At 60.2% G+C, this 55162-nt stretch carries 58 protein-coding genes and 3 tRNA genes (2 of these 61 running past the window's edge); 20 read left to right on the top strand and 41 right to left on the bottom strand.

The genetic code is table 11. The features are described from left to right. On the bottom strand, positions 1-871 hold the 5' portion of the coding sequence (tamA, locus tag ACJ8IN_RS10450; protein ID WP_194243329.1) for an autotransporter assembly complex protein TamA. The gene continues 848 nt to the left of window position 1, outside the view; only the first 871 of its 1719 coding nucleotides appear in the window; its start codon is at positions 869-871; the stop codon falls past the left edge of the window. A 305-nt stretch (positions 872-1176) separates the two neighbouring features. On the opposite strand from tamA, the gene msrA reads away from it, so the two are divergent. Both msrA and ACJ8IN_RS10460 read left to right on the top strand, forming a co-directional pair. Then, on the top strand, positions 1177-1818 hold the full coding sequence (gene msrA / locus ACJ8IN_RS10455; RefSeq protein ID WP_033648689.1) for a peptide-methionine (S)-S-oxide reductase MsrA: 642 nt from the start codon (positions 1177-1179) through the stop codon (positions 1816-1818). Between the two features lie 180 nt (positions 1819-1998). Continuing rightward, positions 1999-3324, top strand: a complete 1326-nt coding sequence (locus ACJ8IN_RS10460; protein WP_060422914.1) for a hemolysin family protein — start codon at positions 1999-2001, stop codon at positions 3322-3324. Between the two features lie 73 nt (positions 3325-3397). On the opposite strand, the gene ACJ8IN_RS10465 is transcribed toward ACJ8IN_RS10460, so the two are convergent. Further along, positions 3398-3604: a DUF1107 domain-containing protein gene (locus tag ACJ8IN_RS10465; RefSeq protein WP_033636801.1), complete on the bottom strand. Its 207-nt coding sequence runs from the start codon at positions 3602-3604 to the stop codon at positions 3398-3400. 330 nt (positions 3605-3934) lie between these two features. Between ACJ8IN_RS10465 and ACJ8IN_RS10470 the strand changes: the two genes are divergently transcribed. Beyond that, the gene (locus ACJ8IN_RS10470) at positions 3935-4492 is read left to right on the top strand and encodes a YtfJ family protein (protein ID WP_033636799.1); all 558 of its coding nucleotides are present in this window, start codon (positions 3935-3937) and stop codon (positions 4490-4492) included. Position 4493: 1 nt separating this feature from the next. On the opposite strand, the gene cysQ is transcribed toward ACJ8IN_RS10470, so the two are convergent. Continuing rightward, entirely contained in the window at positions 4494-5234 is a 741-nt protein-coding gene (cysQ, locus tag ACJ8IN_RS10475; RefSeq protein WP_033638653.1) for a 3'(2'),5'-bisphosphate nucleotidase CysQ, read from the bottom strand. A 254-nt stretch (positions 5235-5488) separates the two neighbouring features. On the opposite strand from cysQ, the gene ACJ8IN_RS10480 reads away from it, so the two are divergent. After that, complete coding sequence (locus ACJ8IN_RS10480; protein ID WP_060422913.1) at positions 5489-7441, top strand: bifunctional 2',3'-cyclic-nucleotide 2'-phosphodiesterase/3'-nucleotidase; 1953 nt, start codon at positions 5489-5491, stop codon at positions 7439-7441. 113 nt (positions 7442-7554) lie between these two features. Further along, the gene (ytfE, locus tag ACJ8IN_RS10485; protein WP_033648691.1) at positions 7555-8220 is read left to right on the top strand and encodes an iron-sulfur cluster repair protein YtfE; all 666 of its coding nucleotides are present in this window, start codon (positions 7555-7557) and stop codon (positions 8218-8220) included. A 43-nt stretch (positions 8221-8263) separates the two neighbouring features. Here the strand turns inward: ytfE and fklB are convergent, their stop codons facing one another. Next, positions 8264-8884 carry an FKBP-type peptidyl-prolyl cis-trans isomerase gene (fklB, locus tag ACJ8IN_RS10490; RefSeq protein WP_004933618.1) on the bottom strand — a complete coding sequence of 207 codons (621 nt, stop codon included), beginning with the start codon at positions 8882-8884 and terminating at the stop codon, positions 8264-8266. A 267-nt stretch (positions 8885-9151) separates the two neighbouring features. On the opposite strand from fklB, the gene ACJ8IN_RS10495 reads away from it, so the two are divergent. Further along, positions 9152-9820 carry an OapA family protein gene (locus ACJ8IN_RS10495; protein WP_047569641.1) on the top strand — a complete coding sequence of 223 codons (669 nt, stop codon included), beginning with the start codon at positions 9152-9154 and terminating at the stop codon, positions 9818-9820. Positions 9821-9823: 3 nt separating this feature from the next. Here ACJ8IN_RS10495 and ACJ8IN_RS10500 read toward each other — a convergent pair whose 3' ends face one another. The 5 genes from ACJ8IN_RS10500 to rpsF all read right to left on the bottom strand — a co-directional run bounded on the left by ACJ8IN_RS10500 (position 9824) and on the right by rpsF (position 11737). Then, positions 9824-10177 (bottom strand): DUF488 domain-containing protein, encoded by a 354-nt coding sequence (locus tag ACJ8IN_RS10500; RefSeq protein ID WP_047569644.1) that lies wholly within the window; start codon positions 10175-10177, stop codon positions 9824-9826. A 111-nt stretch (positions 10178-10288) separates the two neighbouring features. Continuing rightward, complete coding sequence (gene rplI, locus ACJ8IN_RS10505; RefSeq protein WP_004933629.1) at positions 10289-10741, bottom strand: 50S ribosomal protein L9; 453 nt, start codon at positions 10739-10741, stop codon at positions 10289-10291. A gap of 39 nt (positions 10742-10780) precedes the next feature. After that, positions 10781-11008 (bottom strand): 30S ribosomal protein S18, encoded by a 228-nt coding sequence (gene rpsR, locus ACJ8IN_RS10510; RefSeq protein ID WP_000135199.1) that lies wholly within the window; start codon positions 11006-11008, stop codon positions 10781-10783. A gap of 4 nt (positions 11009-11012) precedes the next feature. Then, complete coding sequence (gene priB / locus ACJ8IN_RS10515; protein ID WP_049233092.1) at positions 11013-11330, bottom strand: primosomal replication protein N; 318 nt, start codon at positions 11328-11330, stop codon at positions 11013-11015. 8 nt (positions 11331-11338) lie between these two features. Beyond that, positions 11339-11737 (bottom strand): 30S ribosomal protein S6, encoded by a 399-nt coding sequence (gene rpsF, locus ACJ8IN_RS10520; protein ID WP_004933634.1) that lies wholly within the window; start codon positions 11735-11737, stop codon positions 11339-11341. A 453-nt stretch (positions 11738-12190) separates the two neighbouring features. Here rpsF and ACJ8IN_RS10525 point away from each other — a divergent pair, with 453 nt between their 5' ends. Beyond that, the gene (locus ACJ8IN_RS10525) at positions 12191-12457 is read left to right on the top strand and encodes a DUF1471 domain-containing protein (RefSeq protein ID WP_033636793.1); all 267 of its coding nucleotides are present in this window, start codon (positions 12191-12193) and stop codon (positions 12455-12457) included. Between the two features lie 95 nt (positions 12458-12552). Here ACJ8IN_RS10525 and ACJ8IN_RS10530 read toward each other — a convergent pair whose 3' ends face one another. Both ACJ8IN_RS10530 and yjfP read right to left on the bottom strand, forming a co-directional pair. After that, the gene (locus tag ACJ8IN_RS10530) at positions 12553-12915 is read right to left on the bottom strand and encodes a hypothetical protein (protein ID WP_308325371.1); all 363 of its coding nucleotides are present in this window, start codon (positions 12913-12915) and stop codon (positions 12553-12555) included. A 123-nt stretch (positions 12916-13038) separates the two neighbouring features. Then, positions 13039-13791, bottom strand: a complete 753-nt coding sequence (yjfP, locus tag ACJ8IN_RS10535) for an esterase (protein WP_308325370.1) — start codon at positions 13789-13791, stop codon at positions 13039-13041. A 126-nt stretch (positions 13792-13917) separates the two neighbouring features. On the opposite strand from yjfP, the gene bsmA reads away from it, so the two are divergent. Next, positions 13918-14226: a biofilm peroxide resistance protein BsmA gene (gene bsmA, locus ACJ8IN_RS10540; protein WP_308325369.1), complete on the top strand. Its 309-nt coding sequence runs from the start codon at positions 13918-13920 to the stop codon at positions 14224-14226. A gap of 122 nt (positions 14227-14348) precedes the next feature. Next, positions 14349-14624, top strand: coding sequence for a DUF1471 domain-containing protein (locus ACJ8IN_RS10545; protein ID WP_049212709.1), 276 nt, complete (start codon positions 14349-14351; stop codon positions 14622-14624). On the opposite strand, the gene ACJ8IN_RS10550 is transcribed toward ACJ8IN_RS10545, so the two are convergent. The 16 genes from ACJ8IN_RS10550 to nnr all read right to left on the bottom strand — a co-directional run bounded on the left by ACJ8IN_RS10550 (position 14621) and on the right by nnr (position 33250). Next, the gene (locus tag ACJ8IN_RS10550; RefSeq protein ID WP_033636787.1) at positions 14621-15019 is read right to left on the bottom strand and encodes a DUF350 domain-containing protein; all 399 of its coding nucleotides are present in this window, start codon (positions 15017-15019) and stop codon (positions 14621-14623) included. The genes ACJ8IN_RS10545 and ACJ8IN_RS10550 overlap by 4 nt on opposite strands. Before the next feature lie 66 nt (positions 15020-15085). Next, complete coding sequence (locus tag ACJ8IN_RS10555; protein ID WP_033654894.1) at positions 15086-16714, bottom strand: isovaleryl-CoA dehydrogenase; 1629 nt, start codon at positions 16712-16714, stop codon at positions 15086-15088. A 116-nt stretch (positions 16715-16830) separates the two neighbouring features. Further along, on the bottom strand, positions 16831-17562 hold the full coding sequence (rlmB, locus tag ACJ8IN_RS10560; RefSeq protein WP_004933653.1) for a 23S rRNA (guanosine(2251)-2'-O)-methyltransferase RlmB: 732 nt from the start codon (positions 17560-17562) through the stop codon (positions 16831-16833). 61 nt (positions 17563-17623) lie between these two features. Next, entirely contained in the window at positions 17624-20098 is a 2475-nt protein-coding gene (rnr, locus tag ACJ8IN_RS10565) for a ribonuclease R (RefSeq protein WP_039567854.1), read from the bottom strand. Positions 20099-20157: 59 nt separating this feature from the next. Beyond that, positions 20158-20583: a nitric oxide-sensing transcriptional repressor NsrR gene (nsrR, locus tag ACJ8IN_RS10570; RefSeq protein ID WP_033636784.1), complete on the bottom strand. Its 426-nt coding sequence runs from the start codon at positions 20581-20583 to the stop codon at positions 20158-20160. A 233-nt stretch (positions 20584-20816) separates the two neighbouring features. Further along, positions 20817-22115: an adenylosuccinate synthase gene (locus ACJ8IN_RS10575; RefSeq protein ID WP_033654892.1), complete on the bottom strand. Its 1299-nt coding sequence runs from the start codon at positions 22113-22115 to the stop codon at positions 20817-20819. A 98-nt stretch (positions 22116-22213) separates the two neighbouring features. Next, complete coding sequence (locus ACJ8IN_RS10580) at positions 22214-22414, bottom strand: DUF2065 domain-containing protein (RefSeq protein WP_004933666.1); 201 nt, start codon at positions 22412-22414, stop codon at positions 22214-22216. A 63-nt stretch (positions 22415-22477) separates the two neighbouring features. Then, positions 22478-23482 carry a protease modulator HflC gene (gene hflC, locus ACJ8IN_RS10585; RefSeq protein WP_004933669.1) on the bottom strand — a complete coding sequence of 335 codons (1005 nt, stop codon included), beginning with the start codon at positions 23480-23482 and terminating at the stop codon, positions 22478-22480. Between the two features lie 3 nt (positions 23483-23485). After that, entirely contained in the window at positions 23486-24736 is a 1251-nt protein-coding gene (hflK, locus tag ACJ8IN_RS10590; protein WP_033636782.1) for an FtsH protease activity modulator HflK, read from the bottom strand. Between the two features lie 68 nt (positions 24737-24804). Next, on the bottom strand, positions 24805-26085 hold the full coding sequence (gene hflX / locus ACJ8IN_RS10595; protein WP_004933675.1) for a ribosome rescue GTPase HflX: 1281 nt from the start codon (positions 26083-26085) through the stop codon (positions 24805-24807). Positions 26086-26183: 98 nt separating this feature from the next. Continuing rightward, entirely contained in the window at positions 26184-26492 is a 309-nt protein-coding gene (gene hfq / locus ACJ8IN_RS10600; RefSeq protein ID WP_004933678.1) for an RNA chaperone Hfq, read from the bottom strand. Positions 26493-26606: 114 nt separating this feature from the next. Then, complete coding sequence (gene miaA, locus ACJ8IN_RS10605; RefSeq protein ID WP_004933679.1) at positions 26607-27548, bottom strand: tRNA (adenosine(37)-N6)-dimethylallyltransferase MiaA; 942 nt, start codon at positions 27546-27548, stop codon at positions 26607-26609. Further along, positions 27541-29424: a DNA mismatch repair endonuclease MutL gene (gene mutL, locus ACJ8IN_RS10610; RefSeq protein WP_047569649.1), complete on the bottom strand. Its 1884-nt coding sequence runs from the start codon at positions 29422-29424 to the stop codon at positions 27541-27543. The genes miaA and mutL overlap by 8 nt, the downstream gene beginning before the upstream one ends. Positions 29425-29446: 22 nt before the next feature. After that, entirely contained in the window at positions 29447-31246 is a 1800-nt protein-coding gene (gene amiB, locus ACJ8IN_RS10615; RefSeq protein WP_308325368.1) for an N-acetylmuramoyl-L-alanine amidase AmiB, read from the bottom strand. Beyond that, the gene (gene tsaE / locus ACJ8IN_RS10620; RefSeq protein ID WP_308325367.1) at positions 31243-31725 is read right to left on the bottom strand and encodes a tRNA (adenosine(37)-N6)-threonylcarbamoyltransferase complex ATPase subunit type 1 TsaE; all 483 of its coding nucleotides are present in this window, start codon (positions 31723-31725) and stop codon (positions 31243-31245) included. The genes amiB and tsaE overlap by 4 nt, the downstream gene beginning before the upstream one ends. Before the next feature lie 10 nt (positions 31726-31735). Then, positions 31736-33250, bottom strand: a complete 1515-nt coding sequence (gene nnr / locus ACJ8IN_RS10625; RefSeq protein ID WP_308325366.1) for a bifunctional ADP-dependent NAD(P)H-hydrate dehydratase/NAD(P)H-hydrate epimerase — start codon at positions 33248-33250, stop codon at positions 31736-31738. On the opposite strand from nnr, the gene queG reads away from it, so the two are divergent. Then, on the top strand, positions 33249-34388 hold the full coding sequence (gene queG / locus ACJ8IN_RS10630; RefSeq protein ID WP_308325365.1) for a tRNA epoxyqueuosine(34) reductase QueG: 1140 nt from the start codon (positions 33249-33251) through the stop codon (positions 34386-34388). The genes nnr and queG overlap by 2 nt on opposite strands. Positions 34389-34699: 311 nt before the next feature. Here the strand turns inward: queG and ACJ8IN_RS10635 are convergent. From ACJ8IN_RS10635 to orn, 4 genes are all read right to left on the bottom strand, one after another. After that, positions 34700-34775, bottom strand: a tRNA-Gly gene (locus ACJ8IN_RS10635). 54 nt (positions 34776-34829) lie between these two features. After that, positions 34830-34905: transfer RNA gene (locus tag ACJ8IN_RS10640), tRNA-Gly, on the bottom strand. A 66-nt stretch (positions 34906-34971) separates the two neighbouring features. Then, positions 34972-35047, bottom strand: a tRNA-Gly gene (locus ACJ8IN_RS10645). Positions 35048-35238: 191 nt separating this feature from the next. After that, positions 35239-35784, bottom strand: a complete 546-nt coding sequence (orn, locus tag ACJ8IN_RS10650) for an oligoribonuclease (RefSeq protein ID WP_033636776.1) — start codon at positions 35782-35784, stop codon at positions 35239-35241. Positions 35785-36024: 240 nt separating this feature from the next. On the opposite strand from orn, the gene rsgA reads away from it, so the two are divergent. The 3 genes from rsgA to mscM all read left to right on the top strand — a co-directional run bounded on the left by rsgA (position 36025) and on the right by mscM (position 41405). Beyond that, positions 36025-37074 carry a small ribosomal subunit biogenesis GTPase RsgA gene (gene rsgA / locus ACJ8IN_RS10655; protein WP_033638924.1) on the top strand — a complete coding sequence of 350 codons (1050 nt, stop codon included), beginning with the start codon at positions 36025-36027 and terminating at the stop codon, positions 37072-37074. Between the two features lie 76 nt (positions 37075-37150). Then, positions 37151-38044: an archaetidylserine decarboxylase gene (gene asd / locus ACJ8IN_RS10660; protein ID WP_047569661.1), complete on the top strand. Its 894-nt coding sequence runs from the start codon at positions 37151-37153 to the stop codon at positions 38042-38044. 13 nt (positions 38045-38057) lie between these two features. Beyond that, a complete protein-coding gene (gene mscM / locus ACJ8IN_RS10665; protein ID WP_033648710.1) occupies positions 38058-41405 on the top strand; it encodes a miniconductance mechanosensitive channel MscM in 3348 nt (1115 codons plus the stop codon). 67 nt (positions 41406-41472) lie between these two features. Here mscM and epmA read toward each other — a convergent pair whose 3' ends face one another. Next, complete coding sequence (gene epmA / locus ACJ8IN_RS10670) at positions 41473-42450, bottom strand: elongation factor P--(R)-beta-lysine ligase (RefSeq protein WP_047569665.1); 978 nt, start codon at positions 42448-42450, stop codon at positions 41473-41475. Positions 42451-42835: 385 nt separating this feature from the next. On the opposite strand from epmA, the gene frdA reads away from it, so the two are divergent. The 5 genes from frdA (at position 42836) to blc (ending at position 46756) form a co-directional block, all read left to right on the top strand. Beyond that, a complete protein-coding gene (frdA, locus tag ACJ8IN_RS10675) occupies positions 42836-44632 on the top strand; it encodes a fumarate reductase (quinol) flavoprotein subunit (protein ID WP_308325364.1) in 1797 nt (598 codons plus the stop codon). Next, positions 44625-45359, top strand: a complete 735-nt coding sequence (locus tag ACJ8IN_RS10680; RefSeq protein WP_033648713.1) for a succinate dehydrogenase/fumarate reductase iron-sulfur subunit — start codon at positions 44625-44627, stop codon at positions 45357-45359. The genes frdA and ACJ8IN_RS10680 overlap by 8 nt, the downstream gene beginning before the upstream one ends. 14 nt (positions 45360-45373) lie before the next feature. Then, positions 45374-45766, top strand: a complete 393-nt coding sequence (gene frdC / locus ACJ8IN_RS10685) for a fumarate reductase subunit FrdC (RefSeq protein ID WP_004929673.1) — start codon at positions 45374-45376, stop codon at positions 45764-45766. A 12-nt stretch (positions 45767-45778) separates the two neighbouring features. Beyond that, positions 45779-46138 (top strand): fumarate reductase subunit FrdD, encoded by a 360-nt coding sequence (frdD, locus tag ACJ8IN_RS10690; RefSeq protein WP_033636768.1) that lies wholly within the window; start codon positions 45779-45781, stop codon positions 46136-46138. A gap of 84 nt (positions 46139-46222) precedes the next feature. Then, positions 46223-46756 (top strand): outer membrane lipoprotein Blc, encoded by a 534-nt coding sequence (gene blc, locus ACJ8IN_RS10695; protein WP_033648715.1) that lies wholly within the window; start codon positions 46223-46225, stop codon positions 46754-46756. Here the strand turns inward: blc and sugE are convergent. From sugE to efp, 4 genes are all read right to left on the bottom strand, one after another. Beyond that, entirely contained in the window at positions 46750-47067 is a 318-nt protein-coding gene (gene sugE / locus ACJ8IN_RS10700; protein ID WP_004929669.1) for a quaternary ammonium compound efflux SMR transporter SugE, read from the bottom strand. The two genes, blc and sugE, sit on opposite strands and share 7 nt — an antisense overlap. 192 nt (positions 47068-47259) lie before the next feature. Then, complete coding sequence (locus tag ACJ8IN_RS10705) at positions 47260-47391, bottom strand: entericidin A/B family lipoprotein (protein WP_033636766.1); 132 nt, start codon at positions 47389-47391, stop codon at positions 47260-47262. 121 nt (positions 47392-47512) lie between these two features. Next, complete coding sequence (locus ACJ8IN_RS10710) at positions 47513-47644, bottom strand: entericidin A/B family lipoprotein (protein ID WP_019453400.1); 132 nt, start codon at positions 47642-47644, stop codon at positions 47513-47515. A 70-nt stretch (positions 47645-47714) separates the two neighbouring features. Then, the gene (efp, locus tag ACJ8IN_RS10715; RefSeq protein WP_004929666.1) at positions 47715-48281 is read right to left on the bottom strand and encodes an elongation factor P; all 567 of its coding nucleotides are present in this window, start codon (positions 48279-48281) and stop codon (positions 47715-47717) included. Between the two features lie 42 nt (positions 48282-48323). On the opposite strand from efp, the gene epmB reads away from it, so the two are divergent. Further along, positions 48324-49352 carry an EF-P beta-lysylation protein EpmB gene (gene epmB, locus ACJ8IN_RS10720; protein ID WP_308325363.1) on the top strand — a complete coding sequence of 343 codons (1029 nt, stop codon included), beginning with the start codon at positions 48324-48326 and terminating at the stop codon, positions 49350-49352. 82 nt (positions 49353-49434) lie between these two features. On the opposite strand, the gene ACJ8IN_RS10725 is transcribed toward epmB, so the two are convergent. From ACJ8IN_RS10725 to ACJ8IN_RS10745, 5 genes are all read right to left on the bottom strand, one after another. Continuing rightward, entirely contained in the window at positions 49435-49779 is a 345-nt protein-coding gene (locus tag ACJ8IN_RS10725; RefSeq protein ID WP_025305007.1) for a DUF4156 domain-containing protein, read from the bottom strand. A 178-nt stretch (positions 49780-49957) separates the two neighbouring features. Beyond that, entirely contained in the window at positions 49958-51577 is a 1620-nt protein-coding gene (locus ACJ8IN_RS10730; RefSeq protein WP_308325362.1) for a methyl-accepting chemotaxis protein, read from the bottom strand. 225 nt (positions 51578-51802) lie between these two features. Beyond that, positions 51803-53449 carry a chaperonin GroEL gene (gene groL / locus ACJ8IN_RS10735; RefSeq protein WP_004929662.1) on the bottom strand — a complete coding sequence of 549 codons (1647 nt, stop codon included), beginning with the start codon at positions 53447-53449 and terminating at the stop codon, positions 51803-51805. Between the two features lie 44 nt (positions 53450-53493). After that, positions 53494-53787 (bottom strand): co-chaperone GroES, encoded by a 294-nt coding sequence (locus tag ACJ8IN_RS10740; RefSeq protein ID WP_004929661.1) that lies wholly within the window; start codon positions 53785-53787, stop codon positions 53494-53496. 189 nt (positions 53788-53976) lie between these two features. Continuing rightward, on the bottom strand, positions 53977-54465 hold the full coding sequence (locus ACJ8IN_RS10745; protein ID WP_033636764.1) for an FxsA family protein: 489 nt from the start codon (positions 54463-54465) through the stop codon (positions 53977-53979). A 369-nt stretch (positions 54466-54834) separates the two neighbouring features. Here ACJ8IN_RS10745 and aspA point away from each other — a divergent pair, with 369 nt between their 5' ends. Further along, a protein-coding gene (gene aspA, locus ACJ8IN_RS10750) for an aspartate ammonia-lyase (RefSeq protein WP_004929659.1) crosses the window boundary here: on the top strand, positions 54835-55162 show its start. It continues 1109 nt past the right edge of the window; the window shows 328 of its 1437 coding nt (coding positions 1-328); its start codon is at positions 54835-54837; its stop codon lies off the right edge, out of view.

The raw sequence follows: 55162 nt of genomic DNA on the forward strand, positions 1-55162 counted from the left end.
GCCCGCGATCGTTGAGCCAGGGCTTTTTCCAGGTGCCTTTCACCCGCGGGCCGACGTCGGTGGAGTAGCCGATACCGGTTTCGACGGTGTTGCGCGTGCGCGGCGTCACCAGCGCGTCCAACGGCAAAATCTTGTTCTCTTTGGCATCGTTGAAATCAGGGGATACCACCACCGAGTTGAACCAGTTGGTGGCGGACAAACGGCGGTTCAGCTCGGCCAAATCCTCCGAACTGTAGTAATCCCCCTGATGAAAGGGCACCAGATTTTGCAGATAGTCTTCGCGAATTTGCGAACCGGTGAATTTCACCTTGCCGAAGCGGTAACGTTCGCCGCTGTTGAAATCGATATCCCAAAACGCCTTGTGCAGATCTTCGGCCACGCCGAGCTGGCTTTTGGTCATGTCGGCGTCGAAGTAGCCTTTGCGCAGCGCCAGGCCGGTGAGCGAGCCTTTGAAACTGTCATACTTGCCGTGGTTGAGGATCTCGCCGATGGTCGGCCGCCCCTTCTTCACCAGCGCCAGATAGTCCTCATCGGTCTTCGCGCCGCCTTCCAGCACGATGTTGGCGCCGGCGATACGCACCGGTTCGCCCGGATTGACCTTGGCGTGCAGCACCGGGCGCGACATCCCCGGCCGATCGTCCAGCGTAAACTCGATGGTCGGCTGGTAATAGCCGAGCGCGCGCAGCCCCTGGCGCACCGCCTCATCCACCCGCGCGCGGAAGCGCCCGTCGGTGCCGACCTCTTCAGGCGTGATCGACGACAGCCGCACCCGGACGTTTTTTTCCAACTCTCCGCTTAACCCCTCCACCTGCAAGCGCACGTTGGCCGCATAGGCCGCAGGTGCCGCAAGCAACACAGATATCAAGCACATGACCGGGTACTTTGGCACGTGTTCTCCTTATTGATTTTACTTTCCTGTTATGGTGTTCGCTCCGGGGCCAGGGCAGACTCCGCGCTATCATGACGGCAGCCCTCTTCAGCTTTGTTCCGGACGCCGCCCGCCGCGCTTTGCCACCGCCGCGCAACAGGCGAATTCTTCACTTTTGGCGCTCAAAATACTGCGTTAAGCTTATACATAAACCCAACTTGCCACTTATTGTGGGCAAAGACGCGGTGAGATACAACCGAACCGCCCCCATGTAGGGTCAATTCTTACTGTGACAACAGGAGTCAACCGTGGTGCCATTTTTTGATAAATCACAAACCGTCGATAAGGCAAGCGCGCTGCCTGGCCGCACCACGCCAATGCCTGTCGCAACGCTCAACGTGGTCACCGAACACTCGATGACCCAGGTGCCGGCAGGCATGGAGGTGGCGATCTTCGCCATGGGCTGTTTCTGGGGCGTTGAGCGCCTGTTCTGGCAGCAGCCGGGCGTCTACAGCACCGCCGCCGGCTACAGCGGCGGCTACACGCCGAACCCGACCTACCGCGAAGTGTGCAGCGGCCAGACCGGCCACGCCGAAGTGGTGCGCGTGGTGTTCGATCCGCAGGTCGTCAGCTACAAACAGCTGCTGCAGGTGTTCTGGGAAAATCACGATCCGGCACAGGGCATGCGCCAGGGCGGCGACGTCGGCACCCAGTACCGCTCGGCGATTTATACGCTGAGCCCGGAGCAGCAGGCCGAGGCGGAAAGCAGCCTGCAGCGCTTCCAGCAGGCGATGGAGGCGGCGGGCGACAAGCGCGTCATCACTACCGAGATCGCGCCGGCGCTGCCGTTCTATTACGCGGAAGACGATCATCAGCAGTACCTGTTCAAGAATCCGGAAGGCTACTGCGGGCTGGGCGGCATCGGCGTTTGCCTGCCGCCGCAGGGCTGATCCGATGCCGGCCGGCGGCACTTTTTTAACCGCTGGCGGCCCCTGTGGGGCAACTGCTATACTGTGCGGGCCGCTTCTGCGGCCCGATAGCTTCCCTTCTGGTTGTTATCGCTGCTTTTTTTACTATGTACTACCCTTCCTCAAGAGCGCCGGCATCCCGTCGGCACGTATGGATAGATTATGTTAAACAGTATTTTACTGATTCTTTTTCTGATCGCGGTGAGTGCGTTCTTCTCACTGTCGGAAATCTCTCTGGCCGCCTCGCGCAAGATCAAACTGAAGCTGATGGCGGACGAAGGCAACGTCAACGCCGCCAGAGTGCTTAAACTGCAAGAAACCCCAGGCATCTTCTTCACCGTGGTGCAGATCGGCCTGAACGCCGTGGCCATCCTCGGCGGTATCGTCGGCGACGCGGCTTTCTCTCCCACCTTCAAGGTGTTGTTCGATCGTTTCCTGTCGCCCGAACTGGCGGAACAGGTCAGCTTCATCTGCTCCTTCGTGCTGGTGACCAGCCTGTTTATCCTGTTCGCCGATTTGACCCCGAAGCGCATCGGTATGATTGCACCAGAGACGGTCGCCGTCCGGATCATCAACCCGATGCGTTTCTCCATCATGATCTTCCGCCCGCTGGTGTGGTTCTTCAACGGCATGGCCAACCTGATCTTCCGTATGTTCAAGCTGCCGATGGTGCGCAAGGACGACATCACCTCCGACGACATCTACGCGGTGGTAGAAGCCGGCGCCCTGGCGGGCGTGCTGCGCAAGCAGGAACATGAGCTGATTGAAAACGTGTTCGAACTGGAATCGCGCACCGTGCCGTCTTCGATGACCTCGCGCGAAAGCGTGGTGTACTTCGACCTGCGCGAAAGCGAAGAAAGCATCAAGGAGAAGGTCTCGACCCATCCGCACTCCAAGTTCCTGGTGTGCGACGGCCATATCGATCAGGTGGTCGGCTACGTCGATTCCAAAGACCTGCTGAACCGCGTGCTGGGCAACCAGAGCCTGGTGCTGAGCAGCGGCGTGCAGATCCGTTCGGCGCTGATCGTGCCGGATACGCTGACGCTGTCCGAAGCACTGGAAAGCTTCAAGACCGCCGGCGAAGACTTCGCGGTGATCCTCAATGAATATGCGTTGGTGGTGGGCATCATCACCCTCAACGACGTGATGACCACGCTGATGGGCGATTTGGTCGGCCAGGGCCAGGAAGAGCAGATCGTGGCGCGCGACGAAAGCTCATGGCTGATTGAGGGCGGCACGCCGATCGACGACGTGATGCGCGTGCTGGATATCGACGAGTTCCCGCAGGCGGGCAACTACGAGACCATCGGCGGCTTTATGATGTATATGCTGCGCAAGATCCCGAAACGCACCGACTTCGTCAAATACGCCGGCTACAAGTTCGAAGTGGTGGATATCGACAGCTACAAGATAGACCAGCTGCTGGTCACCCGGCTGAGCGACAAACCGGCGGCGGTGCTGCCGAAAGCGCCGGAAGATACCCTGTAGCTTGACGGCGATAAGACAAAAACATCAGCGGCCCCATCGGGGCCGCATTTTTTTACCGCTGTCAGCGAGGTGTTCACCCCATCTCGGCCTGCAGCAGCAGCACCTGACGGTTCACTTCAGACATCACGCTGAAATGGCGCTTGTCGCGAATCTTCGGCGGCAGGATTTTCCCCTCGTCGAATTCAAATGCGCCCACGTCCTTGATATACAGCCTTCCGCGAAACAGGGTCTTAACGTACTTCGCCACTTTCAAAGGGTTATAACGCTGGAAGATTCTCATTCTTTTACGCTCCTCCCGTTGATCCATGCGCTCAGCGAGCCGCCAAAGGTGGCAGCCTCGAAATTCAGAACGCAACTTGATTGCATGTAGTAGACCCAGTAAAGACCAGATCGTTCACTTCTGCCCGGTGATCTGCACTGGATTTACACTTTTTGACAGAATTGTATATGATAATTTATAACGTTTTCAGGATATCCCTTCAAAATCTGATGATTAGCGAACCAAGGGAAAATCTGCGATCCGGTTAACAGGACAGACCTCTTATCACATCCTATGCTTTAGGCTGTCGAAGTGCTGTCGCACAAATTCCCCCCATTACAAGGAGAAAGCATGAAAACAAGTCGCATGCTGATGGTATCCCTGCTGCTCGCCCCGCTTTTCGCTTCCGCGCACAACTTCCAGCTCCAGCAGCGCGTGGCGCCGGTCGGCGTCAGCGACAAAGGAGAGCTCAATTACGCTGAAGGTAATTTTAGCTACCAGAACTGGAACAGCGCGCAGCTCAGTGGAAAAGTGCGAGTGATACAACATATTGCCGGCCGCAGCTCCGCCAAAGACATGAACGACCCACTGATTGAAGCGATCAAGAAGGCGAAGCTACCACACGATCGTTACCAAACGACGACAATCGTCAACACCGACGATGCCCTGATGGGCACCGCGATGTTTGTGCGCAGCAGCATTGAAGACAGCAAGAAGGAGTTCCCGTGGTCGCAGTTTATCGTCGACAGCGACGGTAACGTGCGCAAGGCCTGGGATCTGCAGCCGAAAGGCTCCGCCATCGTGGTGCTGGATAAGCAAGGGCGCATTCAGTTTGCCAAAGACGGCGCGCTGACGCCGGAAGAGGTGCAGCAGGTGATGTCCAAGCTGCACCAGCTGTTGGCGAACTAACTCAGAACAGCGACACCCGGAAGCCGGGGTTGAGGAAGGATTCACGCGGGGTATAGAGCAACGGCTTGCCCTGCCAATCGTGAATTTGCGCCCCGGCGGCCACCGCCACCGCATGCCCTGCGGCGGTATCCCAAATGTTGGTCGGCCCGAAGCGCGGATAGAGCTGCGCCTTGCCTTCCGCCACCAGGCAAAACTTCAGCGAGGAGCCGACGGACACGGTCTGGTGCTCGCCCAGCTGCTGCAGATAATCTTTCAGCTCGTCGTCGATATGCGAGCGGCTCACCACCACCAGCGGCGGATGCGCGTTGCTGACGCCGATCGCCTGCCGCACGCCCTTCTCTTCTTTCCAGGCCTTGCCGCGCTCCGCCAGATACAATACGTCTATCGCCGGCGCGTACACTACGCCCATCACCGCCTGCCCCTCTTCAATCAGAGCGATATTGACCGTGAACTCACCGTTGCGGTGCAAGAACTCTTTGGTGCCGTCCAGCGGATCGACCAGCCAGTAACGCGTCCAGCTGCGGCGCTCTTCCCACGCCGGCGGATCTTCTTCCGACAGCAGCGGCACCTCCGGCGTCAGCGCCGCCAGGCCGCGCTTGATGATGTGATGCGCCGCCAGATCGGCCGCCGTCACCGGTGAATCATCTTTTTTCTGTGCGACATCAAGCGGTTGTTCACCGTCGTACACCGCCATGATCGCCGCCCCCGCCTCGCGGGACAGTTGGCAAATTCGCTCTAACATCATGCACCTCAACTCTGCATCTCCGTGGGAAATTTCCCTCTGTCTCTGCTAGCAGACTAGTTTTTTTTACGCCGAATATCCATCTCAACCGGCTAACCCCCGGGAATTCCTCAGATCTTGTTGGGCACAACTGTGAACTTCCCCGCGTTACCTGCCGCCGTTTTCTGCCACACTTCACAGTTTACTGTGGCAAGCAATGTTAATTACATTTCCCTCTGCGATAACACTCGAATAATGAAATGGAGAGCCCCCAAATGATGAAGCATCCCCTGACGCTGTCCGCGCTTGCGCTGCTGGTGTGCGCCTCGGCGCAGGCGGCGACCGTCGATCTGCGCGTGCTGGAAACCACCGATCTGCACAGCAACATGATGGACTTCGATTACTACAAGGACACACCGACCGACAAGTTCGGCCTGGTACGCACCGCCAGCCTGATCCAGCAGGCGCGCCAACAGGCTACCAACGCGGTGTTGGTGGACAATGGCGACATCATTCAGGGCAGCCCGCTCGGCGACTACATGGCGGCCAAGGGGTTGAAGCCGGGCGACGTGCACCCGGTCTATAAGGCGATGAACACGCTGGACTACGTGGTCGGCAACATCGGCAACCATGAATTCAACTACGGGCTGGACTACCTGAAGAACGCCATCGCCGGCGCCAAATTCCCGTACATCAACGCCAACGTCATCGACGCCAAAACGCAAAAACCGCTCTTCACGCCCTACATCATCGTCGATACGCCGGTGAAAGACCGCGACGGCAAGGCGCATACGCTGCGCATCGGCTACATCGGCTTCGTGCCGCCGCAGATCCTGGTGTGGGATAAAGCTAACCTGCAGGGCAAAGTGACGGTGGACGACATCACCGCCACCGCCAAGCGCTACGTGCCGGAAATGCGTAAACAGGGCGCCGATCTGGTGGTGGCGATCCCGCATTCCGGGCTATCCAGCGAGCCTTACAAGGCAATGGCGGAAAACTCGGTCTACTACCTCAGCCAGGTACCGGGCATCGACGCCATCATGTTCGGCCACGCCCATGCGGTGTTCCCGAGCAAGGACTTCGCCAACATCAAAGGCGCGGATATCGATAAAGGCCTGCTGAACGGCGTACCGGCGGTGATGCCGGGCCAATGGGGCGATCATCTCGGCGTGGTCGACCTGCAGCTCAACAACGATGGCGGCAGTTGGAAAGTGACCGCCGCCAAAGCGGAAGCGCGGCCGATCTACGACAAAGAGAACAAGAAATCGCTGGCGGCGGAAGATACCGCGCTGGTGAAAGTGTTGGCGGACGATCACAAGGGCACGCGCGAGTTCGTCAGCCAGCCGATCGGCAAATCCGACGGCAACATGTACAGCTACCTGGCGCTGGTGCAGGACGATCCGACGGTGCAGATCGTCAACAATGCGCAGAAGGCCTACGTTGAACATTACATTCAGGGCGATCCGGATCTGGCCGATCTGCCGGTGCTGTCGGCGGCGGCGCCGTTCAAGGTCGGCGGCCGCAAGAACGATCCGGCCAGCTTCGTCGAAGTGGAAAAGGGCCAGCTCACCTTCCGCAACGCCGCCGATCTCTATCTCTACCCCAATACCCTGGTAGTAGTGAAGGCCAGCGGCAAAGAGGTGAAAGAGTGGCTGGAGTGCTCCGCCGGCCAGTTCAACCAGATCGACGTCAACAGCGCCAAGCCGCAGGGCTTGATCAACTGGGACGGCTTCCGCACCTATAACTTCGACGTGATCGACGGCGTCAACTACCAGATCGACGTCAGCCAGCCGGCACGCTACGACGGCGAATGCCAGCTGATCAACGACAAGGCGGAGCGCATCAAGCAGCTGACCTTCAACGGCAAGCCGATCGATCCGAACGCCACCTTCCTGGTCGCCACCAACAACTACCGCGCCTACGGCGGCAAGTTTGCCGGCACCGGCGACAAACACATCGCCTTCGCTTCGCCGGATGAGAACCGTTCGGTGCTGGCGGCCTACATCAGCGCCGAAACCCAACGGCACGGCGCGGTGCATCCGCAGGCGGACAACAACTGGCGTTTGGCGACCTTCAGCAGCCAGCAGCCGCTGGATATCCGCTTCGAGACTTCGCCGTCGGACAAAGCGACGGCGTTTATCAAGGAGCACGCTCAATATCCGATGACCGCCGAGGGCAATGACAGTATCGGCTTCACGGTCTATCGCATCGATTTAAGCGCGAAATAATCACCCGGCCGGGGCAATCCCCCGGCCATCTTCGCTATTTTCCCACTGGCGCGCCCTTTAAATTGCATTTAAAATGCATGTTATAAGATTCCTTCGTTTAAAGAGGCACTACCATGGATTACCGCAACCAATCCCTTGGCGCGCTCGCCATCGCCATTCCCCGTGCATCCCGGCTGTTTCGCCAGCATCAGCTGGATTTCTGCTGCGGCGGCCGGCAGTCGCTGGCGCGCGCCGCCGAGCGTAAAGGGCTGGACATCGACCAGTTGGAGAACGCGCTGGCCGCACTCGCCGCCACGCCGGAACAAAGCCGGGACTGGCGCACAGCGCCGCTCGGTGAGGTGATCGATTACATTCTGCCGCGCTTTCATCAGCGGCACCGCGAGCAATTGGCCGAACTGGTGCTGATGGCGGAAAAAGTCGAACGCGTGCACGGCGACAAACCCAGCTGCCCGCGCGGGTTGGCGAAGCAGCTGAACCTGATCCGTCTGGATCTGGAGAATCACATGATGAAAGAGGAACAGATCCTGTTCCCACTGATCAAACAGGGCATGGGGCCGCAGGCCGCCGGACCGATTTCGGTGATGGAGCATGAACATGACGAGGCGGGTGAGCAGCTGGAAGTGGTGAAGTTCCTCACCGATAACGTGACGCCACCGGAGGGCGCCTGCACCACCTGGCGAGCGCTGTACACCGGCATCGATGAGTTTATCGGCGATCTGATGGAGCACATCAGCCTGGAAAACAATCTGCTGTTCCCGCGCGCGCTGCGCGGCGCATAAAATAAGGGCGCCACGAAGGCGCCCGGAGCAATCCTCGGCGGGATTACAGGATTTCCAGCAGCTCGACGTCGAACACCAGCGCGCTGAACGGCGGGATGGACGCGCCTGCGCCACGCTCGCCGTAGGCCAGGTTATGCGGGATATACAGCTGCCATTTGGAGCCGACCGGCATCAGGGTCAGCGCTTCGATCCAGCCTGGGATCACGCCGCTGACCGGGAATTCTGCCGGCTGGCCGCGCTCGACCGAGCTGTCGAACACGTCGCCGTTGATCAGACGACCGGTGTAGTGCACGCGCACGCGGTCCTGACGGGACGGGATCGGGCCGTTGCCCTGCTCCAGCACGGAGAACTGCAGGCCGGACTCGGTCAGCGTCACGTCGTCGCGCTTGGCGTTGTCGTCCAGGAATTTCTGGCCTTCAACGGCCATCGCCTGCTGGCGCTCGCGGCGCACCGCGTCCGCACGCTCGTGGATTTCACGCAGCGCACGGTGCACCACGTCTACCGGAACCGCCGGGGCATTCCCTTCCAGCGCGTCACGCAGGCCCGCCAGCAAAGCTTCCGGTTGCAAACCTTCCAGCCCGGACTCTTGCAGCTGCTGGCCGACCTGTAAACCAATCCCGTAACTTGCTTGCGCTTCAACGCTGTCAAAAGAAGGGGTTGTCATGGGGTTTTCCTTAAGTCTGTAAAAAGTCGAAAGCGCAGCATAACAGCGCGTCAATGCCGGGTAAAATCTTGTGTGGAGAATGATGACTTTTGTCGTAGAAAAAGAAACAATAACCTTCTGTTAACGCCCGCAGCCGCAAACCCCGGCCCTGCCGCTCAGCTGCCTTTCGCTTCAATCAGTTAGCGGACTATACTGAAAGCAGGATATCGGGCAGGCGAGGCGCTTGCCGCGCCGCGCTAATTACTACGCCGTCGAAGAGAGGTCACCATGGGCAGAATCGCGCCCAGGAGAAGGAAAACCACCCGCATCTACCAGCCGCTGCTGCGCACCTGGCTGAATGTCAGCCAGCGCCTGAAACCGGGCGCCGCACCCACGTCTGAAGGCGCGGAACCGCCATCGGAGCCACCGCCGGCCAACGACAAAATGCAGCAGGTCAAAGCGCTGCTGGCCAAAGTCTGGCATCTGCCGGACGGTTTCCATTGGATGGAGCCACTGCCCTACTTCCACCGCCGCTGGGTGCTGATCTTCGGCATCATCCTGCTGCTGGCCCTGCTGTGGCCGTACTCGCCCGAAAGACAGCCGTTCCCGGTTTCCCAGCAGGAAACCAGCGTGCCGCTGCAGGCCGATCTGCAAAACGGCGGCACCACGTCTGCCAACGAACCAACGCCGGCGGGCAACTGGCAGCGTTATCAGATCCAGCCCGGCCAGACCCTGGCCCAGCTGTTTCGCGACAACAATCTGCCGGTGAATGAAGTGTTCGCCATGGCGCAGGTGGAAGGCGGCGACAAGCCGCTGAGCAACATGAAAGCCGGCCAGGAAGTGCGCATCGAACGCGGCGCCAACGGCGTGATTAACGCGCTGTCGGTGACCACGGTGGACAACAGCCAGGCGCTGTTCCGCCGCCAGGCCGACGGCAGCTACCGCCGGGAACGCTAATCCCTACAGCTGCGCCAGCAAAAACTCGCGCAGCACCACGCCCTGGTTGTGCTCGGTATCTTTGCTGCCATACAGCAGCGTCAGCGTTTGCCCCTGCCGTAACAGCGCCACCAGCGGCTGCCAGGCGTCGTTGGCCGCTAGCTGTTGGCGGTAACGCGCCTCGAAGACCGCCCACTGGTCGGTATGCTGATGGAACCACTTGCGCAGTTCGTCATCCGGCGCCACCTGTTTCAGCCACTGCACGCCCGTCAGCCGCGCCTTGCTGATGCCGCGCGGCCATAGCCTGTCTATCAGATAACAGTGTTCCGGCGCCGGCGCGCTGAAATCATAAACCCGCTGTAGCGTAATCTTTGCCATCGCACGCTCTCCTTTTCATCCCGTCTTCAAGCGTAGCGCGTTTTGCCGGGCGCAGAAAAGCAAAACGCCAGCGCGAGGCTGGCGTTTTAACCGGGTTAACAGCAGCGTAAATTACGCTTCTGCAACCACAACTACATTCAGCTGTGCGAACACGTCGCTGTGTACCTGGAAGTGCACTTCGTGCTCACCAGTGGTACGCAGAACGCCGTTCGGCAGACGAACTTCGCTCTTGGCAACTTCAACGCCTGCCGCAGTCACTGCGTCAGCGATGTCGCGGGTGCCGATAGAGCCGAACAGTTTACCTTCGTCGCCAGATTTGGAAGCGATGGTGACTGAACCCAGTTCGTTGATCTTGGTTGCGCGAGCTTCAGCAGCAGCCAGAACGTCAGCCAGTTTGGCTTCCAGTTCAGCACGGCGTGCTTCGAAGAACTCAACGTTTTTCTTGGTAGCAGGAACAGCTTTGCCCTGTGGTACCAGGAAGTTACGAGCGTAGCCCGCTTTAACGTTAACTTGATCACCCAGGCTGCCCAGGTTTGCTACTTTATCAAGCAGAATAACTTGCATTACCTTATCCTCTCAAAGTCGTTAATGGACAGTGGCCGATTACTGATGACGATCAGTGTACGGCAACAAAGACAGGTAGCGCGCGCGCTTGATAGCACGGGCCAGCTGGCGCTGATATTTTGCACGAGTACCGGTGATACGGCTCGGTACAATTTTACCACTTTCGGTGATGTAGTTTTTCAGCGTAGCGATGTCTTTATAGTCAATCTCTTGAACGCCTTCCGCGGTGAAACGGCAGAACTTGCGACGACGGAAATAACGTGCCATTTGGCTAGTCTCCAGAATCTATCAATTCAATCTGCTCGGCATGCAGAACCAATTTGCTCAGCCCGTTGCGCCCTTGATGGCAGCTTACAAAGCCTTGCACGGTAATCTGACTGCCGACCGTTAATCTTTGAGTTAGTGCTTGTGACTGTTGTCCGCTGACAACCACGGGCATTCGGCACCATGCTTGTCTGCTGAATCCGGCTTCCATCTGCTGCGAACGGTGCTCTAGCACAAATTGGCAGTGCGGTATCCCGGAAGGACTCACTTTTCGAACCGGCGCCTTGCACACAGTGCCCGACAAAACCAGACGATTAGCCGTCACGGCGGCAATTACTCTTCAGAATCCCCAGCATCTGCATCATCTGCGGTTTCGTTAGCGAAGTCTTCGCGGCGATCGCCACGACGTTCGTCTTTCGCTTTAACCATCGGAGATGCTTCAGTTACCGCGTGCTTAACGCGCATAACCATGCTGCGGATAACGGCGTCGTTGAAGCGGAAGTTAGTTTCCAGCTCATCGATCGCTTCCTGCGGCGCTTCAACGTTCAGCAGAACGTAGTGAGCCTTGTGCAGTTTGTTGATCGGATAAGCCAGCTGACGGCGGCCCCAGTCTTCCAGACGGTGAATCTGACCTTGCGCGTTAGTGATGGTAGCACTGTAACGCTCGATCATGCCCGGAACCTGTTCGCTTTGGTCAGGATGGACCATAAAAACGATTTCGTAATGACGCATCGAATTGCTCCTTACGGATTATTCAGCCTCCTGTCAGGGTCAACCGCGGCCCATGGAAGCAAGGAACGTGTTTAGTGTGCGGCTGAAAAATGACGCGTAATCATACTGACGCAGGGCGGGAAACTCAAGGACTGCGTGGGTTTTATTCGCGTTAATGCGAGGCGTTATGGGAAATAGCACGATTTGCTCGTGGGAGAACCTATGTACGCCGATCCATCGGTTTCAAAAATCTTTCAATGAAATCAGCGCTGAGTCACAAATCTATTTCACTTTTTTTGAAAGAGGCCATCAAAAGACCCCGCTTTTTAATCCGCCGCAACGGACTAAAATTAACCATATCCGCCGCAGACAGCGCGACGAAAAAGATTCCAGGTTATTCAATGCAGATAAATGACTTTTTGCCGCAGCGACACTCGCTGTCAGGCCGTAACGGCAAAAAGTAAGAGAGGCACTATGAAACGCATCATTCTCGCAACGGCGCTGGCCGCCCTGTTCTCCGCCAACGTAATGGCCGCCACGGAGATCACGTCGCACCAGGCCGATCAACGCCAGAGCGTCGGCTTCGTCACCCTGAACCAGAACGTGGTTTCGCCGGATGACGCCAGCAGCCAGGTCAGTAAAATCGCCGATCAACGCGGCGCGACCTCTTATCGCATCATCGCCCTGCACGAACCGGGCGACAACAGCACGATGCACGTCAGCGCCGAGCTGTATCGCTAAGAGACAAGCCACGCCAGGGAAATCCCCAGGGCTTCATCAGAAAGCCCGTTCAGTCCGCACCGGAGCGCCGCCCGTTGGGCGCTCCGCTTTCCTCATCACAGCTTGAGCAGCGCCGGCATGCTGAACGCCTTGCCCGGATTGTGCAATTGCAGCGCCGTCCGCAGATAGTTCGTTCGCGTTTGCAGCAGCTCTGCGCTTTCCGCCAGCGTCGCCCGCTGTTCGAACGAGAGCGTACCTGCTGCCACGGGGTGAGTGGGCGCCGCTTTCGCCGCGGAGGCGAACAGCGCCGTCACGTTTTGCATCGTCTGCGCGGTGATGCGCGACAGCGGATTCGCCTTGTTTTGCCGCGCCTTGCCGTCGGCGGCCCCCAACATCTCGCTGAAGGCCGCTGAGTTAAGCTCAGCGCGTGCTTTCATCGTTCCCATTAAACCGGCCGCACTGCCGATGTTCTTTATCATGCCCTCTGCTCCTTGCTGCCCTGAAAGAATTCACGCTGACATTCTCGCCCTCGTTCGGCCAAACGATGGCCGAAACAGCAGGCGCAGAGCGGCGCAATTCCACGCATCGCTCCCAGACGCGCATTACAGCTCGCGGCGGAAGAAGTCGGCCGTGGCGGACAACGCCAGCGGCGTGATGCGGTGTTTCACGCCCGGTTCGACGAGCGACGTCAAACGGCCGTCCACGCCTTGCCGCCGCAGTTCGGCCGCCAAACGCAGGCTGTCCGCCGCCGGCACCACGTCATCCGCCTCGCCGTGCCAAAGCAGCAGCGGCCGCCCGGCGATCGCCGCCAAGCGCCCTTCCAGCTCATACTCCGCCAGCACGGCGGTGCGCGCCGCAAACGCCGCCGGCGAGAGCGCCTCGCCCTCTTCGCCCAACGGCGGATACAGCGTTTGCGCCAGCGAACGATAATAGCCGGAACCCATCAGGCTGGCGGCCGCCCGGACCCACGGGAAGCGCGCGAAGGCGCCAAGCGCGGTCATGCCCCCCATAGAGGCGCCGGCGACGCCGATACGCCCGTCGGCAATCAGGCCGAGCCGCTCAAAATGCGCCTTGATCTGCGGCAGCTCGTCGATATTGCTGCGCAGGATCTCCCAAAACGTGGCCAGACGCCGCACCTCATCGCCGTCGAACCGCTCGCCGTGCCGATCGGCATCCGGCAACACCACCCGAAAACCGACGCGCGCCAGCGCATAGGCGAAGTAGGCGTACACCTCTTTCGACGAGGTATAGCCGTGACAGAAGAACACCGTCGGCAAGGGCCGGTGATAGTGCCCTGCGGGGACAGCATGGATCACCGCGATATCGCCCGCCCGCTCGTCATGAATTTCGATCATCCGTTCATCCTCAACGCACCTGTTGGCACTCATCATGACAAACTTGCGCCGGCCAGCGTTAGCTCAATCTGTTCCTGCTTATATTGCGTTACACTGAAGCCATCTACCGGCTCTTCCGAGGTCATCATGACGCTTGTCCGTACACTCATCATCCTGACGCTGGCCGCACAGCTTTCCGCCTGCGGCATCATGACCACCACGCCGAAACCGCCGCCGCCGCCCACCGCACAGGCGCAGGAGATCGTCCGCGCGCAGACCGCCGAGCTGGTGAAGATAGGTACCGTCACCGCCGTAGTGCGCGGCAGCCCGATGGACGTGGAAGCGGAGATCCAGCGCAAGGCCACCGCCGCCGGCGCCCGGTATTACGTGATCATCATGAACAGCGAAACCGTCATGCCGGGCCAATGGTATTCCCAGGCGATCCTGTATCGGTAAGGCGAGGATTTTTTAAGCAGATTTACACTGGCTTTGCACAGGCTGAAGTTGGGTGTTGCACAGTGGCGGACAGCATGCCGCATGTTGCGGGTGCGATTCAGGATCTGACGAAGGGGAACGCCATGAAACGCTCCACCGCACTCACCTCCCTCCTGCTTTCAGCGGGGCTGCTCAGCACCGGCGCACAGTCCGCCGAACTGGCGCCCGCCGATCGCGTGACGCCGCTCAGTGAAATCGCCGAGATCACCTTTAACGATCTGCCCGGTTCACCGCAGGAGGCGGAGCAGGCCATCGCCCGCACCGCCGGCCAGCACGGCGCCAGCTATTACCGCATCCTGCGGATGGAAGAACAGGCGCACCCGCTTGGCTGGCGCGCCTCGGCCATCTTATACCTTTAGTAGCTCATGCAAGCCGCATTCAACACGCCGCCGCTGACGGAGACGCCCCCCAGGAAAATCCCGGCGGCCAGGTGGTTCGCTTCGATCTTGTCACTGATGCGCGGCATGTAGATCTTCACGGCCGCGAACAACAGCAGTTGCACCACCAGCGCCACCACGCCCCACAGCAGGTAATCCAGCAGGCTGATCGAGTTGATCGCCGCGCTGGCCAACGGGATCACATACCCCAGGCAAGCGCCGATGAAAGCAAAGGCGGCGGATTGGTTATCGGCCTTGATCAACGCCCATTCGTCGTGCGGGGTGATGCGGGTATAGACGAACAGAAACACCAAAACCATGGCGAAACCGCTGAAGAAGTAAGAGGCGAACGCCGCCAACGCGCTGAGAATATCCATGTGCATTTTCCTGTCAGAGTGAGACTGAATTAAAAAGGTTTTCGCCGCCGCGCGCCACCCTTTTCCCTAACCGCCGATGGCGCGGTTCAGCAGCAGTTCGCACACCTCGGCCGACAGCAGGCTCTCGCCGCGGTGATCCAGCGTCAGATGGCACCAGGCGTCGGCTACCTGCGGGCTGGCGTGCTGCAGCAGCTGCGCGGCGCAGCACAGATCGAACAGCTGCTGGGTCAGCAGCCGCCCCATCTCCTCACTCGGTTGCCGGGCGCGCTGCTGCCACTGCCGCCAGGCATGATCGAACAACCGATTCTGGCCGCGCACCGGCTGCAGTTCGAACTGCAGCATCTCGAGCGCGCCCGGCAGTTTGTGCAGGCTGCGCAATACGTCCAGACACATGATGTTGCCGGAACCTTCCCAGATGCTGTTGACCGGCATCTCGCGATACAGGCGCGGCAGCTCGCTCTCTTCGCAGTAGCCGATGCCGCCCAGCACCTCCATCGCCTCGGCGATGAACGGCATGCCCTGGCGGCAGATGCTGTATTTGGCCGCCGGGGTCAGCAGGCGGCTGTAGATCAGTTCGCCCTCATTGCTGCGGCTCTCCCAGGCGCGGGCCAGCCGGAACAGCAACGCGGTATGCCCTTCCAGCCGCAGCGCCATGCGCGCCAGAACCTGACGCATCAGCGGCTGTTCGATCAAGAGCTTGCCGAACGCCTGCCGCTGCAGCGCATGATACAGCGCCACCGACAACCCGCGGCGCATCAGGCCGTGGCTGCCGAGCGAGCAGTCGAAACGGGTCAGGCCGCCCATCTTCAGGATATGCCGCACGCCGTCGCCCTCCTCCCCCAGCAGCCAGGCGGTGGCGTCCTGAAATTCCACTTCGCTACTGGCGTTGGAACGGTTGCCCAGCTTGTCTTTCAACCGCTCCAGGCGAATGGCGTTGCGGCTGCCGTCCGGCAAAATGCGCGGCAGGAAGAAGCAGGACAACCCGCCTTCGGCCTGCGCCAACACCAGGTGCGCATCGCTCTGCGGCACCGAGAAGAACCACTTGTGCCCCACCAGCCGGTAGGCTTCACCCGGCCCGCGCGCGCCGAGCGGCGCGGCGGTGGTGGTATTGCTCAGCACATCGGAGCCGCCCTGTTTCTCCGTCATGCCCATGCCGATCAGCAGGCCGCGCTTTTGCCCGCCAGGCAGCAGGTGAGCGTCATAACGATCCGACAGCAGCGGCGTCAGCCATGAGCGAAACTCGGCCGGTAACGCCTGCAGCAACAGCGGCGTAGCGCCGAAGGTCATGGTCACCGGGCACAGCGTGCCGGCCTCGACCTGCGCATGCAGCATAAAGCGCGCGGCGCGCGCCACGAAGGAACCGATGCGCGCATCCTCCTGCCAGGGCAGGTTGTGCACCCGGTTGGCGATCAGCCCCTGCATCAGGATATGCCAGGCGGGGTGAAAGCGAACATCGTCCAGCCGCTGGCCGGTGGCGTCGTAGCGCAGCAGCTCCGGCGGGTTGGCATTGGCCAGGCGCCCCAGCTCCAGCGACTCCTGGGTGCCGAGCTGCTGGCCCAGCGAGGCCAATACCTCGGCATCCCAGCCGCCCTGCTCGCGCTGCAACGCTTCGCGCAGCGGCGTATCGGAGAGAAACAGGTTGCTGTTGCCCAGCGGCTTGGGTTGGTTAAAAACGGTGTGCGTAGTCCAGACCATGAGAGTGCTCCCTGAGAAAAGCGTCAGGAGTAAGTATGGTCGGCGCAGAGATTTCTGCCGCAGGCGGGATCACAAGAGGGGGAATTAACGGGAGCACTAAGCCCCCGTCAGAAGAATCAGCCGCGCTGGCGCACCGCTTCGAACAGGCAGATGCCGGTGGCGACCGACACGTTCAGCGAAGAGACGGTGCCGGCCATCGGGATGCTGATCAGTTCGTCGCAGTGTTCGCGGGTCAGACGGCGCATGCCTTCGCCTTCCGCGCCCATCACCAGCGCCATCGGGCCGGTCATTTTGCTCTGATACAGCGTATGGTCGGCTTCGCCGGCGGTGCCCACCACCCAAACGTTCATTTCCTGCAGCAGACGCAGCGTGCGCGCCAGGTTGGTCACGCGGATCAGCGGCACGTTTTCGGCGGCGCCGCAGGCCACTTTCTTGGCGGTGGCGTTCAGCTGGGCGGAACGGTCGCGCGGCACGATCACCGCGTGCACGCCGGCAGCGTCGGCGCTGCGCAGGCAGGCGCCGAGGTTGTGCGGGTCGGTCACGCCGTCCAGCACCAGCAGGAACGGTGTCTCCACGCTTTCCAGCAGGCCCGGCAGATCGTTCTCCTGATACTGACGCCCCTCGCGCACCCGGGCGATGATCCCCTGGTGCACCGCGCCTTCAACCTTGTCATCCAGCCATTGGCGGTTCGCCACCTGGATCACGATGCCGGTCGCTTCCAGCTCGGCGATCAGCGGTTGCAGGCGACGATCTTCGCGGCCTTTCAGGATAAACACTTCCAGGAAGCGTTGCGGATCGCGCTCTAACAGGGCTTTGACGGCGTGGATGCCGTAAATAATTTCGCTCATGATGCTCTTTTAAATTCGTGCGGCCGGCGATAACCGGCCGATGATAACGATGTGCGGCAGGTTAAGCCTGCTCGGCACCTTTCTTCTTGGCTGCGCGTTTGGCTTTGGTCGCCGCCGCGATTTTCCGCGTTTTGTCGGACGCTTTCTTGGCTTTCTTTTTCGCCTTCTTCACGTTGTCCGCGGGCTTGGCGTCGTCCTGCTTGCGGAAGGCGCTGTCCGGCTCGAAGTTGGCCGGCGGTTTGCCGCCGCGGCGCTTGCCGCGCCCCGCGTTGCCGTTGTCGCGCAGCGTGCGCTGGCCGCCCTTCTTGGCGCGATCGCGCTCGGTTTTACCTTCACCGCGCGCTTTGCGGGTGCTGGACACCAGCGCGAAGTCAATCTTGCGCTCGTCCATATGCACCGCGTCCACGCGGATCTCCACCGTATCCCCCAGGCGATAGACGGTGCCGGAAGATTCGCCGATCAGGCGCTGGCCGATATTATCGTAGCGATAGTAATCATTATCCAGCGTTGATACGTGCACCAGCCCGTCGATGAACAGATCGTTCAGGCGCACGAAGAAACCGAAGCCGGTCACGCTGGAGATGATGCCGCTGAACACTTCACCGACGTGATCCTGCATGAAGTCACACTTCAGCCAGTCGGCGACGTTGCGCGTCGCTTCGTCCGCGCGGCGCTCGGTCATCGAGCAGTGTTCGCCCAACTGCAGCATCTCTTCGAATTCGCTGTGCCAGCCGCCGGTCGGCGTCCAGCGCTCTTTCGGCTCGCCGTGTTCTTTGGCCAGCTGATATTTGATCGCGCGGTGCAGCGCCAGATCCGGATAACGGCGGATCGGCGAAGTGAAGTGGCCGTAAGACGCCAGCGCCAGGCCGAAGTGGCCGCGGTTTTCCGGATCGTAAATCGCCTGCTTCATCGAACGCAGCAACATGGTTTGCAGCATTTCGTGGTCAGGACGCTCGGACACTTCATCCATCAGCACCGCATAGTCCTTCGGCTGCGGCTTGTTGCCGCCGCCCAGCGTCAGCCCCAGCTCGCTCAGCACGCTGCGCAGCGCGGAGATGTGGTCGTCGCTCGGACGATCGTGCACGCGGTACAGCGCCGGCTCGTTGCGTTTCTCGACGAAGCGCGCGGCCGCCACGTTGGCCATGATCATGCACTCTTCGATCAGCTTGTGGGCGTCGTTGCGCACCGTCGGCTCCACGCGCTCGATGCGACGCTCGGCGTTGAAAATGAACTTGGCTTCTTCGGTTTCAAACGCGATGCCGCCGCGCTCGGCGCGCGCCTTATCCAGCACCTTGTACATCGCGTGCAGCTCTTCCAGGTGCTTGACCAGCGGATGGTAGTGCTCGCGCAGCTCCTGATCGCCCTGCAGAATGTGCCACACCTTGTTGTAGGTCAGGCGAGCATGCGAGCTCATCACCGCCTCGTAAAACTTGGCCGTAGACAGGCGCCCCTGGGCGGAGATGGTCATCTCGCACACCATGCACAGGCGATCGACCTGCGGGTTCAGGGAGCACAGCCCGTTGGACAACACTTCCGGCAGCATCGGGATCACCTGCGATGGGAAGTACACCGAGTTGCCGCGGCTGCGCGCTTCGTCGTCCAGCGCGGTGCGCGGGCGCACGTAGTAACTGACGTCGGCGATCGCCACCCACAGGCGCCAGCCGCCGCCGCGTTTCTTCTCACAGTACACGGCGTCATCGAAGTCGCGTGCGTCTTCACCGTCGATGGTGACCAACGGCAGCTTGCGCAGATCGACGCGGCCCTTCTTGGCCGCTTCCGGCACCTGCTCGCTGAGATCGGCCACCTGTTTTTCCACCTGCGGCGGCCAGGTATGCGGGATCTCATGGGTGCGCAGCGCGATATCCACCGCCATACTGGTGCCCATCTTGTCGCCGAGGATCTCGACGATCTTGCCGACCGCCTTGGTGCGGCGGGTCGGGCGCTGAGTCAGCTCCACCACCACCATAAAGCCCATGCGCGCGCCGCTGACGCTGTCCGCCGGGATCAGAATATCGAAGCTCAGACGGCTGTCGTCCGGCACCACGAAGCCGGTACCAGCGTCCATGAAGAAGCGGCCGACAATCTGGCTGGTTTTCGGCACCAGCACGCGAACGATGCGCGCTTCGCGGCGCCCTTTGCGATCCGCGCCCAGCGCCTGCGCCAACACCACGTCACCGTGGATCGCCATTTTCATCTGTTCAGCAGACAGGTACAGATCGTCTTTGCTGCCTTCAACGCGCAGGAAGCCATAGCCGTCGCGGTGGCCGATCACCGTGCCGCGCAGCAGATCCAGACGCTCCGGCAGCGCGTAGCACTGGCGGCGGGTAAACACTAACTGGCCATCGCGCTCCATGGCTCGCAGGCGGCGACGCAGCGCTTCCAGCTGCTCTTCACCGCTGAGGCCCAGTTCGTTGCCCAGTTCTTCGCGGCTGGCCGGCGTTTCTCTTTTCGCCAAATGGGCCAGGATATATTCACGACTGGGGATAGGGGATTCGTATTTTTCTGCTTCTCGTTCCAGGAATGGATCTTGTGACATTGCGGTTCCTCCGTTGTCATCAGCAGGATGACGTTGAGCCTTGTCTTCTCAACGTCGTTTTATTCGACAAGCAATAGCTTGTAGAGCGGCGGATTGTCTTCGACCATGTCGGCCAACGTATGCTTATCCAGCTCTTCAAGGAAATTCTGTACGCCCTGGTGGAGCACCTGCTTCAATCGGCAGGCAGGGGTGATGTGGCAAAAATCACTGCTGCAGTTAACCAGCGCGAGCGGCTCCAGCGCCCGTACCACGTCGCCGAGGCGAATGCTCTCGGCCGGTTTGCCCAAGCGAATGCCGCCATGCTTGCCGCGCACCGCCGTGACAAAACCTACCCGGCTCAACTGATTGATGATCTTCACCATATGGTTGCGAGACACGCCGTAAACCTCGGTCACTTCCGAGATGCTGGTCATCTTGTCCTGCGGCAACGAGGCCATGTAGATCAACGCCCGCAGGCCATAATCAGTAAAACTTGTTAACTGCACATCTTACCTCTGGGTATCGTTTTACCCGTCTGATACGCCGCTTTTCGGCGCTATTCAAAAGATTACTCATTGGATAATAAACCAGCCGGAGAGTTCGTCGCTAATTATTTAGCGAATCCCGCGCCCTAAGGCGGGTTTATGAAAGGATTTTTTGACGTGAAACCGCAATCGGAGGGAGTCAGGATAAAAACAAACCGGGACGCGCCCGGTTTGTTTAATGCTGCAAAGCCTGATTATGCGTCGAACGGGTCGCGCAGGATCATGGTTTCGCTGCGATCCGGGCCGGTAGAGATGATATCTACCGGTACGCCGGTCACTTCTTCGATGCGCTTGATGTAGTTCAGCGCAGCCTGAGGCAGCTTGCTGTGCTCTTTCACGCCAAAGGTGGTTTCGCTCCAGCCCGGCATGGTTTCGTAGATAGGCTCGATGCCTTCCCAGCCTTCAGCCGCCAGCGGAGTGGTATCCACTTCACGGCCGTCCGGCATGCGGTAGCCCACGCAGATCTTCACTTCTTTCAGGCCGTCCAGGACGTCCAGCTTGGTCAAGCAGAAGCCGGACAGGGAGTTGATCTGCACCGCGCGGCGCACCGCTACCGCGTCCAGCCAGCCGGTACGACGACGACGGCCGGTGGTGGCGCCGAACTCGTTACCCTGCTTGCACAGGTACTCGCCGGTTTCATCGAACAGTTCGGTTGGGAACGGACCTGCACCCACGCGCGTGGAGTAGGCTTTCACGATGCCCAGCACGTAGTCCACATAACGCGGGCCGATGCCGGAACCGGTAGCCACGCCGCCGGCGGTGGTGTTGGAGGAGGTAACGTACGGGTAAGTACCGTGGTCGATATCCAGCAGGGTGCCCTGAGCGCCTTCGAACATGATCAGGTCGCCACGCTTGCGCGCGCCGTCCAGCAGTTCGGAAACGTCAACCACCATGGCGGTCAGGATGTCGGCGATAGACAGCACGTAGTCCAGCGTCGCCTGATAATCGACGGCTTCAACTTTGTAGTAGTTGACCAGCTGGAAGTTGTGGTAATCGACGATCTCTTTCAGCTTAGCGGCGAAGGTTTCTTTGTTGAACAGATCGCTGACGCGCAGACCGCGACGAGCGACTTTATCTTCGTAAGCCGGGCCGATGCCGCGACCGGTGGTGCCGATCGCTTTTGCGCCGCGCGCTTTCTCACGCGCGTTGTCCAACGCGACGTGGTAAGGCAGGATCAACGGGCAAGCTTCAGAGAGTAACAGACGTTCGCGTACCGGGATGCCACGCGCTTCGAGTTCACCCATTTCTTTCATCAACGCGTCCGGCGCCAGAACAACACCGTTGCCGATGATGCTGGTGACGTTTTCACGCAGAATACCTGAAGGAATTAAATGAAGAACGGTTTTTTCACCGTTGATTACCAGAGTGTGGCCAGCGTTATGGCCACCTTGGTAGCGCACAACATATTGAGCCCGTTCAGTCAGCAGGTCTACAACCTTGCCTTTACCTTCGTCACCCCATTGGGTGCCCAGTACGACGACGTTCTTACCCATTTTTCAAAATCACCGATTGCTTAAAAATGGATTCTACCACCGTAATTTTCGATTTTCAGCACTTTTAGCATACGATTGCATAAATTTTGGGCTAGACTTTAAAGACCCGTGCGGCCGCTCAACATGTAGTAGATCACGCAGCCCGCAACCACTATTCCACCGCCAAATCGCCGCAGCGTCGCGTCCGGCAACTGCGACATCGCCACAATCATTTTGCGCCAGGCCTGCGGAAACAGCATCGGCCCCAATCCTTCCAACACCAGAACCAGCCCGAGCGCCAGCCAAATCGTTGAGTTCATGCATCCCCCAAAAACGAGAAAGGGCCCGCGAAAACGGGCCCTCGATCAGATTGCCTGCCGCACTTACTTGCGCAGGGTATCAGGCGACTTCATGTAGCGGAAGAAATCGCTGTCCGGGCTCAGTACCAGCACGTCCTGGTTGTCCTTGAAGCTGGCTTCATAGGCACGCAGGCTGCGGATAAAGGCATAGAAGTCCGGATCCTGGCTGAACGCGTTGGCAAACAGCTTGGCCGCTTCGGCATCGCCTTCACCGCGGGTGATACGCGCCTGACGCTCGGCTTCCGCCAAGGTGCGGGTCACCTCGTAGTCCGCGCTGGCGCGCAGCTTCTCGGCTTCTTCCTGGCCCTGCGAGCGCAGACGACGGGCTACCGCTTCACGCTCGGCGCGCATACGCTGGTAGATGGCGTCGGACACTTCGGCCGGCAGGTTGATCTGCTTGATACGCACGTCGATCACTTCGATGCCCAGCGCCGCCATGCTGTTCGGGTTAACCTGCGGCTGTTTGCCGGTGGTTTCCCGCTCAACGCGCGCCGCCGCAGAGGCGATAGCGTCATCGGCTTCGGTGGTCGCCACTTCTTCGCCATCACCCACGGTGCCGGTGTTCAGCGCGTCACGCACGTCGGACATCAGCTTGCCGCGCGAGTCGGTCACGATGTCTTTCACGTCCAGGCGGCCGATTTCGGAACGCAGACGGTCGCTGAACTTGCGTTTCAGCAGCACTTCGGCCTGGGAGACGTCACCGCCGCCGGTCGCCAGGTAGTAACGGCTGAAGTCGCTGATGCGCCACTTCAGATAGGAGTCGACGATCAGGTCTTTCTTCTCGCTGGTCACGAAACGATCGGCCTGGTTGTCCATGGTCTGGATGCGCGCATCCAGGTTCTTCACGGTCTCAATGAACGGGATCTTGAGGTGCAGACCCGGCGCATACACCAGCGGCTTGTTTTCGCCGTCGCGCAGAACCTTGCCGAAACGCAGCACGATGCCGCGCTGGCCTTCCTGCACCACGAACAGCGAAGCGTACAGCACCACCAGCACCGCGAGGACAATAACTACAAAAGACTTACGCATTGATTACTCTCTCCCTACGCGAGTGGTGTCGTCACGCTGCGCATTCGCCCGGCGCTGATCCATAATCGAACCGCCGCTGGTGCGCGGGGCGCTGCTGTTGGCAGCCGGCGCAGGATTCGGATTGAGGCGAATCAGGCTGGTATCCTTGTTGCCGCTCTCCGGCGCCGCGCCTTGGCCGCGCAGCATCTGATCCAGCGGCAGCACCATCAGGTTGTTGCCTTTGTCGCTCACCAACACCTTACGGGTATGGCCCAGCACTTTTTCCATGGTTTCGATATACAGACGCTCGCGGGTGATCTGCGGTGCGGACTTGTATTCCGGCAACAGCTTGGCAAAGCGCGCCACCTCACCCTGAGCTTCCAGGACGGTACGGTCCTTATAAGCCTTGGAGTCTTCCAGCAGACGCTGCGCCTGGCCGTTCGCACGCGGCTGAACTTCGTTGGCGTAAGCTTCCGCCTCACGGATGTATTGCTGCTCGTTTTCACGCGCGGCGATCGCATCGTCGAAGGATGCCTTCACCTCTTCCGGCGGACGCGCCGCCTGGAAGTTGACGTCCAGCAGCGTGATGCCCATGTTGTAAGGACGGATGGTCTCTTCCAGCATGCGCTGCGTATCGTTACGCACCACGGTACGGCCTTCGGTCAGGATGCGGTCCATCGAGTATTTGCCGATCACGCCGCGCAGGGCGCTGTCGGTCGCCTGGCTCAGGCTGTCGTCGGCATTGACGACGCTGAACAGGTACGCTTCCGGGTTGGTCACGCGGTACTGCACGTTCATTTCCACGCGCACCACGTTTTCATCAGAGGTCAGCATCACGCCGGACGCCGCCAGCTCGCGCACGGATTCCACGTTCACCGGACGCACGTCGTCGATGAAGGTCGGCTTCCAGTTCAGGCCCGGCTGCACCAGGTGGCTGAACTTGCCGAAACGCGTCACGACGCCGCGCTCGGCTTCCTTGATGGTGTAGAAGCCGCTGGCGGCCCAAATCACCACCACGGCCACCGCCGCGATACCGATAATGCGGCCGCTGAAGCCCGGACCAGAGGTGCCGGTGCCGCCGCTATTGCTGTTGGAACCTTTGCCCCCGCCGAAACCGCTCAATTTCTTGCTCAGTTTGCGGAAGATATCGTCCAAATCAGGTGGCCCTTGATCACGACCGCCTTTGTTGTTACCGCCAGAGTTGCCGCCATTGTTATTGCTGCTCCCCCACGGGTCGCGGTCCTGTCCGTTATTACCGGGCTGATTCCACGCCATGTTTTAGCTCCATATTCTGTGATTGGGTACTTCAGGCTTTCGCGAAGCATAAATGTAACAGGATATGATCATACGATAAAGTCAATCAGGTCCTGTTCTTGCTTGCAGAGACGACGCCATTCGACGATCGGCATTCGCACCACCACGCCAATGCTGCCGTCCTCCTCGTTCCACTCTTTTTCAATCGCCTGAAGCTGGTAAAAACGGCTGCGAAGACGGCCTGCCCGTGGCGGTAAGCGCAATTCGTAATGCGCGATCTCCCCCGATAAGCGCTCCGTCAACGCCTGATACAGCAACGGAATACCCTCTCCGCTGGCGGCGGACAGCCACACCCGGATCGGCAGGTTTTCGTCGTTGCGGTCGATACGCGGCACAAAATCGTCCAGCATATCTATTTTGTTCATCACTAACAGTGTAGGGATTTCATCCGAGTCTATCTCCGCCAGCACGGTGTTCACCGCTTCGATGTTCTCATCGACGCGCGGATCTGCGGCATCGATGACGTGCAGCAGCAGAGATGCCTGGCGCGTTTCCTGCAGCGTCGCCTTGAAGGCGGCCACCAGATCGTGCGGCAGGTGCCGGATAAAGCCTACGGTATCCGCCAACACGGTATCCCCCACGTCCGGCACGTCAATGCGCCGCAACGTAGGATCCAGGGTGGCAAATAGCTGGTCCGCCGCATACACCTCGGCAGACGTTATTCGGTTAAACAGGGTGGATTTGCCGGCGTTGGTGTAGCCCACCAGCGATACGGTCGGCACATCGGCGCGGGTCCGCGCGCGTCGGCCTTGTTCACGCTGCTTTTCTACCCGCTCCAGGCGGCGCAGAATCAAGCTGATGCGATCGCGCAACAGGCGACGGTCGGTCTCAAGCTGGGTTTCCCCCGGCCCGCGCAGGCCAATCCCCCCTTTTTGCCGCTCCAGGTGCGTCCAGCCGCGTACCAGACGCGTGGCGATGTGACGCAACTGCGCCAGCTCCACCTGCAGCTTACCTTCATGGGTGCGGGCACGCTGGGCGAAGATGTCTAAAATCAGCCCGGTGCGATCGATCACCCGGCATTCGCACAGGCGCTCGAGGTTTCTTTCCTGCGCCGGGGAAAGGGAATGATCAAACAGGACAACAGACGCGCCGCTGGCTTTCACCGCATCTGCAATTTCTTCGGCCTTTCCTTCGCCGACAAAGTACTTCGGATGCGGGGCTTTGCGGCTACCGGTCACCACTTGCAAAGCTTCGACACCGGCTGAGGAAACCAACGATTCGAACTCGTTGAGGTCTTCCGTATCTTTGTCTTGCGAGAAATAGATATGAACCAGTACGGCCTGCTCACCGGCTTCATAACGGTCAAACAAGCGTGCAACCTCTCAAACGGACACTCACCGTGAGTTTGGGGGACATAAACAGCCCGCGGCTGCTTATGCTCCCCGTCATGGTTGACTTGCAACGCGCTTTATTCAGCGTCATCGCTTTCCTGCTGCGGCTGTTGCTGCGCAGACGGATTGTTGCCATGGTGATAGTTGCTTGAACCGCCGCTCGGGTTGTTGCTGTGATGCGAGACCGGGCGAGACGGGACAACGGTAGAGATAGCGTGCTTGTACACCATCTGGCTAACCGTGTTCTTCAACAGGATGACAAACTGGTCAAAAGACTCAATCTGGCCTTGCAGCTTAATACCATTCACCAAATAAATAGAAACCGGAACACGTTCACGACGCAATGCGTTCAGGAACGGATCTTGCAAAGATTGCCCCTTAGCCATTCTATCTTTTCCTTATTTGCTTGTTGTTTGTAACTAAGAACCTGTCGGCTCTAAAATAAACGACGTAAAAAATTTGCGCGCTGAATACTCAGCAATTGTACACAATCACCCAACCTATGCACTAACAACCTGTGTCACCGAGTCCAAAGCCTCTCCCGGCTTTTCACTGTCCAACCAATGGACCGACTCCCAACCCCGTAACCAGGTCATCTGGCGTTTAGCCAACTGACGTGTTGCGCAAATACCACGATAAACCATCTCATCGTAACTAATTTCACCAGACAAGTATGACCACATCTGGCGGTAACCGACACAGCGAATGGAGGGCAAGTCCGTATGCAAATCACCCCGTGCGAAAAGTGCACGCGCTTCCGTCTCAAAACCCGCCGCCAACATTTGATGGTACCGCAGCTCGATGCGTTGATGGATCAACTCACGGCTGGTCGGCGCTATCGCAAATTGGTGAACTTGATACGGCAACGATTCACCCGAAATTTTAGTCAGTTCCGTTAAAGTTTTACCCGAAATAAAAAAAACTTCCAGTGCTCTGGACAGTCTCTGCGGATCATTCGGATGAATTCTCAATGCCGCGACCGGATCGATCGCCTGCAACTGCCGATGCAACGCCTCCCAGCCCTGCTCCGCCGCTTGCCGTTCGATGCGCTCGCGCACCGCGGGATCGGCGGACGGCAGCGGCGACAATCCTTCCAGCAACGCCTTGAAATACAACATGGTGCCGCCGACCAGCAGCGGAATGCGCCCGGCGGCGGTGATGTCGGCCATCTCCTTCAGCGCGTCGGCGCGAAACTCCGCGGCCGAGTAGGCTTCGGCGGGATCGCGGATATCGATCAGCCGATGCGGCGCCTGCGCCAATTCTTCGGCGCTCGGCTTGGCGGTGCCGATATCCATGCCGCGGTAAATCAGCGCGGAATCGACGCTGATCAGTTCCACCGGCAGGCGTTCGCGCAGCGCGATCGCCAGCGCGGTCTTGCCCGAGGCGGTCGGCCCCATGATGAAAATAGCCGGGGGACGTGGTGTCATTTCAGTGTCAGTCATGCTTGAGGGCCGCCAGTGCGGCCTGTAAATCAACGGGTTGTAAAAGTCCGCTCGGTGGCGATTTGACCAGCTGCGGGCAAAGTCGTTCAACGTCGGTCAACAATTGTATCGCTTGCGAGGTGTTCCACTGTTCATGTTCGCTGCCAAGACGGCGAGCGAGCCAGGTGGCCAGCACCGCGGGCGACATCTCCTGATGTTCGGCCAGATAGCCTAACAGTTCGGGTATCAGTTTTTGTAAATTTTGTTGGCGTAATGGTAAAGGCACTGCGCGCAGCGTCACACGGCCATGATCCGTCTGTAGATCCAGCCCCATCGCCACGAGCAGCGCCTGATGCCGCGCAATGGCCGCCGCTTCGCGCTTCTCCAACGTCAGCTTAATCGGGATCAGCAGCGGCTGCGGCCGCAGCCCTTCCGCCGGCGGGTTGAGCTGCGCCTGGCGCAGCCAGCGTTCGGCTACCGCCAGATTGAGCAACGCTGGCTGCTGGCGCTGCTCAATCAGCGCGTAGCACGGCGGATGGATCATCAACACCCGGCCAAAACTGTGTTGGCCGCCCGCCAACGGCGTTTCCGCTGCGGCTTTCGCCGGCGGGAACAGCGGCGGCTTGCTCGAAACTGCCGGCGCGGCATCGGCCTGCGGCTCGGCGTCGGGCTGCATCAGTTTACCGTACAGCTCGCCTTCGCGTTTCTGGTAACCGCCCGCCGTTTGCCAACCCGGCTGCGGCGCCCGCTCACGGGCGGTGCCGGCCGGTGGCGGCGTTTCACGGCGCGGCGCAGGCTGAGAAAAATGGTTGCCGCCGGCGGCGACGCGGTTCTCCGGCTGCCAGACCGGCGCGGGCGCTTCGTCAGGCGTTTCCGCCAGCGGCAGCGGCGGCGTCTGACCGGCCTGCTGCAGCACGGTGGTTACCGCCTGGTAGATAAAATCGTGCACCAGCCGCGCCTGATGGAAACGCACTTCGTGCTTGGCGGGATGAACGTTGACGTCCACCTGGTGCGGATCGACCTCCAGATACAGCACGTAAGCGGGCTGCTGATCGTCCTTCAGCTGATCCTGATAGGCCTGACGAATAGCGTGATTGATCAAACGATCGCGCATCATGCGGCAGTTGACGTAGCAATACTGCATTTCACCCAGCTGGCGCGCCCCGGCCGGATCCGCCACCCAACCGCGGATGCTCAAATCGCCGTGCTGCCAGTCGATGTTCAGCGCATGCTGCAAAAACGCCGGGCCACAGATGCTGCCCAAACGGCGTTCGTGCTGGCTCTCTTCTTTCGCCGCCCGGTATTGGCGGATCAGTTTGCCGTTGTGGCTGAGGTTGATCGCCACATCGAAACGCGCCAGCGCAATGCGCCGCACCACTTCATCGATATGGCCGAATTCGGTTTTTTCGGTGCGCATGAACTTGCGGCGCGCCGGCGTATTGTAAAACAGATCCAGCACTTCCAGCGTGCTCCCGACCGGGTGCGCGGCGGGTTTGACGGTCACCGCCTGCTCGCGCCCTTCGGCATAGGCTTGCCACGCCTCGCTTTGCTCGGCGGTGCGCGACGTCAGGGTCAAACGGGAAACCGAGCTGATACTGGCCAGCGCTTCGCCGCGGAAACCGAGGCTGACGATAGCCTCCAGATCGTCGAGCGTGCTGATTTTACTGGTGGCGTGCCGCGCCAGCGCCAACGCCAGATCGTCCTTGCCGATGCCGCAGCCGTTGTCGCGAATGCGGATCAGCTTGGCACCGCCGCGTTCAATATCGATATCGATGCGCGTTGCGCCGGCGTCCAGGCTGTTTTCCACCAGCTCCTTGACGACCGACGCGGGGCGTTCAACCACCTCTCCGGCGGCGATCTGGTTGGCAAGCTGCGGCGGTAACACCTGGATAGGCATGCTGGCTCCTGTAGCGATGGCGCTAGGCCTGCGGAATGGTCAGCGTCCGATCCAGCGGCGCGACGTCCGACTTCAGATTATTGACCCGTTTCAGATCGCCGACGCTGACCCCGTAGCGAGAAGCGATGGAGGAGAGCGTATCCCCGCGGGCCACTTTATGTTTAGACGTTTTCTTCGCCGGCGTTTTCGCCTTGGCGACGGTGGTGGTGACGGCGGCGGCTTTCCCCGCCGGCACCTTCAGGCGTTGCCCTACCCACACGCCGTCTTTTTTCAGTTTGTTCAGATCACGCAGCGCCGCCATGGTGGTGCCGTAGCTGTCGGCGATGCCGGACAGCGTTTCCGCCCGCTTCACCACGTGGATCCGGGTCTTGCCGCTTACGCTGCGGCTCGCGCCGGCCGAGCTGACGATAGGCTCAGGCTGGCGCACGTCTGGTGTTGAGGTGTTAACCGCCGCTGCGACGTCCAGCGGTCGGTTTTCCACCTTTGGGTCGGCTTGCAGCGGATGCGCCAGGAAGTAGCTGCGCAGGCCGTTATGAATGGCCCTGGCAATCTTCTCCTGATACGCGCTACTGCCCAGCAGCCGCTCCTCCGTGCTATTGCTGATAAAACCGGTTTCCACCAGCAGCGAGGGAATATCCGGTGAACGCAGCACGCCCAGGCTGGCGTGTTCCGGCCGGCGTTTATGCAACGATCCGACGCTCTGCAGTTGCTGCAGCACCTTCACCGCCACGTCGTATCCCACGCGCTGCGAGTGGCCGAACTGCAGATCCAGTACCGCCTGGCTCAGGTAAGGGTCAGCCTGGCTGTTGGCCAGCAGATCGCCGGCGCCGCCGAGCAGCTCGGACTGTTTCTCATGCTGTTCGAGCCAGCCGGCCATTTCGCTGTTGGCGCGGCGATTGGACAGCACCCAGACGGAGGCCCCGCTGGCGCTGCGGTTTGGCGCGGCGTCGGCGTGGATGGAGACCAGCACGTTGGCGCCCTGTTTACGCGCCACATCGGAGCGCCCCATCACCGAGATGAAATAGTCGCCGGTACGGGTCAGCACCGGTTTGAACTGCGGATCGGCGTCCAGCATCGCCTGCAGGCGGCGCGCGATGGCGATGGTGACATTCTTTTCTTTCAGTCCGCTCGGGCCAATGGCGCCCGGATCCTGGCCGCCGTGGCCGGCGTCGATCGCTACCACCACCCGATCGCCGGAACCGGCGGAAACGCGGCTGCTGCGCGGCGTGACCTCTGTGGCGGTGCCTGCGACCACGGTCTGTTTATTGGTAAAGGGATTCGATCCTGTCGGCGCTTTGCGCAGCGGCGGCTCCGGCGCTTCACGCACCGCGACCGGCGCCTGGCGCGGTGGCTGGCTGACCGTGACCGGCGCAGGCGTTTGCACCGGCGCTTTACGCACCACGGTATTGGCGCCGCCTTCGGCCGTAATGGTGAACACCACGGTATGCACGCCGCCGTTCTGGCGGGTGGCGACGCGGGTTTTGGCGCGCTGGGTCAGATCAAACACCAGGCGCACGCTCTGCGCGTCTTTCGGCGCGCTGGAACGAATGCTTTTCACCAGGTTTTGCCCGCTGAAATTGAGCGGAAGACCGCCGACCTTGCCCTTCTGGTTAACGTCCAGCACCACGCGTTCCGGGCCGTGCAGCGGGAAAAACGCATAGTCCGGCGGGCCATTGAAGCTCACCGACACCGTCGCTTCGCGTTGGGCGTTGGACACTTTGATATCGGACAGCGAGGACGCCGCCAGCGCGTTCAACGCGCCGAGCGGCCCCAGCACGGCGATCAGCATGATGACCGCAAATTTTTTCAACACGTGCGTCATTGCAGCATCATCCCTGTGATTCCATGAATGCGGTCTAACAGCTGGCTGCCGTATGCGGAAATCGCCTCGATCTTCGCCTCTCGCCCCTCGCCCTGATAGCTAAGATGCAGCGCCAGATCCGGCTCCGGCAGCACGCCGGTGCCCTGCTGCGGCCATTCGACCAGGCAGATGGCGTCTTGCGCGAAGTAATCGCGAATGCCCATGAATTCAAGCTCTTCCGGATCGGCCAGGCGATACAGATCGAAGTGATACACCGCCAGCGGCTGCAAGGCATAGGGTTCCACCAGCGTGTAGGTCGGGCTTTTGACGTTGCCCTGATGCCCTAACGCCTGCAGGAAACCACGGCTGAAGGTGGTTTTACCGGCGCCCAGGTCGCCGTAGAGATAGATGACGCTGGCGCGATCGCAGGCCTGGGCCAAAGTGGTGCCCAAAGCGACAGTCGCTGCCTCGTCCGGCAGAGGTAAAACGAGTTCTTTCATTCGATAAAGTCTATTTTGCCCACTCAGGGTTAACGAAATGAAGGATGTCCGGCAGTAAATCGGTCGCCAACATGCCTCTTGTTCCTTGTCTTTCCGCTACGCGATCGCCGGCCGCGCCGTGTACGACGCAGCCCGCACAGGCGGCATCATACAGCGAGAGCTTTTGCGCCAGCAAACCGCCGATGATGCCCGACAGCACATCGCCCATGCCGCCGGAGGCCATGCCGGCGTTGCCGACATCGGCGACCGCCATCTGCCCCTGCTCATCGGCGATCAGCGTACCGGCGCCTTTCAGCACCGCCACGCCACCGTAGCGCGCCGTCAGCTTGCGCACGGCAAGTAAGCGATCACTCTCGATGTCGGCAGTGCTGCAGCTCAACAGCCGAGCAGCCTCTCCAGGATGCGGAGTCATCACGCGATTCTGCCGTTTCTCGGGATTTAATGCCAGCAAGTTCAGCGCATCGGCGTCCCACAAGGCCGGTTTATCGCTGGTTTGCAGCACGTTCAAGGCGTTTTTGCCCCACTCAGCCTGGCCCAGACCCGGGCCAATCACCAGCACATCCGCCCATTGCATCGCCTGCCGCAGCGTCGCCTCGTCCAGCGCCTGCGCCATCAGCTCCGGCCGGGCCGCCAACAGCGGCGCGACATGCTCCATGTGAGTAAGCACTCGCACCAACCCAGCCCCACTGCGCAGCGCCGCCTCTGCCGCCATGCGAATGGCGCCGCCGAACCCGCGATCGCCACCCACCAACAGCAGGCGGCCATGCTCGCCCTTATGGGCGCAGGGACGGCGCGGATGCAGCCAACGCGGCAACACCTCGGCGGTAAGCCGCTGAATCTGCTCCGGTTGCTTCGCCAACCAACCCGATAAGCCTAGCGCATTCTGATGAAGTTGCCCGACCCAGTCGCGCGCCTGGCCGGTCAGCAACCCCGGTTTGAGGCCGATGAACGTGACGGTGTGCGCGGCACGCACGACCGCGCCCGGCGCCGCGCCGCTCTCCGCCAGCAGGCCGGACGGAATATCGAGCGCCACCACCGGTGCCGAATGGCGGTTGGCGGCCTCGATCAGCGCGTCGTAGGGCGCACGCGGCGCGCTGCCAAGGCCGGTGCCTAACAGGCCGTCGATAATGAGAGAAACAGACGTCGGCCAGCGGCTGTTCGCCGGCAGAATGTCACCGCCTGCGGCTTGCCAGGCCTCGCGGGCCGCTGCGGCTTCCGGTGGCAAAGGCCGTGCGCCGTCGCAGGCGATCAGCGTCACCTGCACGCCCGCCGCCTTCGCCAGGCGCGCCACCACATAGCCGTCGCCGCCGTTGTTGCCGTGGCCGCACAGCACCAGCCAGTGGTCGCGGGAGGGGTACGCGTTGCGCGCCAGCGCGTAGGCCGCCTGACCGGCGCGCTGCATCAAATCGTAAAGAGAAATACCGAGCGAGGCCGCCGCTGCGGGTTCCGAGCGACGGATCCAATCCGCAGGCCAGACAGAGTGTGGTAAACTGTCAGCGTATGCTTTTTCACTGTGGCCCGTCATGACGCACCCCCTCGATCTCGATCAACTCGCCCAACATATCAAGCAATGGGGGCAATCGCTAGGATTCCAGCAGGTTGGCATCTGCGATACCGATTTGAGCCTTGAAGAGCCGAAGCTGCAGGCCTGGCTCGACAAACAGTACCACGGCGAAATGGAATGGATGGCGCGCCACGGCATGCTGCGCGCGCGCCCTCACGAACTGTTGCCGGGCACGCTGCGAGTGATCAGCGTACGCATGAACTACCTGCCGGCCAAAGCGGCATTTGCCAGCACCTTGCAAAATCCGCAGCTGGGCTACGTCAGCCGCTATGCGCTGGGGCGCGACTATCACAAGCTGTTGCGCCAGCGCCTGAAAAAGTTGGGCGATCAGATCCAGGCCTACTGCGGCGAGTTGAATTTCCGCCCCTTTGTCGATTCTGCGCCGGTGATGGAACGCGCGCTGGCCGCCAAGGCGGGCATTGGCTGGGTTGGTAAACACTCACTAATTCTCAACCGTGAAGCCGGGTCATGGTTTTTCCTCGGCGAATTGCTGATCGATCTGCCGCTGCCGGTAGACCAGCCGCAGGAAGAGCAGTGCGGCCGCTGCGTCGCTTGCATCACCACCTGCCCGACCGGCGCCATCGTCGCCCCCTATACCGTAGACGCCCGGCGCTGCATCTCCTACCTTACCATCGAGCTGGAAGGCGCGATCCCGGAGGAGTTCCGCCCGCTGCTCGGCAACCGCATCTACGGCTGCGACGACTGCCAGCTGATCTGCCCGTGGAACCGCTTTTCGCAGCTTACCGACGAAGACGATTTCAGCCCGCGCGCTGCGCTGCATGCGCCGCAGCTGATCGATCTGTTCAACTGGACGGAGGAAAAATTCCTGCGCATCACCGAAGGCTCGGCGATACGCCGCATCGGCCACCTGCGCTGGCTGCGCAATATCGCCGTAGCGCTGGGCAATGCGCCCTACGAGGACGGCATCGTGCTCGCACTGCGCACCCGTTTGGGCCAGAACGCCATGCTGGACGAACATATCCACTGGGCGCTGGCGCAACAGCTCGCCCGCCGCGAAGCGCAGGGCATCGAGGTGCAAACGGCGCAGAAAAAACGGCTGATACGGGCTGTGGAAAAAGGTTTGCCAAGGGATGCCTGACGGCGTGCGCCATTCGGACGTAGCGCCGGAAGACTCACTCTGTGGATTTGTGCATAAAAATAAAAACACGTTGTCTTTCAACTGCAACAAAAAGAGCAAGTGATCGGCATAACGTTTTGGGATAAATAAATAAACTTATAAATCAAATAGATAAATATTTAATTTGTATGACGTTGATTTTTCAGGCAGGCGAGTTTATGTGCAGAGGCTGTGGATAACTCTGTTCACAACATTTTTACCAGGCGTGTAAAACGGGACAAAAACCCGCGCCGGATAAGGCGTTGGATTTGAGTTTGAAACGAAGAGAAAATTGGAGCGGGAAACGAGACTCGAACTCGCGACCCCGACCTTGGCAAGGTCGTGCTCTACCAACTGAGCTATTCCCGCATTGAGATGCTTTTGGCATCCGGCCACCAAACACTGGCGTGACCTTTGAATTTTTGGAGCGGGAAACGAGGCTCGAACTCGCGACCTCAACCTTGGCAAGGTTGCGCTCTACCAACTGAGCTATTCCCGCGTCGCATAGGTACTGCTTGATACTGCTTTATTTATTCATCATGCCGCATCGCGACATTGTTGAATTTGGAGCGGGAAACGAGACTCGAACTCGCGACCCCGACCTTGGCAAGGTCGTGCTCTACCAACTGAGCTATTCCCGCCCGGCGTATCGATGGTGGAACGTTACGAAATTCTTCATCGGTACGGGGTGCGCATTATACGAGAAATCCTTTTTGCCGCAAGCCCCTGAAAGCAAAAAAACGCGATTTTTGTTTGATTGCCGATTAAAGCGCCAGATTGGCGAATTAAGCGGCTAAAACCGGCGTTTTTTCCCCGCAGAGGCCCTCGCACCTTAGAGCTGGATGAAATGTTCGCGGTAATACGCCAGTTCGGCCACCGATTCACGAATGTCGTCCAGCGCCTGATGGGTGCCCTGCTTTTTAAAGCCGGCGAGAATTTCCGGCTTCCAGCGGCGCGCCAGCTCCTTCAGCGTGCTGACGTCCAGGTAGCGGTAATGGAAGTAGGCCTCCAGCTCCGGCATATAGCGGAACAGGAAACGGCGATCCTGGCCCACGCTGTTGCCGCAGATCGGCGATTTGCCGGCCGGCACCCACTGCTGCAGGAAGGCTATCGTTTCCAGCTCGGCGGCGCGATCGTCCTGGCGGCTGGCTTTCACCCGCTCCACCAGCCCGCTGCCGGTATGGGTGCGCACGTTCCACTCGTCCATCAGCGCCAGCTGTTCGTCGGACTGATGCACGGCGATCACCGGCCCTTCCGCCAGGATGTTCAGGTTGGCGTCGGTGACCAGCGTGGCGATCTCGATGATGCGGTCACGCTCGGGATCCAGCCCGGTCATCTCCAAATCGATCCAAATCAGGTTATTTTCGTTTCCTGTCATGATGTTTCCTGCCTAAAAGCCGAGAGAAAAACGCTGTGCGGACGAGACGGCGGGCGCCGCCGGTGGCGACGCGCCGCAGCCGACGGCTAACAACGGTTATTTAATATAAAATAGCGTGTATCATAGTCTTTTTGGTCGCCCTGGGCGACATATACCCCGACGGGTTCAAGGCTGCGGCCGGGGAAGGCCCCAACCGCCGCCGTACGTGTAAAGGTATAAAATCGAGTCAAGTGAGGCGCAGTGAGTAAGAACAAACTGTCCAAAGGTCAGCAACGCCGCGTGCAGGCGAACCATCAGCGCCGTCTGAAGCGCGCTGATAACAAACCGGAACCGGATGATTCCCAACTGGGCGAGCCGCAGGAAGGCGTCGTCATCAGCCGTTTCGGCATGCACGCCGACGTTGAGGCGCCGGATGGCACTCAGCACCGCTGCAATATCCGCCGTACGCTGCGTTCGCTGGTCACCGGCGATCGCGTGGTGTGGCGCCCCGGCCTGGGCGCCCATGAAGGGGTGAAAGGCATCGTGGAAGCGGTGCACGAACGCACCTCGGTGCTGACGCGCCCGGACTTCTACGACGGCGTGAAGCCGATCGCCGCCAATATCAATCAGATCGTCATCGTGTCGGCGATCCTGCCCGAGCTGTCGCTGAACATCATCGATCGCTATCTGGTGGCCTGCGAAACGCTCGAAGTCGAGCCGCTGATCGTGCTCAACAAAATCGACCTGCTGGACGCCGAAGCGCGCAAGCTGGTCGACGGCATGATGGATATCTATCGCAAGATTGGCTACCGGGTGCTGGAAGTCTCCAGCCAGACGCGAGAAGGCATGGCGGAGTTCGAACAGGCGCTGGCCGGGCGCATCAGCATCTTCGCCGGCCAGTCCGGCGTCGGCAAATCCAGCCTGCTGAATGCGCTGCTGCCGCCGTCCGAAGAGCAAATTCTGGTAAATCAGGTTTCCGACGTATCGGGCCTCGGGCAACATACCACCACCGCCGCGCGGCTGTACCATTTCCAGCACGGCGGCGACGTGATCGACTCCCCCGGGGTGCGCGAGTTTGGCCTGTGGCACCTGGAGCCGGAACAAATCACCCGCGGATTTGTCGAATTCCGTGATTATTTAGGCGGTTGCAAATTCCGCGACTGCCGCCACGATACCGATCCCGGCTGCGCCATCCGCGCGGCGATGGAGAAAGGCGATATCGCGGAAGAGCGTTTCGACAACTATCACCGCATTCTGGAAAGCATGGCGCAGGTGAAGGTTCGCAAGAACTTCACGGACGCCGCAGACTGACACTGACGGGCGGGCATTGACGACGGCGAGGCCCTCGTTACAATGCGCGCCCTTTACCCTGATTCACGAGGTTAACGTGCTGGATAGCATCAAGATTAAATTGCAATACTGGCTACCGAAGCTGGCGCTGACCCGCCTGGCGGGCTGGGGCGCCGACAAACGGGCCGGCTGGCTGACCCAACTGGTGATCAAGGCCTTCGCCCGCTTCTACCGCGTGGACATGCAGGAAGCGCAAAATCCGGACCTGGCGTCTTACGCCACCTTCAACGACTTCTTCGTGCGCCCGCTGCGCGATGGCGCACGCCCAATCATCGCCGACGCCAACTGGCTGGCGCTGCCCGCCGATGGCGCCATCAGCCAGCTCGGCCCGATCCGCGACGATCAAATCTTCCAGGCCAAAGGCCATCACTACAGCCTGGAAGCGCTGCTGGCCGGCAACTACCTGCTGGCCGAACCGTTCCGCAACGGCCTGTTCGCCACGACCTATCTGGCGCCGCGCGATTACCACCGCGTGCACATGCCATGCTCCGGCGTGCTGCGCGAAATGATCTATGTGCCGGGCGATCTGTTCTCGGTCAACCCGCTCACCGCCGCCAACGTGCCTAACCTGTTCGCGCGCAACGAGCGCGTGATCTGCGTGTTCGACACCGACATCGGGCCGATGGTGCAAATTCTGGTCGGCGCCACCATCGTCGGCAGCATCGAAACCGTTTGGGCCGGCACCGTCACGCCGCCGCGCGAAGGCATCATCAAACGCTGGACCTACCCGGCCGCCGGTGAAGAGGGCGCCATCGCGCTGGAAAAAGGCGCCGAGATGGGCCGCTTCAAGCTTGGCTCCACGGTGATCAATCTGTTTACCGCAGGCAGCGTGCAGCTCGCGCCGCAGTTGCAAAACGGCACCGTCACCCGCATGGGTGAGGCGTTCGCCGAAATCCCGGCCGCCGCTGAAACACCACAGACCCCGCTCTAAAGGAATCGACGCCGTGCGCCTGATCATCACGCTTTTGCTCGGTTGCCTGCTGTGGCAACCGGCGCTGGCCGCTCCCCTGCCGACCGAGACCCAGCTCAAGCAAGAGCTGAAGCAGGCGGAAAGCAGCAAAAACGCGCCGAATCAGGCGGAGACCACCGAGGCGCTGCAAAGCGCCCTCAACTGGCTGGCGGAGCGTAAAGAGTCGCAGACTCGCTCCGAGCAGTATCAGAGGGTGATCGACGATTTCCCGAAGATGACGCAGGAACTGCGCCGCCAGCTGGTGCTGGAAAGCAACAAGATCCTGCCGAACGGCGACGATCTGCCGGCCGCCGAGTTGGAACAGCAGATCCTGCAAACCAGCAGTCTGCTGCTGGAACAGGCGCGCCTGCTGCAGCAAGAGCAGGATCGCACGCGGGAAATCAGCGATTCGCTCGGCCAGCTGCCGCAGCAGCAGACCGACGCCCGCCGTGCGCTGACGGAAGTGCAGCGCCGCCTGCAGGCGCAGCCCGCCAACCCGACCACGCCGTACGCGCAGGCCGCCCTGGCCCTGCTGCAGACCGAAGCCGCGGCGCGCAAGGCCAAAGTGGATGAGCTGGAACTGGCGCAGCTGTCGGCCAACAACCGGCAGGAGCTGGCGCGCATGCGCGCCGAAGTCTATAAAAAGCGCCACGAGAAAATAGACGTTCAGCTGCAGGCGCTGCGCAACAACCTCAACGCCCAGCGCCAACGCGAAGCGGAACAGGCGCTGGAAAAAACCGAGCAGCTGGCCGAGCAGAACGGCGATTTGCCAAAAAGCATCAGCCAACAGCTGCAGATCAACCGCGAACTGTCCGCCGCGCTGAACAGCCAGGCGCAGCGCATGGATCTGATTTCATCGCAGCAACGGCAGGCGGCGGCGCAGACGCTGCAGGTGCGCCAGGCGCTGAGCACCATCATCGAGCAGGCCCAGTGGCTCGGTTCGTCGTCGGCGCTGGGGGAAACCCTGCGCGCCCAGGTGGCGACGCTGCCGGAAATGCCCAAGCCGCAACAGCTGGACGGCGACATGGCCCAGCTGCGCGTGCAGCGCCTGCAGTTTGAAACTCAGCTGGAAAAACTGTCGCAGCGCGAATTCAAGCGCGACGACGGCAGCGCGCTGACCAACCAGGAGCAGCGCATCGTCGATGCCCAGCTGCGCACCCAGCGCGAGCTGCTGAACTCGTTGTTGTCCGGTTGCGACACCCAAATCCTCGAGCTGACCAAGCTGAAGGTGGCCAACACCCAGTTGATCGAAGCGTTGAACGAAATTCGCGACGCCACCCACCGCTATCTGTTCTGGGTGCCGGACGTCAATCCGATCAACTTCTCTTATCCGCTCAACGTGGCGCACGATCTGACGCGCGTTCTGTCGCTGGACACGCTGTCGCAGCTCGGCGGCGCCTTCATGATGATGGTGACCAGCCGCGAAACGCTGATCCCTATCTTCGGCGCCCTGCTGCTGGTGATTTTCAGCATCAGTTCGCGCAAGCACTACCACGCCTTCCTCGAGCGCGCCAGCAGCCGCGTCGGCAAGGTGACGCAGGACGAATTCTTCCTGACGGTGCGCACCGTGTTCTGGTCGATTCTGGTGGCGATGCCGCTGCCGGTGCTGTGGGCCGCGCTCGGCTACGGCCTGCAGAGCGCCTGGAACTACCCGGTGGCGGAAGCGATCGGCAAAGGGGTGACCGCCACGCTGCCGATCCTGTGGATCTGCATGATCTGCGCCGCCTTCGCCCACCCGCAAGGGTTGTTCATCGTGCACTTCCGCTGGCCGGCGAAGCAGGTTTCGCGCGCCATGCGCTACTACAAGATGTCGATCTGGCTGATCGTGCCGCTGATCATGGCGCTGATCACCTTCGATAGCCTGAAAGAGCGCGAGTTCGCCAACACGCTGGGGCGGCTGTGCTTCATTCTGCTGTGTCTGGCGCTGGCGCTGGTCACCCACAGCCTCAAGCGCGCCGGCATCCCGCTGTATCTGGATAAAAACGGCTCCGGCGACAACATGCTCAACAGCGCCTTCTGGGGGCTGCTGCTGTCGGCGCCGCTGCTGGCGGCGCTGGCGTCGAGCGTCGGTTATCTCACCACCGCGCAGGCGCTGCTGGCGCGCCTGGAAACCTCGGTGGCGATCTGGTTCCTGCTGCTGGTCGTCTACCACATCATCCGCCGCTGGATGCTGATCCAACGGCGACGCATCGCCTTCGACCGCGCCAAACAGCGCCGCGCGGACATTCTGGCCCAGCGCGCCCGCGGCGAAGACGAAACCTCGCATACCCCGAACAGCACCGAAGGTTCGGTGGATATGGACTACTCAGAGATAGACCTGGATACCATCAGCGCCCAGTCGCTGCGGCTGGTGCGTTCGATCCTGACGCTGATCGCGCTGGTGTCGGTGATCGTTTTGTGGTCGGAGATCCACTCCGCCTTCAGCTTCCTGGAAAATATCTCGCTGTGGGACGTGACCTCGACGGTCAACGGCGTGGAAACCGCCCACCCGATCACCCTCGGCGCAGTGCTGATCGCCATTCTGGTATTGATCATCACCATGCAGTTGGTGCGCAACCTGCCGGCGCTGCTGGAACTGGCGGTGCTGCAGCACCTGGATCTGTCGCCGGGCACCGGTTACGCCATCACCACCATCACCAAATACCTGCTGTTGCTGTTCGGCGCCATTCTCAGCTTTTCCTGGATCGGCATCGAATGGTCGAAACTGCAGTGGGTGGTCACCGCGCTCAGCGTGGGTCTCGGCTTTGGCATGCAGGAGATTTTCTCCAACTTCATCTCCGGCCTGATCATCCTGTTCGAGAAGCCGATCCGCATCGGCGATACCGTAACGATCCGCAACCTGACCGGCACGATAACCAAGATCAATACCCGCGCGACCACCATCGCCGATTGGGACCGCAAAGAGATCATCGTGCCGAACAAGGCGTTCATCACCGAGCAGTTCGTCAACTGGTCGCTCTCGGACGCCATCACCCGCGTGGTGCTGACCGTGCCGGCTCCGGGCGAGGCCAATAGCGAAGAGGTGACCAAAATCCTGATGAACGCCGCCGAGCGCTGTTCGCTGGTGCTGGACAATCCGGTGCCGGAAGTCTACCTGGTCGATCTGCAACAGGGCATTCAGATCTTCGAGATGCGTATTTACGCCGCCGAGATGGGCCACCGCATGCCGCTGCGCCACGAGATCCACCAGCTGATCCTGGCGGGCTACCGCGAGCACGGCATCACGCTACCGTACCCGCCGTTCCAGGTGCGCACCGAGACGCTGTCGCGGCTGACCAACAACGGCCGTACGCCGCCATCCACGCCGGCGCCGAACACCAAGCGCGACGCCGGGGGGCTGTAAGCGGTTCTCGCGATAAAAAAAGGGCCGGCAAATGCCGACCCTTTTGCTTTTCTCTGCGCCTGAAACGTCAGGCGATCCCAACCGGGAAGGCCAACACGTCGCTCAGGCTCTCGGCGCCCAGCGCCAGCATCACCAGGCGATCCACGCCCAGCGCCACGCCGGAACATTCCGGCATGCCGTGCTGCAACGCCGCCAGCAGGTTGTAGTCGATCGGCTGCTGCGGCAGGCCTCGCTCCGCGCGCTTGCGGTTGTCCTGCTCGAAGCGCTGCTGCTGTTCACGGCCGTCGGTCAGCTCGCGGAAACCGTTCGCCAGCTCAATGCCCTTGAAGTACACCTCGAAACGCTCCGCCACGCGGTGGTCTTCGGTGCTGATCTCCGCCAACGCCGCCTGGCTGGCCGGGAAGTGGTAAACGAACGCCGGCTTTTCACGGCCGATATGCGGCTCCACGCCCACGGTAAACAGCAGCTGCAGCAGCGTATCGCGGTCTTCTTCAGTATCGGCGATGTTGCTCAAGTCGAGCTTGGCCGCCGCTTCACGCAGCTGCGCCTTCTCCGCCGACAGCGGATCGATGTCCAGATGGCGCAGGAACGCCTGCTGATAAGACAGGGTCTCCGCGTTCTCGCAGTCCAGCACCTGTTGCAGCAGATCGTCCACCTCGTTCATCAGGCGGTACATGTCGTAGTGCGGACGGTACCACTCCAGCATGGTGAATTCCGGGTTGTGATGCCGCCCGGCTTCTTCATTGCGGAAGCTGCGCCCCATTTGGTAGATCGGGCCGCTGCCCGCCGCCAGCAGACGCTTCATGTGATATTCCGGGCTGGTCATCATGTATAGCGTCAGGCCCTCTGCCGCCCCCGGCCCGACGAAACGCGTCTCGAACGGGAACAGGTGAACGTCGGTGACCGTCGCCTGGCTCATGGTGGGCGTCTCAACTTCCAGCACGCCACGATCGGCGAAGAAACGCCGGATCTCAGCCAGAATCGCTGCGCGTTTCAACAAATTGGCGATGGGTGCACTAGGCTGCCAGCTTGCCGTTTCGCTCATGGTAATTAACTCCGAAATCAAACAGGGGATGCAGTCTACTCGCATCCTTGCAGCCAAACAAATTCTTCACGATGCACAACCGGCCATAACGCCAATTTCCGATAAATAGGCGACAAAAGCGCGTTAAAAAGGGTAAAGCACGCCGAACACGCGAAAAGGCAGGCAAGCCTGTTGGTCGAGCGTTAATCGACAAAACAATCGATCACATCAAATTTCGACTACTTAACTTTAGGTATAGTTAATTCCCCATTATTGGTGGGAGATATCTATCCTTAACCTTTAAGCAACATTAATCGGTTCAATTAGTTAGCACCCGAAGAGTTCGCTAAATTTTAAGCATAGATATTTAACTTGCCGTTCTTAACAAGAACATTGGAGGAATGCAGTGCAAACCTTTAACGCCGATCTTGCCATTATTGGGGCCGGGGGCGCTGGTTTACGTGCAGCAATAGCCGCAGCGGAAGCCAATCCCCAACTGAAAATCGCGCTGATCTCTAAGGTCTACCCGATGCGCAGCCACACGGTCGCCGCCGAGGGGGGCTCCGCCGCCGTCACCCAGGATCACGATACCTTCGACTACCACTTCCACGACACCGTCGCCGGCGGCGACTGGCTGTGTGAACAGGACGTGGTCGATCACTTCGTGCATCAGTGCCCGCGCGAGATGGCCCAGCTCGAGCAGTGGGGTTGCCCGTGGAGCCGCAAACCGGATGGCTCGGTCAACGTGCGGCGCTTCGGCGGCATGAAGATCGAACGCACCTGGTTCGCCGCCGACAAGACCGGCTTCCACATGCTGCACACCCTGTTCCAGACCTCGCTGAAATACCCGCAAATTCAACGCTTCGACGAGCACTTCGTGCTGGATATCCTGGTGGATGACGGCCAGGCACGCGGCCTGGTGGCGCTCAACATGATGGAAGGCACCCGCGTGCAGATCCGCGCCAACGCAGTGGTGATGGCCACCGGCGGCGCCGGGCGCGTCTACCGCTACAACACCAACGGCGGCATCGTTACCGGCGACGGCATGGGCATGGCATTCCACCACGGCGTGCCGCTGCGCGACATGGAGTTCGTGCAGTATCACCCGACCGGCCTGCCCGGTTCCGGCATCCTGATGACCGAGGGCTGCCGCGGCGAAGGCGGCATCCTGGTGAACAAGGACGGCTACCGTTACCTGCAAGATTACGGCATGGGCCCGGAAACCCCGCTGGGCGAGCCGAAGAACAAATACATGGAGCTGGGCCCGCGCGACAAGGTGTCCCAGGCCTTCTGGCACGAATGGCGCGCCGGCCGCACCATCGCCACCCCGCGCGGCGACGTGGTCTACCTCGATCTGCGCCACCTGGGCGAGAAAAAGCTGCTGGAGCGGCTGCCGTTCATCTGTGAACTGGCCAAGGCCTACGTCGGCGTCGATCCGGTGAAAGATCCGATCCCGGTGCGCCCTACCGCGCACTACACCATGGGCGGCATTGAAACCGACCAGAATTGCGAAACCCGCATCAAGGGGCTGTTCGCGGTCGGCGAATGCTCCTCCGTCGGCCTGCATGGCGCCAACCGTCTCGGCTCCAACTCGCTGGCAGAACTGGTGGTGTTCGGCCGCGTCGCCGGTGAGCACGCGGCGCATCGCGCGCTGGAAACCGCGCCGGCCAACGGCAGCGCGCTGGATGCGCAAACCCGCGATGTCGAAACCCGCCTGAGCAACCTGATGAAGCAGGAAGGCAACGAAAACTGGGCGAAGATCCGCGACGAAATGGGGCTGTCGATGGAAGAGGGCTGCGGCATCTACCGCACGCCGGAGCTGATGCAAAAAACCATCGATAAGCTGGCGGAGCTGAAAGAGCGCTTCAAGCGCGTCAACATCACCGACAACTCCAGCGTGTTCAACACCGATCTGCTGTACACCATCGAGCTGGGCTACGGCCTGGACGTCGCCGAATGTATGGCGCACTCCGCGTTTAACCGCAAAGAGTCGCGCGGCGCTCACCAGCGCCTGGACGAAGGCTGCACCGAGCGCGACGACGTCAACTTCCTCAAGCATACGCTGGCGTTCCATAACCCGCAGGGCGCGCCGCGTCTCGAATACAGCGACGTGAAAATCACCAAGCTGCCGCCGGCCAAACGCGTCTACGGCGCAGAAGCCGAAGCGCAGGAGAAAAAGAATAAGGAGCAGGCAAATGGCTGAGATGCAAACCCTGAAGATCGAAGTCATGCGCTATAACCCGGAAAGCGACGCCGAGCCGCATTTCGTCACCTACGCCGTGCCTTACGACGAACAGACCTCGCTGCTCGACGCGCTGGGCTACATCAAGGATAACCTGGCGCCGGATCTCTCCTACCGCTGGTCCTGCCGCATGGCGATCTGCGGCTCCTGCGGCATGATGGTCAACCGCGTGCCGAAGCTGGCGTGCAAAACCTTCCTGCGCGATTACGTCGGCGGCATGAAGGTCGAAGCGCTGGGCAACTTCCCGATCGAGCGCGATCTGGTGGTCGACATGACCCACTTCATCGAAAGCCTGGAGGCGATCAAGCCTTACATCATCGGCAACGATCGCAAGCCGGAAGACGGCCCGAACGTGCAGACCCCGGCACAGATGGCCAAATATCACCAGTTCTCCGGCTGCATCAACTGCGGCCTGTGCTACGCCGCGTGCCCGCAGTTCGGCCTCAACCCCGAGTTTATCGGCCCGGCGGCGATCACGCTGGCGCACCGCTACAACCTGGACAACCGCGACCACGGCAAGAAACAGCGCATGCCGCAGCTTAACGGCCAAAACGGCGTCTGGAGCTGCACCTTCGTCGGCTATTGCTCCGAAGTCTGTCCGAAACACGTCGATCCCGCCGCCGCCATCCAGCAGGGCAAGGTGGAGAGCGCCAAAGACTTCATGATCGCCATGCTGAAGCCGCAATAAGGGAGAAAATTGCCATGACAACTCAACGTAAGCCCTATGTGCGCACCATGACGCCCACCTGGTGGCAAAAGCTCGGCTTTTACCGTTTCTACATGCTGCGCGAAGGCACCTCGGTGCTGGCGGTCTGGTTCAGCATCGTGCTGCTCTACGGCGTGTTCGCGCTGAAGGGCGGCGCCGAGAGCTGGGCCGGCTTCGTCGGCTTCTTGCAGAACCCGCTGGTACTGTTGATCAACGTCGTCGCCCTGCTGGCGGCGGCGCTGCACACCAAAACCTGGTTCGATTTGGCGCCGAAGGCCGCCAATATCGTGGTCAACAGCGAGAAAATGGGACCGGGCCCCATCGTGAAAGGGCTGTGGGCCGTCACCATTGTCGTCAGCGTGGTCATCCTGGCCGTGGCCCTGATCTAATCCGGAGGAAACATGATAAATCAAGCACCTAAACGCTCCGACGAGCCGGTTTTCTGGGGATTGTTCGGCGCCGGTGGCATGTGGAGCGCGATCGTCGCGCCGGCCATCGTGCTGCTGGTCGGCATTCTGCTGCCGCTGGGGCTGTTCCCCGGTGAAGCGCTGGGTTACGAGCGCGTGCTGGCGTTCTGCCAGAGCCTGATCGGCCGCTTGTTCCTGCTGCTGATGATCATCCTGCCGCTGTGGTGCGGCCTGCACCGCATCCACCATGCGATGCACGATCTGAAGATCCACGTACCGGCCGGCAAATGGGTGTTCTACGGTCTGGCGGCGATCCTCAGCGTGGTCACCGTTATCGGCGTCGTCACCCTGTAAACCGCTCAGGCGGCCAACGCCCGTTGGCCGCCCTTTGCTCATCGGCTACACTGTCTACTCGCCCCCGGTAAACAGGAGTCACCGATGCGTTTATGGTCAAAGCTTAGCGTCATGCTTTCCGCCCTGCTCTCCGTCGCTTGCAGCGTCTCCCCGCCCAAAGACATCAAGGTCGTGACCCCTTTCGACAGTCAGCGCTATCTCGGCACCTGGTACGAAATCGCGCGTCTGGATCATCGTTTTGAACGCGGTTTGCAGCGGGTGACCGCCCACTACAGCCCACGCGCCGACGGCGGGCTGAAAGTCATCAATCGCGGCTTCAATCCGCAGAAACAGCAATGGCAAGAAAGCGAAGGCAAAGCCTACTTTATCGGTTCACCGCAGGTCGCGGCGCTGAAAGTGTCGTTCTTCGGCCCCTTCTACGGCGGCTATAACGTGATAGCCCTGGATCCGGAGTATCGCTACGCGCTGGTTTGCGGCCCTAACCGCGACTATCTGTGGATCCTGTCGCGCACCCCGACGCTTGACGCCGGCGTACGCGACAGCTTATTGCAGACGGCCAAAGGCTACGGTTTCGCCACCGATGCGCTGATCTGGGTGGAGCAGCCCGCCGATCAGTGACTGCTGAACTTCAGCCCGAGGATGCCGACCACGATCAGGCACAGGCTGATGATACGCGCGATATTGGTCGACTCGCCCAACAGCACCATGCCCATGATGGCCGCGCCCACCGCGCCGATGCCGGTCCACACCGCATAAGCGGTGCCGGCGGGCAGCGTTTTCATCGCGTTGGCCAACAGCAACATGCTGACCACCATCGCGGCGATGGTGATGATGCTCGGCGTCAGCCGGGTAAAACCGTGGGTGTATTTCAGACCGATAGCCCAAACCACTTCAAGCAAACCGGCGATAAGCAGAATAATCCAGGCCATGAGACGGCCTCCCTTCCACTGGGGTCGTCCCCGATATAATGACGCGTAAACGGGTCGTCCCGTTCAGCGGGGTGAAGAACGGCGGGTAACCTCACCCGCACTGCGGCAGGATAGCAGCAGCGTTAACGCTCAGGCAAGAGGAGGAAATGCGGCGGCCCTCCGCACGCGGAACGCCGCCGGGTGGAGAACGGATTATTCCGCGCTGCGCTGAATGGCCTTGCCGCCGGCCTGAATGTCCTCACCCACGCCGCGGGTGGTATTACAGGCGGTCAACGAGGTCAAAATCATCAAAGAGAAGATCGCGATAATACTTTTCTTCAGCATAAGAAAGTCCTTATTTGTCGTTGATGAAAAAGTACGGCTTTCTAAGCTTAGTCAAAATTGGCGCAGAGAGTGGAATCGCCACCGGCTTTGTGGCGCAAATACATCGGGTTAAAGGGCGGGATCAGCTGGCCGTGCGCGAAATGGCGCCGCCGAGATGCTGCACGTCTTCGCCGAAACCGCGAAACGTATTGCAACCGCTAAGAGAGAAAAGGAACAACAGGGAGAGCACGGCCAACAACGTTTTCTTGAACATGCGGGTTTTCTGCCAACGAACGGGGATGGGATAAAACAGAGGAACCGCGGGGGTTCCTCTGCTTTGAAACTTATTTAACGCGAGAGACGTATTCGCCAGAGCGAGTGTCAACTTTGATCACTTCGCCGATCTGGACGAACAACGGCACTTTAACCACGGCGCCGGTGCTCAGGGTAGCCGGCTTGCCGCCAGTCCCTGCGGTATCGCCTTTCAGGCCAGGATCGGTATCGGTGATTTCCGCTTCGATGAAGTTCGGCGGCTGAACGGCGATTGGACGGCCATCCCACAGGGTGATGATGCACTCTGCATTATCCTGCAGCCATTTGGCCGCGTCGCCGACGGTTTTGCCGTCAACCTGATGCTGTTCGAAAGACTCAGGGTGCATGAAGTGGTAGAACTCACCGTCGCTGTACAGGTAGTTCATATTGGTGTCCATCACGTCTGCGCCTTCGCAAGAATCGGTAGACTTGAAGGTTTTTTCCACGCGGGTGCCGGTCAGCAGACGACGCATTTTCACGCGTGCAAACGCCTGGCCTTTGCCCGGCTTAACGAACTCACTGGCTTCGACGGCGTAAGGTTCGCCCTCGAACATGATTTTAAGACCCGGACGGAAATCGTTGCTAGAATAAGTCGCCATGATGGCCCTCTGAATATTTGAACTGGTAGCTTAGCCAAAAAAATGGCACACATTATAACCCAAAGTACGGCACATAGAGAAGATTGGTTGCATCAACTCGCCGATGTTATTACCGATCCAGATGAATTACTGCAGCTTTTGTCACTGAATACGCACCCGGAACTGCCGCAGGGGCGCGATGCCCGCCGGCTGTTTGCCCTGCGCGTGCCGCGCGCCTTCGCTGCGCGCATGCGCCCCGGCGATGCTAACGACCCGCTGCTGCGCCAGGTGCTGACCGCCAGAGAGGAGTTCATCAACGCCCCAGGGTTCACCACCGATCCGCTCGATGAGCAGCGCAGCGTGGTGCCGGGCCTGCTGCACAAATACCGCAATCGCGCGCTGCTGCTGGTCAAGGGCGGCTGTGCGGTCAACTGCCGTTACTGCTTCCGCCGCCACTTCCCCTATCAGGATAATCAGGGCAACAAGAACAACTGGCGGCAGGCGCTGGATTATATCCGCCAACACCCGGAACTGGACGAGATCATTTTTTCCGGCGGCGATCCGCTGATGGCCAAAGACAGCGAGCTGGAGTGGCTGGTCGGCGAGCTGGAGGCCATCCCGCACCTGAAACGCCTGCGCATTCACACCCGTCTGCCGGTGGTGATCCCGGCGCGCATCACGCCGGCGCTGTGCCGCCTGCTGTCGGCCTCGCGCCTGCAGGTGCTGATGGTCACGCACATCAACCACGCCAACGAAATTGACCGCGATCTGCAGAGCGCCATGGCGCAGCTGCGTCTCGCCGGCGTCACGCTGCTCAACCAGAGCGTGCTGCTGCGCGACGTCAACGACGATGCCGACACACTGGCGGCGCTCAGCAACGCGCTGTTCGACGCCGGTATCCTGCCTTACTACATCCACGTGCTGGACAAGGTGCAGGGCGCGGCGCACTTCATGGTCAGCGACGATGAAGCGCGCGCCATCATGCAGGCGCTGCTGAGCAAGGTGTCCGGTTATCTGGTGCCGCGCCTGACGCGCGAAGTGGGCGGCGAACCGAGCAAAACGCCGATCGATCTGCGCCTGATGCAGAAGTGACGTGCGCCAAATGCCCCAACGAAAAGAGGAATGCCGTGGCATTCCTCTTTTTTTACCTCTTTGCGGCTGCGGCCTCAGCGCCTTACGGGCACTTGTAAACCTGGCCGACCATTTTGCTGTCCAGCGGTGCGAAGCTGGAGAGCAGGTTCTGGCTCGGGCTGTTGGCGCCGTAGATCACGTTGCCGCCCATGGCCGCCGCCTTGTTGCGCAGATCGTTGGCCGCCCCGCGCATGGAGCTGCCTTCACCGCCGTTGCCGGACAGCCAGTTGCTCTGGGTGCCGGTCACTTCCCCCAGCAGCTGGCATTCCGCCGCCGGCTTGCTGTCGGTGAACTTGATCTGCTGACCCGCAGCGGTCAGTTCATGAGTGGTGCTGCAACCCGCCAGCAGCATCGCTGCCGAGAGACCCAGTAAGGCTTTAATCCGCATCTTGTTCCCCATTCGATGTTGAGAATTACGCAAAAGCTTATCAGAAAGCGATGCCATCTCTTAAGCATCCGTTGCCACGCGAGCGGGCCAACGTCTTGAGCGACAGCTGATGACTTAACAGTTTACCAGCTAAATCGCCCCCGGCGGCAAAAATATCATCAAATACAGTGCGGCGGCGTTATGCCCAACCGGCAACGGCCGCCGATGCCTGCGCTTCGTCCTGGCGCGTTTCCCCCTCCGCCAGTTGGAATACCGCCACCGCCTGCGCCAGCAGGGCCGCCTGCTCCTCCACGCCGACGGCGGTGGTCGCCACCTCCTCCACCAGCGCGGCGTTCTGCTGCGTCACCTGATCCATCTGGGTCACCGCCACTCCGACCTGCTCAATGCCCTTGCTTTGCTCTTCCGACGCGTACGAGATGTTGTCCATCAGCGACGTCACCTGGTTCACCGAGCCAACGATGGCATTCATCGTCTCGCCCGCCTGCTCGACCAGGCGCACGCCGACGGCGATATCGCCGGTTACGCCGTCGACCAAACTGCTGATCTCCTTGGCCGAGGTCGCGCAGCGCTGCGCCAGATTGCGCACCTCGCCGGCCACCACCGCAAAACCCCTGCCTTGTTCTCCGGCTCGCGCGGCCTCCACGGCGGCGTTCAGCGCCAGAATATTGGTCTGGAAGGCGATGCCGTCGATCACGCTGGTGATATCCCCCACCTGGCGCGCGCTGTCGTTGATAGCCCGCATCTTGTCGACCGCGTTGGCCATCAGCGTTTCGCCGTTGCGGGCAATGCCGGCAGTCTGATTGACCATGCCGGCGGCCTGGCTGGCGTTATCGGCGTTTTGCCGCACCGTAGCGGTGATCTGTTCCATGCTGGCGGCGGTTTCCGTCAGCGCGCTGGCCTGTTCTTCCGTACGGCTGGAAAGATCGGCGTTGCCGACGGCGATCTCGTGCGTACCGTGATTGATCGACTCCACGCCATCACGCACCTGTTGCACGGTGGCGCTCAGCTCCTGCTGCATCGTCCGCAGGCTGGCGAACAGCATGCCGATCTCATTGCTGTTGCGTACCGCGATCTCGCTGCGCAGATCGCCGCGCCCAACCTTTTGCAAGTGTTCGGCAATCTGGCGCAGCGGCAGGATCAAGCGCCGGCGGAAATCACGTTGCACGGCGACCAGCAGCAGCAGGATCGCCGCCAGGGTGCCACTCAGCAGGCGTGCAAAGACTTTTTGAGTCTGCACCGCCGCCTCCACCGCCAGACGATGAGCGGCCACCGTGGCCCGCATGTAGTCGGCAAACTGGCTATCCAGCCGCTGGCGCACCTGGTGCTTCTCAGCGGCCATGGCGTGCAGCCGCTCGATCAGCGCCGCCTGCGGCGTGTCGGCCAACAGCGTCAGCTCTTGCTTCAGCACCGCCTGCTGCGCCAGATAGACCGTTTTCATCGCCTCGCCCAGATCCGGGCGCGATACCGTCAGGCCCGGCGTCTCCCAAAACAGGTTGAACGCGACGTCGGCGCTGCGCAGCTCGTTACGTGCCTCAGTGATGCCCTTGCGGATATCGGCGGCGTCCGTCTGCGCCATGCGCTCGAACGCCATGTTGTCGATCAGCGTCTGCGTTTGCAGCAAAGCACGCCAACTGCGGTTCAGCGCCGCTTCCTCGTCGGAGAAAGTGCTCATCCTGCCGATGCTGTTGCCGTTTTGCTGCATGAAATAGAAGGCGATGGCGCCGGTTCCCATGGGCATCAAGCCCAACAGCAACAGCATCAACATCAGCCAGGTGGCTATTTTCATATTTTTCAGCATAAGTCGTCTCCGTTGACAGTCACACCGGCGAGGGAAAATTCCCCGCCCGGTAGGGGCTATATCGGTACGAAACGACAACGGTTTAGGGCAAAAGAAAAATAATGCAATAATTCATTCAGTAAACTAATAACAAGCTAAACAAACATTCTTTTTATTGATTTTTAAGATAAAAAAAACCCCGGTCGTTTGACCGGGGTTCTCAGCACACCAGCGTGTGGGGGATGATTACATCATGCCGCCCATACCGCCCATGCCGCCCATGCCGCCTGCTGCGCCCAGATCCGGTGCGTCAGCCTTCGGCAGGTCGGTGACCATGCATTCGGTGGTGATCATCAGGCCAGCCACAGAAGCCGCGTACTGCAGAGCAGAACGGGTCACTTTGGTTGGATCCAGGATACCCATCGCGATCATGTCGCCGTATTCTTCGGAGTAAGCGTTGTAGCCGTAGCTGCCTTCGCCCGCTTTCACCTGGTTGGCGATAACGGAAGCTTCTTCACCGGCGTTCACCACGATCTGACGCAGAGGGGCTTCCATTGCGCGCAGCGCAACTTTGATACCCACGTTCTGGTCTTCGTTGTCGCCTTTCAGCGCGGCGATTTTGCCTGCAACGCGGATCAGCGCTACGCCACCGCCGGCAACCACGCCTTCTTCCACTGCGGCGCGGGTCGCGTGCAGGGCGTCTTCAACGCGGGCTTTCTTCTCTTTCATTTCAACTTCAGTCGCTGCGCCAACCTTGATAACGGCAACGCCGCCGGCCAGTTTCGCTACGCGCTCCTGCAGTTTTTCACGATCGTAGTCAGAGGTCGCTTCTTCGATCTGCTGACGGATCTGAGCAACGCGGCCCTGGATGGTCGCTTCGTCGCCCACGCCATCGATGATGATGGTGGTGTCTTTGTTGATCACAACGCGTTTTGCCTGGCCCAGGTCTTCCAGGGTGGCTTTTTCCAGCTCCAGACCGATCTCTTCAGAGATAACGGTACCGGCAGTCAGGGTTGCGATGTCCTGCAGCATGGCTTTACGGCGGTCGCCGAAGCCAGGTGCCTTAACGGCAGCCACTTTCACGATGCCGCGCATGGTGTTGACCACCAGGGTCGCCAGCGCTTCGCCTTCAACGTCTTCAGCGATGATCAGCAGCGGCTTGCCTGCTTTGGCAACGGCTTCCAGCACCGGCAGCATTTCGCGGATGTTGGAGATCTTTTTGTCAGCCAGCAGGATGAACGGGCTTTCCAGCTCAACAGAACCGGTTTCCGGCTTGTTGATGAAGTATGGGGACAGGTAACCGCGGTCGAACTGCATACCTTCAACCACGTCCAGCTCGTCTTGCAGGCCGGTGCCTTCTTCAACGGTGATAACGCCTTCTTTGCCCACTTTCTCCATCGCTTCCGCGATCAGTTTACCCACGGTTTCGTCGGAGTTGGCGGAGATGGTGCCTACCTGAGCGATAGCTTTGGAATCAGAGCAAGGTACGGACAGTTTCTTCAGTTCTTCAACCGCAGCGACAACCGCTTTGTCGATGCCGCGCTTCAGATCCATCGGGTTCATGCCTGCAGCAACCGCTTTCAGGCCTTCGGTGATGATGGATTGAGCCAGTACGGTTGCAGTGGTGGTGCCGTCGCCCGCCGCGTCGTTCGCTTTGGAGGCCACTTCTTTCACCATCTGTGCGCCCATGTTCTCGAACTTGTCTTCCAGTTCGATTTCACGCGCAACGGAAACGCCGTCTTTGGTGATGGTCGGAGCGCCGAAAGATTTATCCAGCACTACGTTGCGGCCTTTCGGGCCCAGGGTCACTTTTACTGCATCAGCGAGAACATTCACGCCGCGGAGCATTTTCACGCGAGCGTCATTGCCGAATTTTACGTCTTTAGCTGCCATTGGTATTTCCCTTCAACTCGTTCAGTTCAGAAGATAAAGCGCAATTACGCTTCAACAATTGCCAGAATGTCGCTTTCGGACATGATCAACACTTCTTCATTGTCGATCTTCTCTGCTTTCACGCCGTAGCCGTCGTTGAAAATCACGATATCGCCAACTTTCACATCCAGCGGTTGGATGTTGCCGTTTTCCAGCACACGCCCTTTACCCACTGCAACCACTTCACCGCGAGTGGATTTACCCGCAGCGGAGCCAGTCAGGACGATGCCGCCAGCAGATTTTGATTCAACTTCTTTGCGCTTGACGATAACGCGGTCATGCAATGGACGAATACTCATTGAACGCTCTCCTGTAAGAAGGTCTCTATCAGATTTAGGGTTGTACACCGGATGGTTGTTATTACCGGCCTCGTGGCATTTGAGATGGGGGCGTTCCAGCCCCCTTCAAGGGGGCTAACGAAAAAAATTTCGCATTTTTGGCCGCGCGGGTGCTACAGAGAGAAAAAACGCGGCCTGAGCCGCGTTTGCTTAACGATCGTGAGGCTTGCGCTCCTCGTCCGGGCGGTGTTCCAGCACCGAGCGTTCGTCGTCCTTGCGCTGGAATTCGCCGTCGAAAGTGTTGCCGTTAGCGGCGTCACCGCCCGTCCAACCGCCGGGGCGATAAACCGACAGATGCGGCATCAGCTTCAGCGTCAGCGTTTTTTGCACCGGCGGCAGCAGCAGCAACAGGCCGAGGAAGTCGGTGAAGAAACCCGGGATCAGCAGCAGGAAGCCCGCCAGCACCAGCGAAACGCTTTTCACCATTTCCGCTGCCGGGCTTTCGCCGGCCGCCAGTTTTTGCTGCATCTGCACGAAGGTTTTCATGCCCTGATTGCGCACCAGCGAAATGCCGACGCAGGAGCTGAACACCACCAGCAGCAGGGTGACAGCCACGCCGAGCACGGCGGCGACTTTGATAAAGATGGATATTTCTATGTAAGCCAGCAGAAATATCAGCAGTAGCGGTAACCAGCGCACCTGGTTCTCCTATCGGTAGGTAAAGCGCGGCCGCCACGGGGCGACGGCGCGAAAAAAGAGGCCGTAAACGGCCGACACCATTACAATGAGGGCATCACCCCACCATTTCAACCGAGAGCCGGTTTTTATTGCTAAAGTTCACAAACGTGAAAGAAGTCACAGAACCGGAAAAGGGCATATCCTTAAACACCATAAGGTGATCTGGATTCAGTCATTTCTTACCAACCAGCATATGATCTGGGCAGCAACGGGCGATTTGGTTAATCGTTTCACGCCCCAAGCCTTCGGCAACATTAATTTAGGCTGTGCCCTTATTAGCCTTGACCTGACAAATTATTAATTCGGCAGCAACACATAGAGAAGGTTCTCATGTCAAACAACATTCGTATCGAAGAAGACCTGTTAGGAACACGTGAAGTCCCCGCAGACGCTTACTACGGAGTCCACACTCTGCGTGCGATTGAAAACTTCTACATCAGCAACAGCAAAATCAGCGATGTCCCCGAGTTCGTTCGCGGCATGGTGATGGTGAAAAAGGCCGCGGCGATGGCCAACAAAGAACTCAAAACCATCCCGCGCAAAATCGCCGACGTGATCATCCAGGCCTGCGACGAGGTGCTGGATAAAGGCAAGTGCATGGATCAGTTCCCGGTGGACGTGTTCCAGGGCGGCGCAGGCACCTCGCTGAACATGAACA

Origin of the sequence: Serratia sp. CY31944, from assembly GCF_052169175.1 — a bacterium.
In the GTDB taxonomy this organism is placed as follows: domain Bacteria; phylum Pseudomonadota; class Gammaproteobacteria; order Enterobacterales; family Enterobacteriaceae; genus Serratia; species Serratia sarumanii.

What these genes read in the sequence shown, in the direction of transcription:
- hfq (WP_004933678.1), bottom strand. Translation starts at nt 26,492, where the DNA reads ATGGCTAAGGGGCAATCTTTGCAAGATCCGTTCCTGAACGCATTGCGT.
- rlmB (WP_004933653.1), bottom strand. Translation starts at nt 17,562, where the DNA reads ATGAGCGAAATTATTTACGGCATCCACGCCGTCAAAGCCCTGTTAGAG.
- ACJ8IN_RS10555 (WP_033654894.1), bottom strand. Translation starts at nt 16,714, where the DNA reads ATGGTCTGGACTACGCACACCGTTTTTAACCAACCCAAGCCGCTGGGC.
- epmA (WP_047569665.1), bottom strand. Translation starts at nt 42,450, where the DNA reads ATGAGCGAAACGGCAAGCTGGCAGCCTAGTGCACCCATCGCCAATTTG.
- frdD (WP_033636768.1), top strand. Translation starts at nt 45,779, where the DNA reads ATGATAAATCAAGCACCTAAACGCTCCGACGAGCCGGTTTTCTGGGGA.
- ACJ8IN_RS10470 (WP_033636799.1), top strand. Translation starts at nt 3,935, where the DNA reads ATGAAAACAAGTCGCATGCTGATGGTATCCCTGCTGCTCGCCCCGCTT.
- ACJ8IN_RS10530 (WP_308325371.1), bottom strand. Translation starts at nt 12,915, where the DNA reads ATGATAAAGAACATCGGCAGTGCGGCCGGTTTAATGGGAACGATGAAA.
- ACJ8IN_RS10545 (WP_049212709.1), top strand. Translation starts at nt 14,349, where the DNA reads ATGAAACGCTCCACCGCACTCACCTCCCTCCTGCTTTCAGCGGGGCTG.
- ACJ8IN_RS10680 (WP_033648713.1), top strand. Translation starts at nt 44,625, where the DNA reads ATGGCTGAGATGCAAACCCTGAAGATCGAAGTCATGCGCTATAACCCG.
- queG (WP_308325365.1), top strand. Translation starts at nt 33,249, where the DNA reads ATGACGCACCCCCTCGATCTCGATCAACTCGCCCAACATATCAAGCAA.
- miaA (WP_004933679.1), bottom strand. Translation starts at nt 27,548, where the DNA reads ATGACTGACACTGAAATGACACCACGTCCCCCGGCTATTTTCATCATG.
- ACJ8IN_RS10575 (WP_033654892.1), bottom strand. Translation starts at nt 22,115, where the DNA reads ATGGGTAAGAACGTCGTCGTACTGGGCACCCAATGGGGTGACGAAGGT.
- mutL (WP_047569649.1), bottom strand. Translation starts at nt 29,424, where the DNA reads ATGCCTATCCAGGTGTTACCGCCGCAGCTTGCCAACCAGATCGCCGCC.
- ACJ8IN_RS10480 (WP_060422913.1), top strand. Translation starts at nt 5,489, where the DNA reads ATGATGAAGCATCCCCTGACGCTGTCCGCGCTTGCGCTGCTGGTGTGC.
- ACJ8IN_RS10580 (WP_004933666.1), bottom strand. Translation starts at nt 22,414, where the DNA reads ATGAACTCAACGATTTGGCTGGCGCTCGGGCTGGTTCTGGTGTTGGAA.
- ACJ8IN_RS10705 (WP_033636766.1), bottom strand. Translation starts at nt 47,391, where the DNA reads ATGCTGAAGAAAAGTATTATCGCGATCTTCTCTTTGATGATTTTGACC.
- ACJ8IN_RS10730 (WP_308325362.1), bottom strand. Translation starts at nt 51,577, where the DNA reads ATGCTGAAAAATATGAAAATAGCCACCTGGCTGATGTTGATGCTGTTG.
- ACJ8IN_RS10550 (WP_033636787.1), bottom strand. Translation starts at nt 15,019, where the DNA reads ATGGATATTCTCAGCGCGTTGGCGGCGTTCGCCTCTTACTTCTTCAGC.
- groL (WP_004929662.1), bottom strand. Translation starts at nt 53,449, where the DNA reads ATGGCAGCTAAAGACGTAAAATTCGGCAATGACGCTCGCGTGAAAATG.
- amiB (WP_308325368.1), bottom strand. Translation starts at nt 31,246, where the DNA reads ATGACGCACGTGTTGAAAAAATTTGCGGTCATCATGCTGATCGCCGTG.
- ACJ8IN_RS10465 (WP_033636801.1), bottom strand. Translation starts at nt 3,604, where the DNA reads ATGAGAATCTTCCAGCGTTATAACCCTTTGAAAGTGGCGAAGTACGTT.
- nnr (WP_308325366.1), bottom strand. Translation starts at nt 33,250, where the DNA reads ATGACGGGCCACAGTGAAAAAGCATACGCTGACAGTTTACCACACTCT.
- yjfP (WP_308325370.1), bottom strand. Translation starts at nt 13,791, where the DNA reads ATGATCGAAATTCATGACGAGCGGGCGGGCGATATCGCGGTGATCCAT.
- cysQ (WP_033638653.1), bottom strand. Translation starts at nt 5,234, where the DNA reads ATGTTAGAGCGAATTTGCCAACTGTCCCGCGAGGCGGGGGCGGCGATC.
- efp (WP_004929666.1), bottom strand. Translation starts at nt 48,281, where the DNA reads ATGGCGACTTATTCTAGCAACGATTTCCGTCCGGGTCTTAAAATCATG.
- ACJ8IN_RS10495 (WP_047569641.1), top strand. Translation starts at nt 9,152, where the DNA reads ATGGGCAGAATCGCGCCCAGGAGAAGGAAAACCACCCGCATCTACCAG.
- rnr (WP_039567854.1), bottom strand. Translation starts at nt 20,098, where the DNA reads ATGTCACAAGATCCATTCCTGGAACGAGAAGCAGAAAAATACGAATCC.
- fklB (WP_004933618.1), bottom strand. Translation starts at nt 8,884, where the DNA reads ATGACAACCCCTTCTTTTGACAGCGTTGAAGCGCAAGCAAGTTACGGG.
- sugE (WP_004929669.1), bottom strand. Translation starts at nt 47,067, where the DNA reads ATGGCCTGGATTATTCTGCTTATCGCCGGTTTGCTTGAAGTGGTTTGG.
- hflK (WP_033636782.1), bottom strand. Translation starts at nt 24,736, where the DNA reads ATGGCGTGGAATCAGCCCGGTAATAACGGACAGGACCGCGACCCGTGG.
- frdC (WP_004929673.1), top strand. Translation starts at nt 45,374, where the DNA reads ATGACAACTCAACGTAAGCCCTATGTGCGCACCATGACGCCCACCTGG.
- rpsF (WP_004933634.1), bottom strand. Translation starts at nt 11,737, where the DNA reads ATGCGTCATTACGAAATCGTTTTTATGGTCCATCCTGACCAAAGCGAA.
- ACJ8IN_RS10525 (WP_033636793.1), top strand. Translation starts at nt 12,191, where the DNA reads ATGAAACGCATCATTCTCGCAACGGCGCTGGCCGCCCTGTTCTCCGCC.
- ACJ8IN_RS10725 (WP_025305007.1), bottom strand. Translation starts at nt 49,779, where the DNA reads ATGCGGATTAAAGCCTTACTGGGTCTCTCGGCAGCGATGCTGCTGGCG.
- bsmA (WP_308325369.1), top strand. Translation starts at nt 13,918, where the DNA reads ATGACGCTTGTCCGTACACTCATCATCCTGACGCTGGCCGCACAGCTT.
- hflC (WP_004933669.1), bottom strand. Translation starts at nt 23,482, where the DNA reads ATGCGTAAGTCTTTTGTAGTTATTGTCCTCGCGGTGCTGGTGGTGCTG.
- ACJ8IN_RS10710 (WP_019453400.1), bottom strand. Translation starts at nt 47,644, where the DNA reads ATGTTCAAGAAAACGTTGTTGGCCGTGCTCTCCCTGTTGTTCCTTTTC.
- rpsR (WP_000135199.1), bottom strand. Translation starts at nt 11,008, where the DNA reads ATGGCACGTTATTTCCGTCGTCGCAAGTTCTGCCGTTTCACCGCGGAA.
- ACJ8IN_RS10460 (WP_060422914.1), top strand. Translation starts at nt 1,999, where the DNA reads ATGTTAAACAGTATTTTACTGATTCTTTTTCTGATCGCGGTGAGTGCG.
- tsaE (WP_308325367.1), bottom strand. Translation starts at nt 31,725, where the DNA reads ATGAAAGAACTCGTTTTACCTCTGCCGGACGAGGCAGCGACTGTCGCT.
- ytfE (WP_033648691.1), top strand. Translation starts at nt 7,555, where the DNA reads ATGGATTACCGCAACCAATCCCTTGGCGCGCTCGCCATCGCCATTCCC.
- ACJ8IN_RS10500 (WP_047569644.1), bottom strand. Translation starts at nt 10,177, where the DNA reads ATGGCAAAGATTACGCTACAGCGGGTTTATGATTTCAGCGCGCCGGCG.
- orn (WP_033636776.1), bottom strand. Translation starts at nt 35,784, where the DNA reads ATGACAGGAAACGAAAATAACCTGATTTGGATCGATTTGGAGATGACC.
- blc (WP_033648715.1), top strand. Translation starts at nt 46,223, where the DNA reads ATGCGTTTATGGTCAAAGCTTAGCGTCATGCTTTCCGCCCTGCTCTCC.
- ACJ8IN_RS10740 (WP_004929661.1), bottom strand. Translation starts at nt 53,787, where the DNA reads ATGAGTATTCGTCCATTGCATGACCGCGTTATCGTCAAGCGCAAAGAA.
- rplI (WP_004933629.1), bottom strand. Translation starts at nt 10,741, where the DNA reads ATGCAAGTTATTCTGCTTGATAAAGTAGCAAACCTGGGCAGCCTGGGT.
- epmB (WP_308325363.1), top strand. Translation starts at nt 48,324, where the DNA reads ATGGCACACATTATAACCCAAAGTACGGCACATAGAGAAGATTGGTTG.